Origin of the sequence: Glaciecola sp. 1036, assembly GCF_050306235.1 — a bacterium.
GTDB lineage: Bacteria > Pseudomonadota > Gammaproteobacteria > Enterobacterales > Alteromonadaceae > Glaciecola.
In genome coordinates this window covers 1-57,671 of record NZ_JBLWFH010000006.1, presented here as the reverse complement: position 1 = coordinate 57,671, position 57,671 = coordinate 1, and the positions used below count along the sequence as shown (strand labels likewise).

52 protein-coding genes and 4 tRNA genes (1 of these 56 running past the window's edge) are annotated in these 57,671 nt (G+C 40.7%); 28 read left to right on the top strand and 28 right to left on the bottom strand.

Annotation, left to right across the window (positions count from 1 at the left end; genetic code table 11):
• Positions 1–482 carry the 5' end (the start) of an FAD-dependent oxidoreductase gene (locus tag ACNKW3_RS10280; RefSeq protein ID WP_427399211.1) on the bottom strand. Its footprint begins 691 nt before the window's first position, so the window shows 482 of its 1,173 coding nt (coding positions 1–482); it begins with the start codon at positions 480–482; the stop codon falls past the left edge of the window.
• A gap of 347 nt (positions 483–829) precedes the next feature.
• Here ACNKW3_RS10280 and miaB point away from each other — a divergent pair, with 347 nt between their 5' ends.
• From miaB to ACNKW3_RS10245, 7 genes are all read left to right on the top strand, one after another.
• Positions 830–2,257, top strand: coding sequence for a tRNA (N6-isopentenyl adenosine(37)-C2)-methylthiotransferase MiaB (gene miaB / locus ACNKW3_RS10275; protein ID WP_427399210.1), 1,428 nt, complete (start codon positions 830–832; stop codon positions 2,255–2,257).
• Between the two features lie 42 nt (positions 2,258–2,299).
• Positions 2,300–3,322: a PhoH family protein gene (locus ACNKW3_RS10270; RefSeq protein WP_427399209.1), complete on the top strand. Its 1,023-nt coding sequence runs from the start codon at positions 2,300–2,302 to the stop codon at positions 3,320–3,322.
• On the top strand, positions 3,319–3,813 hold the full coding sequence (gene ybeY, locus ACNKW3_RS10265) for an rRNA maturation RNase YbeY (RefSeq protein ID WP_427399208.1): 495 nt from the start codon (positions 3,319–3,321) through the stop codon (positions 3,811–3,813). The genes ACNKW3_RS10270 and ybeY overlap by 4 nt, the downstream gene beginning before the upstream one ends.
• 32 nt (positions 3,814–3,845) lie before the next feature.
• The gene (gene corC / locus ACNKW3_RS10260) at positions 3,846–4,706 is read left to right on the top strand and encodes a CNNM family magnesium/cobalt transport protein CorC (protein WP_427399207.1); all 861 of its coding nucleotides are present in this window, start codon (positions 3,846–3,848) and stop codon (positions 4,704–4,706) included.
• A 7-nt stretch (positions 4,707–4,713) separates the two neighbouring features.
• Positions 4,714–6,249 carry an apolipoprotein N-acyltransferase gene (gene lnt, locus ACNKW3_RS10255; RefSeq protein ID WP_427399206.1) on the top strand — a complete coding sequence of 512 codons (1,536 nt, stop codon included), beginning with the start codon at positions 4,714–4,716 and terminating at the stop codon, positions 6,247–6,249.
• A 105-nt stretch (positions 6,250–6,354) separates the two neighbouring features.
• The gene (gene nhaA / locus ACNKW3_RS10250; protein ID WP_427399205.1) at positions 6,355–7,551 is read left to right on the top strand and encodes a Na+/H+ antiporter NhaA; all 1,197 of its coding nucleotides are present in this window, start codon (positions 6,355–6,357) and stop codon (positions 7,549–7,551) included.
• Positions 7,552–7,628: 77 nt separating this feature from the next.
• Positions 7,629–9,299 carry a SulP family inorganic anion transporter gene (locus tag ACNKW3_RS10245; RefSeq protein WP_427399204.1) on the top strand — a complete coding sequence of 557 codons (1,671 nt, stop codon included), beginning with the start codon at positions 7,629–7,631 and terminating at the stop codon, positions 9,297–9,299.
• Positions 9,300–9,319: 20 nt separating this feature from the next.
• Here ACNKW3_RS10245 and dcd read toward each other — a convergent pair whose 3' ends face one another.
• Positions 9,320–9,910 carry a dCTP deaminase gene (dcd, locus tag ACNKW3_RS10240; protein ID WP_427399203.1) on the bottom strand — a complete coding sequence of 197 codons (591 nt, stop codon included), beginning with the start codon at positions 9,908–9,910 and terminating at the stop codon, positions 9,320–9,322.
• A gap of 75 nt (positions 9,911–9,985) precedes the next feature.
• Entirely contained in the window at positions 9,986–11,098 is a 1,113-nt protein-coding gene (gene apbC / locus ACNKW3_RS10235) for an iron-sulfur cluster carrier protein ApbC (RefSeq protein ID WP_427399202.1), read from the bottom strand.
• Positions 11,099–11,196: 98 nt separating this feature from the next.
• Between apbC and metG the strand changes: the two genes are divergently transcribed.
• The gene (gene metG / locus ACNKW3_RS10230) at positions 11,197–13,224 is read left to right on the top strand and encodes a methionine--tRNA ligase (protein WP_427399201.1); all 2,028 of its coding nucleotides are present in this window, start codon (positions 11,197–11,199) and stop codon (positions 13,222–13,224) included.
• Here the strand turns inward: metG and ACNKW3_RS10225 are convergent.
• Positions 13,217–14,011, bottom strand: coding sequence for a class I SAM-dependent methyltransferase (locus ACNKW3_RS10225; RefSeq protein WP_427399200.1), 795 nt, complete (start codon positions 14,009–14,011; stop codon positions 13,217–13,219). The genes metG and ACNKW3_RS10225 overlap by 8 nt on opposite strands.
• Before the next feature lie 175 nt (positions 14,012–14,186).
• Between ACNKW3_RS10225 and gloB the strand changes: the two genes are divergently transcribed.
• Both gloB and ACNKW3_RS10215 read left to right on the top strand, forming a co-directional pair.
• Positions 14,187–14,954: a hydroxyacylglutathione hydrolase gene (gene gloB / locus ACNKW3_RS10220; protein ID WP_427399199.1), complete on the top strand. Its 768-nt coding sequence runs from the start codon at positions 14,187–14,189 to the stop codon at positions 14,952–14,954.
• A 23-nt stretch (positions 14,955–14,977) separates the two neighbouring features.
• Positions 14,978–16,639 carry a LysM peptidoglycan-binding domain-containing protein gene (locus tag ACNKW3_RS10215; protein WP_427399198.1) on the top strand — a complete coding sequence of 554 codons (1,662 nt, stop codon included), beginning with the start codon at positions 14,978–14,980 and terminating at the stop codon, positions 16,637–16,639.
• Here ACNKW3_RS10215 and cysS read toward each other — a convergent pair.
• Positions 16,636–18,021 (bottom strand): cysteine--tRNA ligase, encoded by a 1,386-nt coding sequence (gene cysS, locus ACNKW3_RS10210; protein ID WP_427399197.1) that lies wholly within the window; start codon positions 18,019–18,021, stop codon positions 16,636–16,638. The two genes, ACNKW3_RS10215 and cysS, sit on opposite strands and share 4 nt — an antisense overlap.
• 178 nt (positions 18,022–18,199) lie before the next feature.
• On the opposite strand from cysS, the gene ACNKW3_RS10205 reads away from it, so the two are divergent.
• From ACNKW3_RS10205 to miaE, 6 genes are all read left to right on the top strand, one after another.
• A complete protein-coding gene (locus ACNKW3_RS10205; protein WP_427399196.1) occupies positions 18,200–18,694 on the top strand; it encodes a peptidylprolyl isomerase in 495 nt (164 codons plus the stop codon).
• Between the two features lie 19 nt (positions 18,695–18,713).
• Positions 18,714–19,445 carry a UDP-2,3-diacylglucosamine diphosphatase gene (locus ACNKW3_RS10200; protein ID WP_427399195.1) on the top strand — a complete coding sequence of 244 codons (732 nt, stop codon included), beginning with the start codon at positions 18,714–18,716 and terminating at the stop codon, positions 19,443–19,445.
• Between the two features lie 114 nt (positions 19,446–19,559).
• A complete protein-coding gene (locus ACNKW3_RS10195; RefSeq protein ID WP_427399194.1) occupies positions 19,560–20,435 on the top strand; it encodes a hypothetical protein in 876 nt (291 codons plus the stop codon).
• Between the two features lie 207 nt (positions 20,436–20,642).
• Entirely contained in the window at positions 20,643–22,565 is a 1,923-nt protein-coding gene (locus tag ACNKW3_RS10190; RefSeq protein WP_427399193.1) for a Cache 3/Cache 2 fusion domain-containing protein, read from the top strand.
• Positions 22,566–22,764: 199 nt separating this feature from the next.
• Positions 22,765–24,180 carry a glycoside hydrolase family 28 protein gene (locus ACNKW3_RS10185; protein WP_427399192.1) on the top strand — a complete coding sequence of 472 codons (1,416 nt, stop codon included), beginning with the start codon at positions 22,765–22,767 and terminating at the stop codon, positions 24,178–24,180.
• A gap of 163 nt (positions 24,181–24,343) precedes the next feature.
• Positions 24,344–25,108 carry a tRNA isopentenyl-2-thiomethyl-A-37 hydroxylase MiaE gene (gene miaE / locus ACNKW3_RS10180; RefSeq protein ID WP_427399191.1) on the top strand — a complete coding sequence of 255 codons (765 nt, stop codon included), beginning with the start codon at positions 24,344–24,346 and terminating at the stop codon, positions 25,106–25,108.
• Positions 25,109–25,111: 3 nt separating this feature from the next.
• On the opposite strand, the gene ACNKW3_RS10175 is transcribed toward miaE, so the two are convergent.
• A complete protein-coding gene (locus ACNKW3_RS10175) occupies positions 25,112–25,978 on the bottom strand; it encodes a hypothetical protein (protein ID WP_427399190.1) in 867 nt (288 codons plus the stop codon).
• A gap of 287 nt (positions 25,979–26,265) precedes the next feature.
• Here ACNKW3_RS10175 and ACNKW3_RS10170 point away from each other — a divergent pair, with 287 nt between their 5' ends.
• The gene (locus ACNKW3_RS10170; RefSeq protein ID WP_427399189.1) at positions 26,266–26,871 is read left to right on the top strand and encodes a Yip1 family protein; all 606 of its coding nucleotides are present in this window, start codon (positions 26,266–26,268) and stop codon (positions 26,869–26,871) included.
• Positions 26,872–26,936: 65 nt separating this feature from the next.
• Here ACNKW3_RS10170 and purF read toward each other — a convergent pair whose 3' ends face one another.
• The 11 genes from purF to ACNKW3_RS10115 form a co-directional block, all read right to left on the bottom strand.
• Entirely contained in the window at positions 26,937–28,457 is a 1,521-nt protein-coding gene (gene purF / locus ACNKW3_RS10165) for an amidophosphoribosyltransferase (RefSeq protein WP_427399188.1), read from the bottom strand.
• A gap of 15 nt (positions 28,458–28,472) precedes the next feature.
• A complete protein-coding gene (locus tag ACNKW3_RS10160) occupies positions 28,473–28,958 on the bottom strand; it encodes a CvpA family protein (protein ID WP_427399187.1) in 486 nt (161 codons plus the stop codon).
• A gap of 75 nt (positions 28,959–29,033) precedes the next feature.
• The gene (locus ACNKW3_RS10155; RefSeq protein ID WP_427399186.1) at positions 29,034–29,663 is read right to left on the bottom strand and encodes an SPOR domain-containing protein; all 630 of its coding nucleotides are present in this window, start codon (positions 29,661–29,663) and stop codon (positions 29,034–29,036) included.
• On the bottom strand, positions 29,660–30,988 hold the full coding sequence (locus tag ACNKW3_RS10150; RefSeq protein WP_427399185.1) for a bifunctional folylpolyglutamate synthase/dihydrofolate synthase: 1,329 nt from the start codon (positions 30,986–30,988) through the stop codon (positions 29,660–29,662). The genes ACNKW3_RS10155 and ACNKW3_RS10150 overlap by 4 nt, the downstream gene beginning before the upstream one ends.
• Before the next feature lie 10 nt (positions 30,989–30,998).
• A complete protein-coding gene (accD, locus tag ACNKW3_RS10145) occupies positions 30,999–31,883 on the bottom strand; it encodes an acetyl-CoA carboxylase, carboxyltransferase subunit beta (protein ID WP_427399184.1) in 885 nt (294 codons plus the stop codon).
• A gap of 146 nt (positions 31,884–32,029) precedes the next feature.
• Positions 32,030–32,815: a tRNA pseudouridine(38-40) synthase TruA gene (truA, locus tag ACNKW3_RS10140; RefSeq protein ID WP_427399183.1), complete on the bottom strand. Its 786-nt coding sequence runs from the start codon at positions 32,813–32,815 to the stop codon at positions 32,030–32,032.
• Positions 32,816–32,825: 10 nt separating this feature from the next.
• Positions 32,826–33,701: a 23S rRNA pseudouridine(2605) synthase RluB gene (gene rluB / locus ACNKW3_RS10135; protein ID WP_427399182.1), complete on the bottom strand. Its 876-nt coding sequence runs from the start codon at positions 33,699–33,701 to the stop codon at positions 32,826–32,828.
• 6 nt (positions 33,702–33,707) lie between these two features.
• Positions 33,708–34,352, bottom strand: coding sequence for an SMC-Scp complex subunit ScpB (gene scpB / locus ACNKW3_RS10130; RefSeq protein ID WP_427399181.1), 645 nt, complete (start codon positions 34,350–34,352; stop codon positions 33,708–33,710).
• The gene (locus tag ACNKW3_RS10125; protein WP_427399180.1) at positions 34,345–35,178 is read right to left on the bottom strand and encodes a segregation and condensation protein A; all 834 of its coding nucleotides are present in this window, start codon (positions 35,176–35,178) and stop codon (positions 34,345–34,347) included. The genes scpB and ACNKW3_RS10125 overlap by 8 nt, the downstream gene beginning before the upstream one ends.
• 5 nt (positions 35,179–35,183) lie before the next feature.
• Entirely contained in the window at positions 35,184–35,807 is a 624-nt protein-coding gene (locus ACNKW3_RS10120; RefSeq protein WP_427399179.1) for an L-threonylcarbamoyladenylate synthase, read from the bottom strand.
• An 82-nt stretch (positions 35,808–35,889) separates the two neighbouring features.
• On the bottom strand, positions 35,890–36,744 hold the full coding sequence (locus ACNKW3_RS10115; RefSeq protein WP_427399178.1) for a PHP domain-containing protein: 855 nt from the start codon (positions 36,742–36,744) through the stop codon (positions 35,890–35,892).
• A gap of 264 nt (positions 36,745–37,008) precedes the next feature.
• Between ACNKW3_RS10115 and ACNKW3_RS10110 the strand changes: the two genes are divergently transcribed.
• From ACNKW3_RS10110 to ACNKW3_RS10080, 7 genes are read left to right on the top strand one after another with little or no spacing between them, the layout of a single operon-like run.
• Positions 37,009–38,589: an anthranilate synthase component 1 gene (locus tag ACNKW3_RS10110; protein WP_427399177.1), complete on the top strand. Its 1,581-nt coding sequence runs from the start codon at positions 37,009–37,011 to the stop codon at positions 38,587–38,589.
• Complete coding sequence (locus ACNKW3_RS10105) at positions 38,590–39,201, top strand: aminodeoxychorismate/anthranilate synthase component II (RefSeq protein WP_427399176.1); 612 nt, start codon at positions 38,590–38,592, stop codon at positions 39,199–39,201. It begins immediately after the preceding gene.
• A gap of 1 nt (position 39,202) precedes the next feature.
• Positions 39,203–40,225: an anthranilate phosphoribosyltransferase gene (gene trpD, locus ACNKW3_RS10100; RefSeq protein ID WP_427399175.1), complete on the top strand. Its 1,023-nt coding sequence runs from the start codon at positions 39,203–39,205 to the stop codon at positions 40,223–40,225.
• Positions 40,225–41,619, top strand: coding sequence for a bifunctional indole-3-glycerol-phosphate synthase TrpC/phosphoribosylanthranilate isomerase TrpF (trpCF, locus tag ACNKW3_RS10095; RefSeq protein WP_427399174.1), 1,395 nt, complete (start codon positions 40,225–40,227; stop codon positions 41,617–41,619). Before trpD ends, trpCF begins: the two co-directional genes overlap by 1 nt.
• 23 nt (positions 41,620–41,642) lie before the next feature.
• Entirely contained in the window at positions 41,643–42,824 is a 1,182-nt protein-coding gene (gene trpB, locus ACNKW3_RS10090; protein ID WP_427399173.1) for a tryptophan synthase subunit beta, read from the top strand.
• Positions 42,824–43,657: a tryptophan synthase subunit alpha gene (gene trpA / locus ACNKW3_RS10085; RefSeq protein ID WP_427399172.1), complete on the top strand. Its 834-nt coding sequence runs from the start codon at positions 42,824–42,826 to the stop codon at positions 43,655–43,657. Before trpB ends, trpA begins: the two co-directional genes overlap by 1 nt.
• Before the next feature lie 9 nt (positions 43,658–43,666).
• Positions 43,667–43,966, top strand: a complete 300-nt coding sequence (locus ACNKW3_RS10080; RefSeq protein ID WP_427399171.1) for a YciI family protein — start codon at positions 43,667–43,669, stop codon at positions 43,964–43,966.
• Here the strand turns inward: ACNKW3_RS10080 and ACNKW3_RS10075 are convergent.
• Both ACNKW3_RS10075 and ACNKW3_RS10070 read right to left on the bottom strand, forming a co-directional pair.
• Positions 43,963–44,946, bottom strand: a complete 984-nt coding sequence (locus ACNKW3_RS10075) for a GGDEF domain-containing protein (protein ID WP_427399170.1) — start codon at positions 44,944–44,946, stop codon at positions 43,963–43,965. The genes ACNKW3_RS10080 and ACNKW3_RS10075 overlap by 4 nt on opposite strands.
• Before the next feature lie 21 nt (positions 44,947–44,967).
• Positions 44,968–46,020, bottom strand: coding sequence for an AI-2E family transporter (locus tag ACNKW3_RS10070; RefSeq protein ID WP_427399169.1), 1,053 nt, complete (start codon positions 46,018–46,020; stop codon positions 44,968–44,970).
• Between the two features lie 69 nt (positions 46,021–46,089).
• On the opposite strand from ACNKW3_RS10070, the gene folX reads away from it, so the two are divergent.
• Both folX and ACNKW3_RS10060 read left to right on the top strand, forming a co-directional pair.
• Positions 46,090–46,455: a dihydroneopterin triphosphate 2'-epimerase gene (gene folX, locus ACNKW3_RS10065; protein ID WP_427399168.1), complete on the top strand. Its 366-nt coding sequence runs from the start codon at positions 46,090–46,092 to the stop codon at positions 46,453–46,455.
• 15 nt (positions 46,456–46,470) lie between these two features.
• Positions 46,471–47,358, top strand: a complete 888-nt coding sequence (locus ACNKW3_RS10060) for a TIGR01777 family oxidoreductase (protein WP_427399167.1) — start codon at positions 46,471–46,473, stop codon at positions 47,356–47,358.
• Between the two features lie 20 nt (positions 47,359–47,378).
• Here ACNKW3_RS10060 and ACNKW3_RS10055 read toward each other — a convergent pair whose 3' ends face one another.
• Positions 47,379–49,895 carry an ABC transporter permease gene (locus ACNKW3_RS10055; RefSeq protein ID WP_427399166.1) on the bottom strand — a complete coding sequence of 839 codons (2,517 nt, stop codon included), beginning with the start codon at positions 49,893–49,895 and terminating at the stop codon, positions 47,379–47,381.
• A complete protein-coding gene (locus tag ACNKW3_RS10050; protein ID WP_427399165.1) occupies positions 49,896–50,609 on the bottom strand; it encodes an ABC transporter ATP-binding protein in 714 nt (237 codons plus the stop codon).
• Between the two features lie 34 nt (positions 50,610–50,643).
• On the opposite strand from ACNKW3_RS10050, the gene ACNKW3_RS10045 reads away from it, so the two are divergent.
• Positions 50,644–51,306, top strand: coding sequence for an arylesterase (locus ACNKW3_RS10045; RefSeq protein ID WP_427399164.1), 663 nt, complete (start codon positions 50,644–50,646; stop codon positions 51,304–51,306).
• A 242-nt stretch (positions 51,307–51,548) separates the two neighbouring features.
• Here the strand turns inward: ACNKW3_RS10045 and ACNKW3_RS10040 are convergent, their stop codons facing one another.
• The 7 genes from ACNKW3_RS10040 to gltX form a co-directional block, all read right to left on the bottom strand.
• Positions 51,549–52,838 (bottom strand): amidohydrolase family protein, encoded by a 1,290-nt coding sequence (locus ACNKW3_RS10040; RefSeq protein WP_427399163.1) that lies wholly within the window; start codon positions 52,836–52,838, stop codon positions 51,549–51,551.
• Positions 52,835–54,238, bottom strand: coding sequence for an amidohydrolase (locus ACNKW3_RS10035; protein ID WP_427399162.1), 1,404 nt, complete (start codon positions 54,236–54,238; stop codon positions 52,835–52,837). The genes ACNKW3_RS10040 and ACNKW3_RS10035 overlap by 4 nt, the downstream gene beginning before the upstream one ends.
• A gap of 107 nt (positions 54,239–54,345) precedes the next feature.
• The gene (locus ACNKW3_RS10030; RefSeq protein ID WP_427399161.1) at positions 54,346–55,293 is read right to left on the bottom strand and encodes a tRNA-dihydrouridine synthase; all 948 of its coding nucleotides are present in this window, start codon (positions 55,291–55,293) and stop codon (positions 54,346–54,348) included.
• A 280-nt stretch (positions 55,294–55,573) separates the two neighbouring features.
• Positions 55,574–55,649, bottom strand: a tRNA-Glu gene (locus ACNKW3_RS10025).
• 51 nt (positions 55,650–55,700) lie between these two features.
• Positions 55,701–55,776, bottom strand: a tRNA-Glu gene (locus ACNKW3_RS10020).
• Between the two features lie 31 nt (positions 55,777–55,807).
• Positions 55,808–55,883: transfer RNA gene (locus tag ACNKW3_RS10015), tRNA-Ala, on the bottom strand.
• An 85-nt stretch (positions 55,884–55,968) separates the two neighbouring features.
• A complete protein-coding gene (gltX, locus tag ACNKW3_RS10010) occupies positions 55,969–57,378 on the bottom strand; it encodes a glutamate--tRNA ligase (protein WP_427399160.1) in 1,410 nt (469 codons plus the stop codon).
• Between the two features lie 216 nt (positions 57,379–57,594).
• Between gltX and ACNKW3_RS10005 the strand changes: the two genes are divergently transcribed.
• A tRNA-Val gene (locus ACNKW3_RS10005) sits at positions 57,595–57,670 on the top strand.
• The last annotated feature ends 1 nt before the right edge of the window (position 57,671 follow it).

The window sequence follows — 57,671 nt, the reverse complement described above, 5'->3', positions numbered from 1 at the left end:
CCTATAATTAACGCTGCCTTAATGGTCTGTGAGTCATCAAGTTCCACCTCACCTGTTTCAACATCTATGATTTTCACTGAGGTATTACTCACAAGCGTTACATTGTCCATGAAGGTCTGTGAAATTTGCTCTAACAGCGCTATCTGCAATAACCTATTTTCAATGAAATAGCCCAATTGCGGGTAATTGACGTCTGCAGCATCGAATCTTGTTTTGGCTGTTTCTTGTTCCCAACATTCAAGCCCATTGTAAGGGGTTAAACGCATTTGGGTAATGTGCGACCAAACCCCAAGCTGCTTTAGCAATTCAACACTGTGCATATTGATTGCTGATACTCGCAAATCTGGCGCTTGTTGAGGTTCATAAGGGCTTGGAGGATTAGGTTCTATTAAACACACAGAATAGCCTTGTTGCGCACATCCAATTGCGGTTGCGGCGCCTACCATGCCACCGCCTACTATGCATAGGTCAAACTTTTTCACTATTGCTTATATCTCTTCGTCCATAATAAATCCGCAATATTATGCCACAATTTCCTAAGGATTTATGCGCCTAATAACTTGATCTCCCTCTATAAAACTCAAATTCCATTGCAGTTTTAGAAATAACACATAAAAAGTACTGAATTTAATTAGGGCGTGTTTATCCGCTCCTCAAATCATTACAAGAGCAAAGGTATTGAAATCTTTCCATATATTGATTGCTCGAAAAGAACAGAATTCCTACAAAAAGTTGGCTTGTAGAGCGATTTCGCGTTAAAATATCCGGCTATTTTTCGCATTATTATCAAATTAACAGACATCAGCCTAGCTAAGGAAACCGACAAAACATGAGTAAAAAGTTGTTTATTAAAACTTGGGGTTGTCAAATGAACGAGTACGATTCGGAAAAAATGTCCGATCTACTTAATGCTACGCACGGCTATTCCCTCGCGGATGAAGCTGAAAACGCTGATGTTATTTTGCTAAATACTTGCTCCATTCGTGAAAAAGCCCAAGAGAAAGTGTTTCACCAACTTGGTCGTTGGAAAAACTTAAAAAAGACTAATCCAGAACTTATTATTGGTGTTGGTGGTTGTGTAGCTTCTCAAGAAGGTGAAGAAATACGTAAACGCGCACCCTATGTGGATATCGTATTTGGCCCACAAACCCTGCATAGATTGCCTGAAATGATCAAGCAAATAAAAGCAGGCGATAAATCTGTTGTGGATGTCAGTTTTCCAGAAATAGAAAAATTTGACCGTCTTCCCGAACCAAAAGCAGAAGGACCTACTGCTTTTGTTTCAATTATGGAAGGATGTTCAAAATACTGTAGTTTTTGTGTAGTACCTTACACCAGAGGTGAGGAAGTTAGTCGTCCGGTAGACGATGTGATTTTAGAAATTGCACAACTAGCCGCTCAGGGTGTTCGTGAAGTTAATTTATTAGGACAAAACGTGAATGCCTATCGTGGAGAACAGCACGATGGCAGTATTTGTCGCTTTGCAGAGTTACTAGAGTTGGTCGCCTCTATCGACGGAATAGACAGAATTCGTTATACCACCTCGCATCCAGTTGAGTTTACTGACGATATTATTGAAGCCTATAAACATATACCTGAATTGGTAGATCATCTGCATTTGCCAGTTCAAAGTGGTTCAGATCGCGTGTTAAACATGATGAAACGTGGACATACAGCAATTGAATATAAGAGCACCATTCGAAAATTGAAAAAAGTGCGACCTAACCTTTGCATGTCTTCCGATTTTATCATTGGCTTTCCAGGGGAAACCCAAGAGGATTTTGCCGCTACTATGGATTTAATCAATGCAATTGGTTACGACCTGAGTTTTAGCTTTATCTATTCTGCTCGTCCAGGTACGCCAGCGGCAGACATAGTAGATGATGTTAGCGAGCAAGAGAAAAAAGAGCGTTTACATATTTTACAGCAACGCATTAATCAAAATGCGCAGCAAATCGCGCGAAATATGCTTGGCACAGTGCAACGCATATTGGTTGAAGGTCCATCGAAAAAAGATCAAGACGAACTAACTGGCCGTACTGAAAATAACAGAGTTGTTAATTTCAAGGGAACAGAAGACATGATTGGTGAATTTGTTGACGTAGAAATTGTCAATGTATTTACTAATTCCCTGCGTGGCGAAGTTGTTCGTAGAGAAAAAGATATGGGACTGCGTGTAGCACGTTCTCCGGCAAGTATATTAGCGAATAAACCTGTGGCCGACGATCTAGGTGTTATACAGGTAATGCCTGCCTAATTTTGGCGAGGCTTTTATTGCATAAACATAGAAGGAAAAGATTTGAGTAATTTGGTTAAAAATCAGCTAGTTTTAGAACCCTCTGATAATAAAAGGTTGTCTAGTCTATGCGGTCCTTTTGATGACAATATTCGTCAAATTGAACGAAGATTAGGTGTGGAAATTAGTTACCGTCATAACGAATTCAATATACAAGGTGATCCGTTGCAAGCAAACGGTGCCGTAGAATTGCTGAAGTTGTTGTATATTGAAACCCAACCCGTTAAGGGCAGTATTCCATTACTTGAACCTAACCAAGTGCATTTGGCGATTCAAGAAGCTAAGTGTCTAGAGCGAGCTGAAGCTGGTGATTACGCCAAAGAAGTGCAAATTAAAACTAAACGTGGCGTCATCAAACCACGTAATCCAAACCAAAGCCGTTATGTTGCTAATGTGCTTAATCATGATATTACCTTTGGTGTTGGACCTGCTGGGACAGGTAAAACATATTTGGCGGTTGCATGCGCAGTAGATGCATTAGAAAAGCAAGAAATTCGCCGGATTCTACTGACTCGTCCTGCGGTTGAAGCTGGTGAGAAATTAGGCTTTTTACCTGGTGATTTATCACAGAAAGTCGATCCTTACCTACGCCCTTTATATGACGCCCTGTTTGAAATGTTAGGGTTTGAAAAAGTTGAAAAACTCATTGAGCGAAATGTTATAGAAGTCGCACCTCTTGCTTATATGCGTGGTCGTACGTTAAATGATGCTTTTATCATTTTAGATGAATCTCAAAATACTACCGTTGAGCAAATGAAAATGTTCTTAACGCGTATCGGTTTTAACTCTAAGGCTGTTATTACTGGTGATATCACTCAGGTAGATTTACCACGAGGCGCTAGATCTGGCCTTCGTCATGCCATTGAAGTGTTGGGCGAAGTAAAAGATATTTCGTTTAACTTTTTCTCTGCCGCTGATGTCGTGAGACATCCTGTAGTTGCCCGTATTGTGCAAGCTTATGAAGATTATGAAGCCCTGCAATCAGAAAAAAAAGCGTCTGAAAAAAATAGCGCCAAGCGAGATTGATTATAAACACTTCATCATTAATCCTTGAAATACAGGTTGCTGACGAAATATCGTTGAAAGACGGCAACCTACTTCAACTCAATATCCAACAGCTTCAGCAAACTCTCTCTTGTATCCCCACAATTTTGGGGTTACAAGATGATGTCAGTGCAGTCATTCGAATAACCGGTCGAGAAGAGGCACAATCGCTGAATGACCAATATCGCGGTAAGAATTATCCTACCAACGTTTTGTCTTTCCCTTCAGATTTGCCTGATTTTGTAGAATCAGAACACATAGGTGATCTGGTGATTTGCCTTGATGTGGTCGTGGAAGAGTCGAAACAACAAAACAAAAATCTATTGCATCATTTTGTGCATTTATGCGTCCACGGTATCTTGCATTTATTGGGCTATGACCACATAGAGAATGAAGATGCTGAGGAAATGGAATCCCTAGAGGTTAAAATTTTAGCCCAATTAGGTATTGACGACCCATACCTGTTGCAGTAATTATAGACCTTGAACCTTAGAGCACGAGTAAAATGAGCGAAGACAATCCCCACTCTAGTAACGGTTCTTCAAATAAAAGCTGGTTTGAACGCCTGTTCAATAGCTTTAAAGGAGAACCGCAAAACAAAGAAGAGCTTTCTGAAGTAATTTCAGATGCAGAACAAAGAGAGCTTATCGATCCCCAGACCAAAGAAATGATTGAAGGGGTGATGATTGTCAGCGAAATGAAAGTCCGCGACATTATGATCCCACGTGCTCAAATGATTACCATAGACGTGGAACAGAGTTTAGAAGATTTTGTTCCTATAATGCTTGAATCAGCACACAGTCGTTTTCCAGTGATAAATGAAGATAAAGATCACATCGAAGGCATATTACTAGCCAAAGACTTACTTTATTTCGCATTTAATAAAGACGCTGAGATATCGCTAAAATCTCTGTTAAGAGAAGCCATAATTGTACCCGAGAGTAAACGCGTCGATGTTCTGTTGAAAGAATTTCGACAGAAACGTTATCACATGGCCATTGTGGTGGACGAATACGGCGGAGTGTCAGGTCTTGTTACCATTGAAGATATCTTAGAGCTCATTGTGGGTGAGATCGAAGATGAGTTTGATGACGAAGAAGACGAAAACGACAACATTCGCCCGTTGAATAAATACACTTATTCAGTAAAAGCCCTCACCCCAGTAGATAGTTTCAACGAATTTTTTGAAACCAACTTTAATCAAGAAGAATCTGATACTATCGGCGGTGTAGTATTGCGCGCGTTTGGCCATATGCCGAAAACGGGTGAAAAAGTTAAGGTAGAAAATATTGAGTTTGAAGTGACTACTTCTGATCAACGTCGCATTTTGCAATTAAAAGTATATCTACCTGAATTGGAGAATTAACCTGAAGATGTTCATGACCAATGGACTTGTGTTTCTTCTAGGCGCAATTCTCACCTTTGCTTTTGCGCCCTTTAACTTTTGGTTTCTTCTCTATCCAGTGCTTGTCGCTTGGCTAGTGATCAGCATTAAATGCTCGAAAACACCGTTTTGGACCTCTTGGTGGTTTGGTTTTGGCTACTTCGGAGCAGGTATTTCTTGGGTTCATGTCAGTATAGCGACTTTCGGCGGATTGCCTCTGGTTATCTCTATCCTAATGATGGCAATCCTTTGTGGCTATTTAGCACTTTTTCCAGCGCTGTTGGTTTGGGCTTGCAACAAGTACATACAGATTCGTTTATGGCCTTTGATTCTACCTTTTGCTTGGTTAATCATGGAGTTCTGCCGAGCCCACTTTCTCACCGGATTTCCATGGTTGTCCATCGCTTACAGTCAAATAGACTCCCCGCTTCAAGGGCTATTCCCAATTATCGGCGAAATTGGCGTTAGTGCGATCATCATTTGGTTAGTAAGTTCAATCGCTTTGTTAATCAGTGAGAAGCAGATAAAGCAATTTTTGGCCACCTTGTCTGCTATCGCCTTAGCCATATTTTTCTCAAACCAATTAACCTGGATAAAAGACACTGGGCAATCTAAAACTATCACCTTGGTACAAGGTAATATTGAACAAAGCATTAAATGGCAACCTGAGCACGACAAGCCCACCATTGAAAAATATAAAAAACTTACGTCCGATAATTGGGACAGCGATCTGATTGTTTGGCCTGAAGCTGCTATTCCCGTATTGGAATCGCTTCCGTTGGGACACACCACGCTTGGCGAACTTGACGCAATGGCTGAAGAGCATAATACCGCAATCATTACAGGTGCCGTGGATTACAATTATAAGAGCAAAGAGTCATACAATTTTTTAATAGCGCTAGGTATCGATATACAAGGCAAGAATTCAATGCCATATTACTATCAACATCAAAATAGATACGCCAAGCATCACTTACTGCCCATTGGCGAATTCGTCCCTTTTGAAGATATTTTGCGTCCCCTAGCACCTATGTTTAATTTACCAATGTCATCGTTTAACCGAGGTGACTATGTGCAACCTAATTTGCTAGCTAATGGCTTAGAAATTGTGCCAGCATTATGTTATGAAATCGCTTTTCCTAATCAAATCAGAGCGAATATTACGGCCACATCTAATTTGATACTGACAGTCAGCAACGATGCTTGGTTTGGTGACTCACATGGGCCTCATCAACATCTTCAAATTGCAAGAATACGCGCTCTTGAATTCGGCTTACCATTAGTGAGAGCAACGAACACTGGTGTGACCGGTGCGTACGATGCAAATGGAAAATTATTAGGTAAACTAGCGCAATTTGAAGCTGATACACTGACTGTGCAAGTCCCCTTGGTAGAGGGTTTAACCTTTTATCGCAATTACGGAAATTGGCCGAGCATGTTATTTTTCGGGCTATTGAGCGCGGCCGCATTTGCATTGCAATATGGCCGATCAAAAAGGCCGTCGACGCAAGACACTGAGAATTGAACTATTCAAAGTGATTCGCGTATTATTCGTAGTTAAATTATTGAATATCCACCCTCTAAAGTTGTACTTGGCTTTGCCCTTGGATTAGGAAAATATGGAGTTTATATGATAGACAATTTTAAGAAACTTATTCACCACGATGCTGCTGGCGGAATTATTTTAGTGTTCGCTGCTGCACTTGCCATGCTCATGGCAAACACCCCTTTGAATAGTTTCTATAATGGTTTGTTCAATGAAACTCATATCGTTGTCATGGTAGGTCCCTTAGAAATAGATAAGCCGCTTATTCTTTGGGTAAATGATGGATTAATGGCGATTTTCTTCTTTATGGTTGGTTTAGAAGTCAAACGAGAGATCCTCGAGGGGCACTTACAATCAAGAGAACAAATTGTAATGCCAGCAATAGGCGCCATTGCAGGTATTATAATGCCAGCACTCATCTATGTTGCCTTTAATATAGATGAACCTATTGGCATTAACGGATGGGCCATTCCCGCTGCGACCGATATCGCTTTTGCCTTGGGAGTCTACAGTCTTTTTGGACGAGTGCTTCCTGTCACTTTAAAACTATTTTTACTGTCAGTGGCAATATTTGACGATATTGGCGCCATTATTATCATCGCCCTCTTCTATTCAGCAGAGCTCAGTACTCTGTCGTTGATAATTGCGGTTGTGGGTTTGTGCATACTCTTCATATTTAATCGACTAAAAGTCAAATCTCAAGGAATGTACATTATCGTGGGAGTGATAATCTGGGCCGCAGTACTAAAATCAGGCGTTCACGCAACCTTAGCGGGCTTTGCAATGGCACTATTCATTCCTCACAATGGTAAAAACCGCAGTGGACAAATAATGCTACATCATCTTGAGCACAAGCTACATCCATGGGTATCATTCGCCATTTTACCTATTTTTGCCTTTGCAAATGCAGGAGTGACATTAGTGGGCACTACTGCTGACCAAGTATTTAATCCTATTGTGATCGGCGTGATGTTAGGTTTATTTGTTGGAAAACAAGTAGGTATCTTCGGCGCTTGTTACCTAGCGGTTAAATCAGGCTTTGCCAAATTGCCAGCAGGCGTTACTTTTCAACAACTCTATGGCGCTTCGATTCTATGCGGCATAGGGTTTACAATGAGTTTATTTATAGGCTCTCTGGCATTTGAAACCGCCAGTCCTGACTATTTGAACAGTGTAAAAGTAGGTGTGTTAGCGGGTTCAATTATTTCAGCGATACTCGGTGGTATTGTGATTTCAAAATCCGCAAAAAAACATACTCCAGTACCGCCTGAAACAGTTTAAATGCATGAATACCTTGCTCTTTCTTTGTTAAGAAAGAGCAAGGTCAATGAAAAACATAACGATAGAAGAGTTCAGCAGTGCAAATCTTTAATCTGATTAATACTAAAAACCTTAAAGGTGACATTATGGGCGGTCTTACCGCCGCTATAGTGTCTTTACCCTTAGCCTTAGCATTTGGAGTCGCCTCAGGCGCAGGCGCTGAAGCTGGTCTTTATGGTGCAATTATCATTGGATTTTTTGCGGCACTGTTTGGGGGTACGTCAACGCTTATTTCAGAACCCACAGGCCCCATGACAGTTATCATGGCATCAGTTGTCACAGCTATGATATCTCAGTACCCCGAACAGGGTTTGGCCATGGCATTTACCGTAGTCATGATTGCCGGTATTACTCAGATTATTTTTGGTGTATTAAAACTAGGCAAATACATAACCTTAATGCCTTACAGTGTAGTTTCTGGCTTTATGTCGGGTATAGGCTGTATATTAATAATTATGCAGTTTGCTCCTGCAATTGGAGCGGAGTCTCCCAAGGGCGGCGTTACCGGTGCGTTTTTGGCACTCCCTGACACCCTAAGCCAAATAAATTTTGTTGAAACCGCCATGGCGTTGGCCACTTTAGGCTTGATATTTTTTACCCCAAGAAAAATTAAACACTTCATTCCACCTCAATTGATTGCATTGGTAGTAATATCCGTAGTTGCTTACTACTTCTTCGGTAATACCGAGATAAATCGCATTGGTGAAATTAATGTCAGCCTACCAAGTCTGGTAATACCAACATTTGAACCATCACAATTACAAACCATGATCCTCGACGGTATAGTGCTAGGTATGCTTGGGTGTATTGACTCAATGTTAACCTCAGTTATTGCTGATAACCTTACCCGCACCGAACATAAATCCGATAAAGAACTTATTGGACAAGGCGTTGGTAACTTATTTTCAGGACTTTTAGGTGGCTTGCCAGGCGCAGGTGCAACTATGGGGACAGTGGTCAATATTCAAACTGGCGCTAAAACTGCTTTATCAGGGTTAACTCGGGTCGTCATCTTGGTGGTAGCTGTTTTCGGCGCTTCCAACTTAATTTCTGAAATACCTATCGCTGTGCTTGCTGGAATTGCAATCAAGGTAGGTATTGATATCTTAGATTGGAGCTTTATTAAAAGAGCGCACAAAGTATCCAAACAAACCAGTATCATTATGTATGCTGTATTATTACTAACGGTATTCGTCGACTTAGTCATCGCTGTTGGTATTGGCGTGTTTATCGCAAATATCATCACCATTGAAAAACTCAGTGTTTCACAAGCTAAAAATATTCGCGCTATCAGTGATACCGATGGACGCTTACCGCTTAATCTAAGACAGCGTGCATTATTAAACCAAGCGAAAGGTCGAATTCTTTATTTCTATCTGAGTGGAACTATGATTTTTGGCGTATCTAAAGCCATATCAAGAGAGTTAGGGGCGTTAGGCGAACATGAGGTAGTGATTATCGATTTGTCTGATGTTTCTTACTTGGACGATACCATTGCATTAACCATTGAAAATTTGGTCAAAGATGCGCAACAGGTAGACAAACACATTATTATGATAGTGAACAATAAAGAGTCTCAACGTAAGTTAATGCGCATGGGATATGAAAACTTAATATCAGACACTGATTTTATTAACGACAGAACGCAAGCATTAGTAGCTGCAAACAAGCGAATTCAAGCAGATGAAGCTTTCGCTATGCATATTTGACCATTGGTTATAAACAAGCTTTATTCTTTGTTATCACCGCTAATGCGACTTGCAATGGCGCCATCTTGATTACGATACTTGGCGTCATTACGTGCGTTGTATGGCTTTTCACAATAATCACTGAGTAGCTCAAAACTTAAAGCACCGATCTTCATGCCTGCACGTAAAGCTAAGGGCAATTTTCCTGAATTAAAAAACTCTAACACTATGTTACCAGACCAACCTGGATCAATTCTGTGTGCAGTAACATGTACCATCAATCCCAAACGCGCTAAGGATGATCTACCATCCAGCCAACCCACCATATTTGCAGGTAAAGTGATAGATTCTTGGGTAATAGCCAGTGCTAATTCGCCGGGATGTAAGAAAAATGCGTCATCCCCAGTTAATTCAATTTCATCACTCATCACTTTATCAAGAGCTGCTTGAACTTGTGACTTGGGTCCACTTAAATCTATGTAAGGCGCAGCATGGTCTTCAAACACACGGAATTTATTTCCTAGGCTGACATCCACAGTAACACCGCTGATTTTGGTTAAATCAGGCTGCGGAGAAATACCAATTTCACCTTTTTCTATGTATTTAACAATGTCCTTGTCGCACAAACGCATATTGAGCTCTACTAATATCTAAGGGGCTTGAATTATGCTCAAAGCCAGCACGGGTTGCAACCATATTCCTCTGAGTTAACTCAATTGAGTCACCGCAATACCATTAGGATCATTTTGCACCAAGGACGCTAATTCCACTTGATTCACTAAATTAATACTCAAATTTGCCGCCGCGTCTAGATAGTGCTGGCAAAGTGGATCTTCTGGATAAAGAGTGAAAATTGATTTGCCTTGGTCAGTACATTCTCTGATTTTCAGATTTAAGGGTAATTCAGCTAATATCGGATATTTATAGCGTTCAGCCAATTTACGCCCTCCACCCAAATCAAAAATAGGTGTTTCTTTCTCACAATGAGGACAAACAAAACTGCTCATGTTTTCAACTAAACCCAATATTGGAATTTCTAGCTTTTCAAACATAGCAATGCCTTTGGCGGCATCTGCCACCGCAATATCTTGCGGCGTGGTCACAATCACAGCGCCGGTCAATGGCAATTGCTGCGCCATTGTAAGCTGAATATCACCAGTACCAGGGGGCATATCCACAATAAGATAATCCAACAAGGGCCATTTGGTCTCATTAAGCAACTGCTGTAAGGCTTTACTCGCCATAGGACCTCTCCAAATGGAGGCATGATCGTTTTTAACCAAGTAACCAATAGAATTTGAAACTAAACCTAATGCCTCAATAGGGTACATGGTTTTGTTATCCGGGCTTTTAGGAGACGCATTTTGTGTACCCAACATTATAGGCACTGAGGGACCATAAATATCAGCGTCAAGCACTCCCACTCTTGCACCCAATTGCTTTAATGCTAGAGCCAAATTGATAGCCGTAGCCGACTTTCCTACCCCACCTTTACCAGAGGAAACCGCAATAATATTTTTTACGTTTGTGATAATGGGCTTAAGAGTGTGAAAGATGGGAATATTGGATTCAATTTCAACATCATTAGTGCTAGCAACTAATCCATTAGAAACTAAGTTATCAATAATTTCTGAATGTGCAGTTTTGTAAGGTAAAGGAAGTTTGATTTTGATTTGATTATTCGAATGTTGTACCTGAACTAAATCTGTTTTCTTAATGGCCAGTAGCGCACAAATGGCATGCTTAATTTTTTCGCAATCCTGCTTGCCTTCCGACAAATTCTCATTAGGTTGCTTTTTTTTGTCTTTTTTGAAAAACATAGTCACTCTAATTCGTTTAATAAGTGCATTATCTAGCTGTTTGGGCTAATATCTGCGCCTATTATAAACACTAATCGGATTAAGGGATATTTCGCAATATGCAACAACCAAAGCGCCGAATTCTAGTCACTAGCGCACTCCCCTATGCTAATGGTTCTATTCATTTAGGTCATCTATTAGAACACATTCAAACAGATATATGGGTACGTTTTCAAAAATTACGAGGGCATGAATGTTACAGTGTTTGTGCCGATGATGCTCATGGCACGCCAGTAATGTTGAAAGCACAAGAGCTAGGAATTAGTCCAGAGCAGATGGTTGAGCAAACCCGCCAAGAACACGATCAAGACCTTCGTGATTTTTTTGTGGATTATGATAATTATTATGTCACTCATAGCCCAGAGAACAAAGAATACTGCGAATTAATTTACAATCGATTAGACAATGCTGGTTATATTTCCAAAAGAACCATCAGCCAGCTATATGATCCAGAAAAAAACATGTTTTTGCCGGACCGTTTTGTAAAGGGTGATTGCCCTAAATGCGGTGCTACAGATCAAAATGGTGACTCTTGTGATGTTTGTGGCTCAACTTACAGCCCAACAGAAGTGAAAAATCCGCGCTCTGTGGTCTCTGGTGCAACACCTATTCTGAAAGATTCTGAACATTTCTTTTTCGATTTACCCAAGTTTGAAAACATGCTCAAGGAATGGATTCGATCAGGCGCAATTTCTAATGAAATGGCTAATAAACTGAACGAATGGTTTGAGCAAGGACTACAGCAATGGGATATCAGCCGAGACGCCCCCTATTTTGGGTTTGAAATTCCTGGCGCGCCAAATAAATATTTCTATGTTTGGGTAGATGCTCCAGTAGGCTATATGGCGAGTTTTAAAAACTTCTGTGATGCCAATGGTCTTGATGATACTGAATTTTGGAAAGCGGACTCAGATACCGAGTTATACCATTTCATCGGTAAGGATATTACTTATTTCCACTGCTTATTCTGGCCAGCCATGCTAGAAGGCGCTCAAATGCGCAAACCTACGGGTGTTAATATTCATGGTTTTGTCACCGTTAACGGTGCAAAAATGAGTAAATCTCGCGGTACATTCATCAAAGCACGGACATTTTTAGACCATTTACAACCTGAATATCTTCGTTATTACTTTGCGAGCAAACTTAGCGACAGCGCAACTGATATCGATTTGAATTTCGAAGATTTTGTACAAAAAGTAAATTCTGATTTAGTCGGAAAGGTAGTCAATATCGCTTCAAGATGTGCTAGCTTTATCACCAAAAAATTTGACGGTAAATTATCAGACAACATCATTGAGCCAGAATTATTAGCCAGTTTTCAGCAGGCTCAAACCTCTATTGCAGAAGCTTTAGAAGCCCGTCAATATCATAAAGCCATTCGCGATATCATGTCCCTTGCTGATAAAGCCAATCAATACATAGATGCTCAAGCGCCTTGGGTAACCATTAAAGATCCTGAAAAACAAACGCTAACTCATGATGTTTGTTCTTTGGGAATTCATTTGTTCAGAATTTTGATGGTGTATTTGACGCCAGTAGTGCCTGAACTCTCGGCACAAGCTCAAGCATTCTTAAACGACAGTTTTAGCTGGGATAGCGTAAACCAAGTAAAAACTGGGCATACAATAAACAAGTTTAAGGCATTAATGCAACGGGTGGATGCTGACAAGGTAGCGGCTATGGTTGAAGCAAGTAAAGAAAATTTACAAGCCAAAGCGACTCCTGTGTCATCTGGCCCGCTCATTGATGAACCCATTGCACCGACGATTACATTTGACGACTTTGCCAAAATTGATTTAAGAATCGCGAAAATAGTCAAAGCCGAAGCGGTTGAAAAGGCCGATAAATTATTGCGTTTAGAGTTAGATATAGGTGGAGAAACTCGCCAAGTGTTTGCTGGGATTAAGTCTGCTTATGCACCAGAAGATATACAAGGAAAGTTAACTGTGATGGTAGCTAATTTAGCACCAAGAAAAATGCGTTTTGGCGTCTCAGAAGGCATGGTATTAGCCGCTGGTCCCGGAGGTTCTGACTTATATATCCTTGAACCTTCTGAAGGTGCAAATCCGGGTATGCGCGTTAAGTAAGAGAATCTTCGTTTTGCTTAGACTGGTGATTTAGCGCCACAGTCGCTGGTCTAGGCTTAAATTTAGGGTTTATTTGCCATTGCTTTTTAATAGGTGACAAAGGAACTTCTCGTTTTTTTGCTACCAAAATATACATAGAAGAGAACCAAGGTAAATAACGCTTACAGAACCCATTTAATTTCTGATCTAACTTGCTAAAAAACGGCCTATTTTTACCAAAACTGACGCGTGTAAATAACGACGAATAGACAATCTGTTCCTGTTTAACAACGTCAAAGTCCAATAATTGTAACCAGTCTTTAATTCTTGCTGAAGTGAAAAAACGCCCTTGATGTAATAGATTTCTTCTATTAATCGGCAAGTATTTAAATATACCCGCCAGACTAAACGGATTAAATCCCGCAATAATTACTTGCCCATCTGAGGTTATGGCTCTATCTATTTCTCGAATGATTTGATGAGGATCTTGAGCAAAATCCAATTCAGCTAACACAACGAATGCGTCGACACTGTTATTCTGAAATGGTAATTGACAAGAGCGTCCTACGATATGAGCGTCAGTCGTCGGATTCAACGCAAAATTTACTTTTTCTTTGATTGGGCAAGACTTAAGATTCAGTTCATTGGTCAAGCCGCCTAGTTTGACTAAGTAGTAACCAAAAACTCTTTCAATAATAGGCGCAAGGGCGAGCTCAAGTTCTTCACGAACTCGACTTCCCTGACTTAAATTATCCCAAGAATCTGGGTAAATAGGCCGTTTTTTTCGTTTTGCGTCTCTTAGCAGCATGAGTTTATGCCTAACACTCTAGGAACTTAGCAAATCATTAACATTTATTGATACTAATCTATTTAACTTAAAAGCTCAAAGTTCTCAGAGCGTTATCAAGAATTAACGGAATTAGCCAGAAAGCTAATTTTGCTGTTAGAATAACTTCCAACATAAATATCAGTAGCTAGGCAATATGCTCAACATACACCCTATTCGCGCCTTATCGGATAATTATATCTGGTGTATATATGACGGAAATTCTGCAGTAGTAGTAGATCCAGGTGACTCTGTGCCTGTGATAGAATTTTTACTGGAAAAACAGCTTAAATTAACGGCTATTATTATCACCCATCACCACTATGATCACACAGATGGAATAGATGGGTTATTAGACAAATACCCTAATATTCCAGTGTATGGGCCGCAAACCCCTAAAATAAAACAAATTACTAAAGACTTGAAAGAAGGTGATAGATTATCGCTATTAGACAATCAATTGTGCTTAAACGTTATGGACGTTCCGGGCCATACGCTAGATCATATTGCATATTATAATAATGAGCTGATATTCTGTGGAGATACGTTATTTTCAGCGGGTTGTGGTCGAATGTTTGAAGGCACGCCAGAGGTATTCTGGAGTTCTCTTAAGAAAATCAAACAATTACCCAAGCACACAAAAGTGTATTGTACCCATGAATATACTCAAGCAAATATTAGATTTGCCAGTGAAATAGATGCCGACAATACACTACTAAATTCGTACAGTGATTGGGTATCCGAAAAACGATTAAAAGATGAAGTAACGCTACCATCCAACTTAAAACTGGAAATTGAAATTAATCCATTTTTAAAATGTGATAATGAGGAATTTGTACAACATCTTAAACAGCAATTTGAACTTGCAGATGTAAATCCCGTCCAAGTGTTCAAATTACTGCGTAAAGCAAAAGATAATTTTTAGATAACGAGAATAAAAGCAACAATATGGAAAAAATTCTTAGCGTAATTATAGGATTGGCGTTTTTATCTGGGTGCGTCAACACTCAACAACAAGCAGAAAATACAATTGCAAATTCAGCGGTTGTTTATACCTCTGAAATTGTTTGCCACGATCCTGCATCAAATGATGAAACAGCTGCCGACTGCAGTACAGCAGACGAAGGCGTAACCCCTGTTATTCATCCTGTTGAAGAAATCCCACTGCCCCAATTAGTGGGTAGTTCGTCAGAGCAAAATGATGACCAATTAAACATCACCGAAGAAAATCTATGGCAGTATATTGCCAATAAATTGGAATTTGAAGTTCCTGATGATCAACAACGGGTTGATTGGCAAAGAGATTGGTATTTAAAGCACCCTAAATATATGCAACGAGTATCCAATCGCGCAACGCCATTTTTGTACTATATTGTTAAACGTTTAGAAGAGGAAGATATTCCTTTAGACATCGCTCTGTTACCTATTGTTGAAAGTGCCTTTGATCCCTTTGCTTATTCTCACGGCCGCGCATCTGGCATGTGGCAATTTATTTCTGGCACAGGTAAGCGCTATGGCATGAAACAAACTTGGTGGTATGACGGTAGACGTGATGTCATCGCCTCCACAGAAGGTGCTATTGGTTATTTAAAATTCTTAAATAAAATGTTTGATGGCAATTGGTTACATGCGTTGGCGGCTTATAATAGTGGTGAAGGCCGAGTGTTAAGAGCAATCAAAAATAATAAACGTGCTAACAAACCTACTGACTTTTGGTCATTGAGTTTACCCCGAGAAACCCGTGCCTATGTTCCTAAATTATTAGCCTTAGCAGACATACTAAAACAGCATGAAAAATATGGATTTGCTTGGCCTGAAATCGAAAACACTGCAGTTGTGGATGTGGTTGAAGTTGACCGCCAAATTGATTTAGCAAAAGCTGCTACATTAGCAAACTTGACCACAGCCGAACTTCAAAGTCTAAACCCAGGATTCAATCGCTGGGCCACTGATCCTAACGGCCCACATCATTTATTACTTCCTGTAGATCGGATTGAAGACTTCAACCTAGCGTTAGCTGACATACCTGATAATGAATTACTAAGCTGGGCTCGACATGAAATCCGTTCTGGCGATAGTTTAGGGGTGATCGCAAATAAATATCACACCTCGGTAGATGTGATAAAACAAGTAAACAACCTAAGATCTAATCGCATCATTGCAGGAGAGCATTTACTGGTACCAATTGCTACCCAGTCGTTAGATACTTATGCGTTGTCAGTAGATCAACGAATCCAAACTAGGCAATCAAAAGAATTTGGCAAACATAGTAAAGACTATATAGTAAAATCTGGTGATACCCTTTGGGATATAGCAAGAGCAAATAAGGTAAGTATTAAAGAAATAGCCAAATGGAATGGTATTTCCCATGCGGATCCGCTGAAAATAGGAACCAAATTGGTTATTTGGTCCGACGTACCTAGCCAAAATTCAAGCGGCATTACCCGTAATATTCATTACAATGTTCGGTCAGGGGATTCCTTAGCTCGCATCGCCAATAAATTTAACGTTAAGGTAAATGACATTGTAAAGTGGAACAGTTTGCAAGGACAAAAGTACTTGCAACCTGGACAAGTACTTAAGCTAATTGTTGATATTACTAAGACTTAAATTTTACGCCAGCTCGTGCCTTGAGGACCATCTTCAAGCACTACTCCTAGCGCGGTCAGTTGATCTCTGGCCGCATCAGCTTTCGCCCAATCTTTGTCTTTTCGAGCCTGATTTCGTTGTTCGATCAGTTGCTCAACTTGAGTTGCAAAGGCATCATCTTGGTTTGAACCACCTTTCAGATATGCATCAGGTTCTGACTGTAACACCCCTAGGATCGCGCCTAGATTTTTCAACACATAAGCAAGTTTAGGAGCTTCTTGCGTATCGGCTTTATTTATCGCTCGCGCCACGTCAAAGAGCACAGACATTGCAACTGGCATATTAAAGTCATCGTTCATAGCTGCTTCAAACTGACTCAAATAATTACCATAAGCGAGATCTCCGGTTGAAGGTATCTCTACTCCTCTTAACGCGGTATACAAACGCTCTAAGCTAGCTTTTGCCTGATCGATAGTGTCCTGTGAATAGCTTAATTGGCTTCTGTAATGTGCAGACATTAAGAAAAATCTTAGGGTTTCTGCATCGTGTTTGGCTAAAACATCTCGCAAAGTAAAAAAGTTGCCTAATGATTTAGACATTTTCTCATTATCGACTTGCACCATACCCGCGTGCATCCAAGTATTCACATATGGGGTATCAAAAGCACAGCAAGACTGAGCAACTTCATTTTCATGGTGTGGAAAAATCAAATCTGATCCCCCACCATGAATATCAAAATGTTTTCCTAAGTGCTTGTAATTCATCGCAGAACATTCGATATGCCAACCTGGTCTTCCATTTCCCCAAGGAGACTCCCAATAAATTTCATCTTCTTTGGCCGATTTCCATAATACAAAATCAAGAGGGTCTCTTTTATCATCGGTAGTTTCTACTCGAGCACCGGCTTGTAATTGTTCTAAATTCTGGCGACTTAGCTTACCGTAGTCACTGAATGCTTTAACACTAAACAATACATCGCCACTAGGGGCAACATAGGCATACTCTTTGGCAATTAAGGATTCAATTACCGAAATTATTTCAGGTATGTGTTGCGTTACCTTAGGTTCGATATCAGGCTCAAGCAAATTCAGTGCAGCGAAATCATCATGCATCATAGCAATGGTTCGCTCGGTCAGTTGCTCAGGGGTTTCGCTGTTTTCAATAGCACGCTTAATAATTTTGTCATCAACATCAGTAATGTTCCTGACATACTTTACCTGATATCCCAAATGACGAAGGTATCTAACTACAATATCGAACGATAAATAAGTGCGAGCATGGCCCATATGACAGAGATCATAAACTGTAATACCACAGACATAAAGTCCGACTTTTCCAGCTTGGATTGGTGTAAAGGTTTGTTTTTGTTTAGTTAAGGTATTATAGATTTGTAATTCTGACATTAAACACTAGCAGTAATTAAAAGTGGGTAAATTCTAGCATTTAGATTTAGGTCTAGGCTAGTGAGTTTTGACATCAAATTTTTAAATTAGCCATAACGGCAACAACATCTTTACCTTTTACATAGCTTATAGTTGCTGTATTATTCGCACACCTTTTTTATCCAAACAAGAGACTAACATGGTTGTTTTGCAAACAAATTTTGGTGACATTAAAATCGAACTGAACGCCGAAAAAGCGCCAAAAACTGTGGCTAACTTTTTGAGCTATGTAAACGATGGATTTTACGATAATACGATTTTCCATCGTGTAATCAGTAACTTTATGATTCAAGGCGGTGGCTTTGAACCTGGCATGAAAGAAAAAGCAACAAAAGCTCCCATTGAAAACGAAGCTGATAATGGCCTTTCAAATAAAAAAGGCGCAATAGCAATGGCTCGTACTAATGATCCTCATTCTGCTACTGCGCAATTTTTTATTAATGTCAACGACAATGCTTTTCTCAATTTTTCTTCTCCTAATGCCCATGGTTATGGTTATTGTGTATTTGGCGAAGTCGTTGAAGGCATGGATATCATTGAAAAAATTAAAACTGTTGAAACAGGGCGTTCTGGCTACCATGATGACGTGCCGCTAGAAGATGTCGTTATTGAAAAAGCGGTTTTTGTAGAATAATTTTTTAATAGGCAGTTCTTTGTCAGATACCACGTTTTTTATATCAGACCTGCATTTGAGTGATGATCGTGATGACATCACTCAATGTTTTGCATCCTTTATGCAAAATGAAACCCAACAGGCCTCTGCCCTATACATTCTAGGCGATTTATTTGAAGTATGGATAGGGGATGACAACAAAACACCCTTTAATCAAGAGATTGCAAGCATTATCAAATCGGTAGCAACACGTATCCCTGTATATTTTATCCACGGAAATCGAGACTTTGCTATCGGTAAAAACTTTGCTGGCGAAGCTGGCATGCAAATATTGCCAGAACAATCTGTTATAGATTTATACGGTCGAAAAACCCTCATCAGCCATGGTGATGAGCTTTGTACACGCGATATTGAATACATGAAATTTCGAAAAAAGTCCCGCGGTTGGTGGTGGCCGAAATTAATGTTGTCTCTACCCCTTAGCTGGCGCCGAAAAAAAGCCGAAAGTGGTCGAAATTTAAGTAAAAACAATAAATCAAAATTAGCTGTTGAGATCATGGATGTTACCAAGAGTGAAGTAGACGAGGCTATGCGCAAGGCCCAAGTAGACCTCTTCATCCATGGCCACACACATAGACCTAAAATTCATCAATTTCAATTAGATGGAAAGCCAGTTGAGCGCATAGTGCTGGGCGATTGGTACGACCAAGGCTCCATTTTACGCGTATCTCCGAACAGTATGAGTTTAGAAACACGCCCATTTTTTAAGTAGTAGGGCTTTCTGGGACGAAAGCGAAACCGGATAAAAAGTCTTTAAAAATACCCCGTTTTGTTTAATAATTTGCGGCTTAATTGAGATTTAACAAGCATTTAAAAGGAAGTCATAATGTTTAACCGAAGCAAAAAATATATAATTCTACTGCTGTTAAACATTATTGTCGTGGTTGTATGGTATACCAAGCAAGAAGACCCTGATCTTGGAATTTTTGACACCGACTACGTGATTAATTTATTGGACCAAAAAGATAAATTAGAGAATTCCGTAACCCAACTTCAAAACACCCTTACACAAATAAACGCCGATATAGACTTAGCAAGAATCGAAGTTGACCAATTACAAGTTCAAGCAATCAATGCGGAACAGAGATTTAATCAATGCCAAGATGAAAGAAAGGAACTTACATCCCTATTGAATGCGGCTTCTCAATCTCAACAACAAGAAAATGAAGCTGAAAAAAGCTGTTTGGTAGAAGAAAATCAATTACAACTTCTGCGTAATCAATTGTCAGCCAGACAAAGTAGAATCGCAGATTTAACCACTGAGAATGGCAATTTGAGACGTCAACTTGCTAGCAGTCAACAACAACTTCAGCAGGGATCAGCGGTAGAAAATGAAGTTGAGAGATTGAAACAAAAAATTCGTCAGCTAGAAAAAGATATTGAAGATCCAATTTACCTAAAATCTTTATTGGTAAGCGAACGCCAATGTGAAAATCCAAGATTTGAAGAATTGGTGTGTATTCAGGAGTTTTTGGTTCGACCTAAATTCAGTAAAGCGCCCCTCACCGAGGTTCAAATTACCTTGTATACCCCTAACCGTGAAGTCGCCGCTTCAGGGATTTTCGTGGCTAAACGCGCACAATTATTCAGATTTGATATGGGACGAGGCGCTGAATTCCCTGCTGGCGAATATACCGCGGAATTAGCAGTTAACGGCGAAGTGTTGACCAGTTCTGGTCATCTTATTGCCCAACGTAAATAACACATATCCTACCAACAAAGCTAAATTTACCATCAACATGCGTTAGTTAAAATCTATAACAAATACATAGTTTTATTTTCATTAACAGAAAAATGTTTATGATTTTTATTTAGTGTAAATTTAAGTATTATTTTTTTTAGTATATAGAGTAACCAAAAGTCTACATCTGCCGATAACAACATAATCCTTTCCTTAAGGCAGAGAAAAATGGGCATTCAAAAAAAATTTCTGTACGTAACGGCTAGTGTCGTCATTCTGTTAACTTGTATTTTTTCTATTTATGGCGCCTATGAGTCATATAAAGAGACCAAGCTAGCAGTTACCGAAAGAAAGGAAATTATGGCTAACCAGTTATTCGATATTTTAGCGGTAACTGATGGTCTTATGCAGGAACGCGTAAAAAGTAGCATGAAACTCCTTCTTGAAAGAGGGAGAAATATGGGAGAAGCAACACTTGCTGGATCAGTCAATGTGAATGGCACTGACGCCAATCAATTACTAATTGGAGGCCAAGAGCAAGCAAATAACTTTGCCTTAGTGGACGGTTTGACCCAAGTCATGGGTGGCACTGCGACCCTGTTCAGTAAAAAAGGCGATGATTATATTCGCATCTCCACCAACGTAATAAAAAATGGCAAACGAGCAATAGGTACAAAACTGGCACCAAGCGGAAAAGCCATTGCAAAAATCAACGATGGCAAAGCCTATTATGGGCAAGTTGATATTTTGGGTAGTCCCTACCTTACGGCCTATGAACCAATGAAGAACAGCCAACAACAAACCATTGGAATTTGGTACGTTGGCTACTCAGCTGATTTAAAAGTGTTAGAACAAGCCATAAGTAAAAGCCGAATTTTAGAAAACGGTTTTGTTGCTTTAAGAGATAGCAAAGGAAATGTCCGCCTGCATTCTGAACATGTAACCGCTGATTCAGTCTCCAAGGCGATGGATTCTAAAACGGATCAATACACTGTGAATATCATCCCTTTCGAATCTTGGAATTACGAACTTGTGCTGGTTACAGATAACGACGATATTCATTCAATGTTAACCCAGTCTATTTTCATGCAAGTGTTAAAAATCATTCTTGTTGGGGCAGCAGCGATTGGATTGGTCTACGTACTGATCCATAAATTAGTCAGCAAGCCCCTCAACGAATATATTTCGGCAGTTAATACCTTGGCTGGTGACGAAGCGGATCTAACCAAACGCTTTGATATTAAAGCAGAGGATGAATTTGGCCGAATGGGCGCTGGATTTAATAAGTTGATAGAAAGATTGCAAGATACAATGCGCCAGGTTGATATTTTAAGTGAAAAATTACAAACCCATGCGTCTTCGTTGCAATCTTCAGCGCAAATGTCTAATCAGTCATCATTGCAGTTAAGTGAAAAAACAGCAAGTATGATGAATAGCATTTCAATCCTAAAAGAAAATGCGAAAGCCGTGTCAGCCAATGCTTCAGAAGCAGATTCTTCAGCAAAAACTGCCGATATTCACACGAATGATAGTGTTCAAGCACTTAACAACACCATTTCTGAAATTGAAAAACAAGCGGCTGATATTGATGACACCGTTGCCGTAGTGACCAATTTAGCTGATGCCAGTGAAGCTATCAGTAGCGTACTAGAGGTTATTCGCAATATTGCCGAACAAACTAACTTGCTAGCGTTGAATGCTGCTATAGAAGCTGCAAGAGCCGGCGAACAAGGCAGAGGTTTCGCAGTTGTTGCCGACGAAGTAAGGTCCCTAGCAAGCCGCACACAAACCTCTACTGAAGAAATTCGTAAGATGATAGACACTTTGCAAAGCGGTAGCAGAACGGCGTCAACCAAGATGCATTCAAATAAAGATAGAATAGAAGAAACCGTAAAAACGACTAAGAAAGCAGGACAAACCTTACAGGAAGCATTGCGTTCTGTAGCTGACATTACCAAGTTAAACGAAAAGAATGCAGCTATGGCTGCACAGCAAAGTGATGTCTCGCAAAAAGTTAATCAGAACATTGAAGAGATTGAAAGTATTGGACAGCAAACCCGTAATCACTCAGAAGAGTTCGTTGCAAATTGCTCAGAAGTGAGTCAACTTGTAGCGCAATTACGTGGTCGCCTACAGTCATTTAAGTTTTAAATATTCATTTGTTAATTACAGTGTCCCTCATATTTGGGGCACTGTATGACCTGCCTTTTGTAAATACCCCCTTCTCCTCTTAAACAAAATTACCTATCTTATTTGTAAATATATTTCGATAATTTTGTTAACCTAGATTTGACAAAATAACCTTAAATATTCATTATGCCACCGGTAGCATATATTTTAGGATGCATAAATGAATCGCTTATTTAGTTCCAAATCGTCACAACTTTTTATTTTATTGTTCACAATTCAATTTGCTTTTAGCTCACACGCCAATAAATCGTCTATGGATGATGATTGGAAACAGGCTTCAATAATTGAACAACAAATACAACTACCCAAAATTCCAGAACAACAATTTTCAATTGTGGACTTTGGCGCAAAAACCAGTCCAGCCGACGCTTCCGAAGCTATAAACAACGCAATTAAAGCTGCAAATAAGGCGGGGGGTGGCAAGGTTATTATTCCTCAAGGTGAGTGGCTAAGTAAGGGACCTGTAAATTTATTAAGTAAAGTAAATCTGCATGTCAGTGAAGGCGCCAGGCTTTTATTTTCAACTCAAGCAAAGCATTATTTACCTGTGGTGAAAACCCGATGGGAAGGCACCGAAGTTTTTACTTATAGTCCTAAGATCTATGGTAATAATGTGACTGATGTTGCCATAACGGGCAAAGGTATTATTGACGGAAATAAAGACAGCGAATTTATTCCTTGGTACAAAAAACAAAACGAAGACGTTTATAAAATAAGAAAAATGGGCTTTGATTTAGTACCTGTTAGCCAAAGACAGTTTGGTGAAGGCCATTATTTACGCCCTCCCCTAATTCAAATATTCCATGGTAAACGCGTTCTCTTAGAAGACTATACAGCCAAAAATTCTGCGTTCTGGGTTAATCATCTAGTTTATACCCAACATGCTACGGTGCGCGGCATCAAAGTGGACAGTCACAACCCCAACAATGATGGTTTAGATATAGAGTCCAGTAGTTTTGTGTTGGTTGAAAATAATTTCTTTCGTACCGGAGATGATGCTGTCGTTGTGAAATCTGGACGTGATGCGGATGGTCGAGAAATTGGTATTCCTAGTACCGATATTCTGGTTAGAAATAATGATATGGGAGGTGAAGACGGCATAGGGCTAGGCTCAGAAATGTCTGGTGGTATTAAACGGGTATTTTTCACAGACAATGTGATGCACTCTGGCTCAGCAGCTTTTCGCCTAAAAAGTAATTTGGACAGAGGCGGCTTAGTTGAAATGATAAGAATCCGTAATGCTAAGGTAGAATCTTTTGATACCTTATTCTGGTTCCAACTGAACTACCCTAGCCAGCTCGGCGGTAATTTTCCAGCAACCTACCAAGACATAGTGTTTGAAAACATCACGGCGAAAAACATTGGCCTAGTCTGGGATATGCATGCGCCAGCTTCATCGCCGCTTAAAAACGTTTTATTTAAAAATGTTTCTATTCAACAAGCACAAAGATTGTTTGATGTTGAAAACGCAGAAAACATTCAATTTGAAAGCGTCACCATAGGTGCTCCAGAAGGCTCTGGCAGAGATCCGCAAATACTGTCCGGCACGTTAAATTGGAAAGCGATTAAAGAGTAATCAGCAAGCTGTTAACCTAACCATCAAGTCATGAATTGATGGTTAGGTACTGCAAGTAAATTTCCCTTAAGGATCGCTTCTAAAGCAGCAAATTGATAGAATAATCTCGTTTTTGCTATTGCCTAATTTTTTAAACCAATAACATTGTTAAGGGTCACTTAGTTTGGAAGCTTTACTTGCGCCTATTCATCAATTTTTAAAATGCAAAACCCCAGACGCATGGGTAGCTCAAGCCGCCAGAAAAGAAAACCTTCCTACAATTTTAATTGATCATCTAATATGTGAATTAAAAGCCGCACAATCGGCCATGTATTTAATTCGAAAGTATGCGGTGGATGAAGAGAGTGGAAACGCCTTGTTGGCCTGGCTAAAACCTTTTGAAGACTTTGCCTATCGTAAAATAGGTGATTGGCGTGAATTAGCGCAACATGAAAAATTAACCAAGTCCATGTTACCCAAATCCGGCACGCCCTATAGCCAAGACTTAATTAACAAAATGGTATTGTTGATCAAAGAAGAACTGCATCACTTTTACCAAGTGCTAGAGATCATGCAAGAATACGATATTCCATACGAATCCGTTGGTTCTAGTCGTTATGCTAGAGGTATGTTGAAACACGTTAAAACCTATGAGCCAGACGCACTGATTGATAAATTGATCTGTGGGGCTTTTATTGAGGCTAGATCTTGTGAACGTTTTGCGGCATTAGCGCCTCACGTAGATAAACGATTAAGTGATTTTTATATTTCATTGTTACGATCAGAAGCAAGACATTACCAAGACTACCTAGCCCTTGCGCAACAGATAGTACAAAAAGACATAAGTGACCGAGTGGCATATTTCGCCGATGTTGAAGCAGAATTGATTACCTCTGTTGATACCGATTTTAAATTTCATAGCGGATTGCCAGAAGCAGGATTCGCCTGAAAATCACGCTTGAGGTTTCAAAATCATTTGTAACGAGGCTAGTTTCAATTCGGCTATAAATAAAGGCTGTTCTTGATTAACCCACCCACACACCTGTAAACAACTTTGTTCCGTATTGTCACCTGATACTTGCTTTACTAGCATTTGCAAACAATCATTACTGCGTAATTTTGCCAATTGAATATTATCGATGCACAAATGATGGCTAACATAAATTTGAGGATTAGCGATTAGATCGTGATTTATCGCTTGTGCTCTTTCTAATAAAGCAGATGAAATTAATGACAATGGATACATCTGAGGAAAATCTACTTTGTCTGCAAATTCATCAATAAAAATGGTTTGGTCAGCATGGGTACTTAATAAAAAGTTCTTAGCATTCCCCACTATCATCCATTTTCGCTTTAAAAAAACATTGTCCTGAATAAAGGTTCTATCTTTGTATTCAGATAATTTTTCAGGTGTATAGCTTTCAAAATTGTTTGGCAAAGGCGAATATTCACTGTCGCGTTTAAATCCAATTATTGCAGGCTTTCCGTTTACTTTTAAACATACACGCTGAGATATCATTTTACCTTGTTCAGTCTCAGATTCTCGCGACTTTTTCAGCTCAACATGAATAACATCATCTACTCGTACAGGGTTAGCAAAGTTAAATTCATAAGTGGTGAAAGGCAAAAAGATGTTTTTGTGGTCTGGCACACTTTTGATCTGGCTTTCTATAAACAAGCCCAGCTGAAAACCCAAGGCTATTGGACCATTAAATGGATTGTCTTTAACCCATTGCCATCGATACCTATCATGAAACAAATTAAAATCGTCAGTGGCATTTCGTGCTATATCAATGTGCAATTGCGAGATTTGATACATCTGAATTTTCCGTAAATATTTGTCTACTATTTTTATCTGCTAAAAATAAAGATTCTTTTACTAAAATATGCAAATTTCTAAATTAGGTTATTAGCCTAAATGTCATAAATTAATCAAAAAATGTGCATTTTTTTTGCGATTAAGCCCTTGTTAATTGTTTGTTAATGCCCTATATTCGAAATGTAACCACTCTGTGGTGTTTGGGGTTACTTGGTAGTTGCTCTTGAAATGAGCCATCCAAGTCAGTTTTGTGCGCTGATGTAGCGCGTTATTCAGGAGCAATCGTCGTGATTCTAAACCATCTATTCGGGATCTATACCCAACCAAAAGAAGAATGGAAATCTATTGACAAAAAACATGAAAGTTATTTTTATGCATTAAGTCATATTCTTATTATTTCATTAATTCCCGCAGGTATGGCTTACTATGCTTCCACCACTATTGGCTGGGACATAGGCGCTGGCGCTACAGCGGAAACCTTAAAATTAACCACCCAAAGCGCATTGGCCATGTCTGTGGCAATGTACTTTGGATTGATATTTGGCGTGGTAGCATTAGCTGTGCTAATTCACGAAATGGCCAAATCGTTTCAAGCAGAACCAAATTATACCCAAAGTCTAGAACTAGCTGCTTACACTGCAACTCCATTGTTTATGGCGGGTTTTGGTGCTTTCTATCCTGAGCTTTGGTTCTTAATGATGGTAGTATTGGTTGGTCTTTCCTATTCAATATATCTGCTTTATACCGGCGTACCAATAATGTTGCATATCCCTGAAGAAAAGGGCTTTATCTTTTCTAGTTCAGTGGTCACTTGTGGCTTAGTGTTGATGGTTATCTTAATGGCTGCTTCGGTAATCTTGTGGAGTATGGGCTTGGGTCCACAGCACATGTAATTTACGAAACAAAAAAGCATCCACAAATGTGGATGCTTTTTTGTTTTTAAATCATATAAAACGACTTAGTCGTTATCCATATTGTACATTTCTAGATTCGTCAACTCGGCTTGTTTTCGCGGGATTTTCTTAGTGGCTTCTCCCCTCGCCTTATCAATTTTCTCTAAATAGCTTTGATCTACATCTCCAGTCACGTAATTACCATCAAATACAGATGTTTCGAACTTAGTGATATTTTCGTTCTCTATTGCAACTGCTTGGGTTAAATCATCTAAGTCTTGGAAAATTAATCCATCGGCTTTAATACAATCTCTTATTTGATCGGCTTCACGACCATAGGCAATAAGCTCTACCGCCGAAGGCATATCAATGCCATATACATTCGGGAATCGAATTTCAGGGGCTGCGGATGCAAAATACACTTTCTTCGCACCAGACTCTCTCGCCATTTCAATAATTTGTTCTGACGTTGTACCCCGTACTATTGAATCATCCACCAATAATACATTCTTGCCTTTAAATTCAGAAGAAATTGCATTTAGCTTACGTCTAACTGATTTACGACGCATTTTTTGCCCTGGCATGATAAATGTTCTGCCGATGTAGCGGTTTTTCACAAACCCTTGACGGTATGGTAAGCCTAGAGTTGTTGCAATTTGCAGAGCTACATCCATAGAAGTTTCTGGTATCGGTATAACAACGTCTATATCAAGATCCGCCCATTCTCGTTTAATTTTCTCACCTAGCATTCGGCCCATATTGACACGAGATGCATAAACAGACACACCATCGATAAAAGAATCAGGACGGGCAAAATAAACAAACTCAAAAATACATGGGTTACATACAGGATTTTCAGCGCATTGACGGGTGTATAACTTACCCTCTTCTGTGATATATACAGCTTCTCCAGGCGCCAAATCTCGAATAAACTTAAAACCAACAATGTCTAAGGCAACGCTCTCAGAAGCAACCATATATTCGTCACCATTCTCAGTGTGACGTTTGCCTAGTACTAATGGACGAATACCATGTGGGTCCCGAAAGGCCACCAAGCCATGGCCAATGATTGCAGCCACTATGGCATAAGCACCTCTAATTTTCTTGTGAACCTTTTTGACGGCATCAAATATATCATCCGGTTCAATTTTTAAGGCTGCATTGCTTTGTAATTCGTGAGCAAAGATGTTTAATAACAACTCTGAATCAGAAGTTGTATTAATATGACGACGAGCTATTTTAAACACTTCGTCTTGTAGCTCATAAGCATTGGTTAAATTACCATTATGCGCAAAAGCAATGCCGTATGGAGAGTTTACATAAAATGGTTGCGCTTCTGCAGAACTGGATGAACCTGCGGTTGGATATCGGCAATGACCTATGCCGATGTTACCGGTTAGCCGTTTCATGTGGCGTGTATGGAAAACATCACGCACCAATCCATTTGCCTTACGCAAATTAAACATATTGTTTTCGATGGTCATTATACCAGCTGCATCTTGGCCTCGATGTTGTAGAACAATAAGAGCATCGTAAAGTGCTTGAGCAACCGGCTCTTTACTGACTATACCAACAATACCACACATAGAATTAACCTATAGCTAAGGTGTCACAAAGCTTGAGCTTTGCTTCACAAATTCAAAAAACCATTCAATTATAAAACCAAATTCAGGAACTAGTACTGAAGACTTCCACCATTGAGCTTCTGCAGCACCAGTAAAAGTGTCAAGGAAGAACAAGGCTGCACTGACGATAAGTACACCTCTCAATGCACCAAAAACGGCGCCTAAAGCTCTATCCGTGCCGGTAAGTCCTGTGGCTTTAACTAACTGTGAAATAATGTAATTTATCAGCGCACCTGCAATTAGGGTTCCCACAAATAACAGTGCAATTGCAACCCCGTTTCTAATCAAAACATCATCGAAATTTGTAAGATAAACGGCTAATTGAGGATAGAATTGCTTTGCGATAAAAAATGCACTGACCCATATGACAAGGGATACAGCTTCCTTAATAAATCCTCTTACGATACTGATTACTGCGGACAAGCCAATTATGGCTAATATCGTAAAATCAAACCAATTCATTTTTTAATCGATTCCAAAAGATGACGCTGTTAAAAGCGAACTCGCTTAAACTGGCGCGAAGTTTACCAAATAAGATTACTGAGCGCTAACTTCAAATTCAGTAATTTTTCCGGTTAATCCGGTTAATTCCTTTAAATGAGGTATGGCTTTTTCTAACTCTGATCTTTCTAACTCAGGCCCAACAAAGACTTTAGTAAGTTTACCTACCTTAGTTTCTATGGGACGGCTATAGACTCTGTAGCCAGCATTGGTTAGGGTTCTAATGAGTTTTTTCACATTTGCCTGATTGCTAAAGCTACCCAGTTGCACCACCCAACCAGAATCTTGGACTTGAATTTCCGGCTCAGGTTCAGTGACTTGCTCGGTTGTTGATTCTGTGGCTTGTATTATCTCTGTATTGGCCTCTGGATCCTTTAGGTTTTCAGCTGATGCCGCGCCATCGGTTGGTTCTGAATCCGGCGCATATACATCATCTACAGGTTCTTCATCAACGATTTCCATTGGCCGAGTCGCTACACTTTTGATAGTTTCAACATCTAGTTTTTCGACCTCATCAATGGTTTTCTCAGGCGGCATTTCAGGCACATCTAAAAATGCTTGATTGTTTACCTGCTTTTCGCCATCTAGCAATTCAGGCAACAAAATTACAACCAAAGCGACGACAATGATTGTACCTACCAAACGATTTTTTAACGCACTAGTCATGAACTCAATTTATCCTGCTGTTGCATATACTGTATTGCTTGAGCAACTGTAAGGAAGGATCCGAATACGTATATCATATCAGTTGAAGACGCTTGCTCAAGTGCTGTTTTTAAGCCTAAATCTACAGATGAAAAACATTGTAAGCTTTTTAACTCAACCTTGGCTAACGCATTTTTCAAACGAGTGCTCTTTTCACCTCTGTCACCCTCCAGATCGCACACATACCAATGCGCCGGAATATCAGCCATTACTGTTAACGTCTGTTCGATATTTTTATCTTTTAGCATTCCAACTACGTAGTGAATATTGTGACTATTGATACGTTTAATCTTATCAATTAAATAGTCAGCAGCTTGAGCGTTATGTCCAACATCAACTATGACCTGAGGAGCATCAAATATTCGTTGAAAACGCCCAGCAATCCGAATATCGCTAATGGTTTGCTTAAGACTATTGGAATTCGACAATAATTGTTTCAAAGGTTCAGATTTATTCCCAGACAATACTTGATAGAGTCTCCAACACGAGAGAATAGCAGTAACTACGTTTTGAGCGGGTAATTGTTCGTTATTCCATGTGTAAAGGATTGTTGTTTCACTTTGTTCTATATTTGGAATTAACCGATCTAGGTGAATAGTGAATGAGCAGGACCTTTGCAACTCGTGAATATCATAGTCACGTCCGAGCATCCAAACATCGTCTGATAACAATTGAGGTAAATTAATACCTTGTTTTTCTGCGTCAAATGCCAGTACAGCCTTGGTTTTACTCTTTACTACACCACATTTTTCAAATGCAATTTGATCAAGAGTATCGCCAAGCCAGGATTGATGGTCATAACCAATACTGGTGACACTAGCCACATCCGCATCAAGTATATTAACGGCGTCTAAACGCCCACCTAATCCCACTTCTAAAACAATAACGTCTAACTCATGCTTTGCAAAACATACTAATGCTGCTAATGTCACAAATTCAAAATAGGTTAACGATGTATTGCCTCTTGCATGATCGACTAATTCGAAAGCTTCGCAAAGTTTGTCATCATGGATTTGGTCGCCATTGATACGAATTCGTTCATTAAAATCAATTAAATGGGGAGAAGAATATACGCCAACATTAAATCCAGATGCTTGGGTGATGGCCTCAATGGTTCTGCACGTTGTGCCCTTGCCATTTGTGCCGGCGACCGTCACTATTTTGGTATATTCGAGATTAAGAGACAACTGCTGAAAAACATGGGCTGTCCGTGACAACCCCATATCAATTTCTTTTGGATGACTTCGTTGAATAAAATCGAGCCACTGAGAAAGCGATTTGCTCATTCAGTTAATACTATTCGTCTGATTCTATTTGTAACTGGCTAGTCTGTGAAGGCGCATTACCATGTAATTTAGCAAGAATTCGGTGCAAGGTGTCTTTCATTTGTCTTCTATCGACAATTAAGTCTATCGCACCCTTTTCTAACAAAAATTCACTTCGTTGGAAGCCTTCAGGTAATTTTTCTCTTACCGTTTGCTCGATAACTCTTGGCCCAGCAAATCCAATAAGCGCTTTAGGCTCAGCGACATTTATATCGCCTAACATGGCCAAACTGGCAGATACACCGCCCATGGTTGGATCGGTCAAAACCGAGATATAAGGTAATTTCTTAGCGCTAAGTTTAGCAAGCGCGGCGCTTGTTTTCGCCATTTGCATGAGTGACAACAAGGCTTCTTGCATGCGCGCACCACCACTGGTAGAAAAACATACCAATGGACAGTTGTTTTCTATGGCAGCATTAACAGCAGCAACGAATTTAGCGCCTACCACGGACGCCATTGAGCCACCTAAAAAAGAAAACTCAAAGGCCGCAACAACTACCGGTAACCCGTTGATAGAGCCTTTCATTACGATCAAGGCATCTTTTTCATTAGTCGCTTTTTGTGCCGCGCTTATACGATCTTTATAACGCTTAGAATCTTTAAACTTGAGTACGTCTTGAGGCTCCAAATCGGCCGCAATTTCAGTTCTATCTTTGGTATCTAAAAAACCATTCAAACGTGCTCTTGCGGTTATACGCATATGGTGACCACATTTTGGGCACACTTCTAACAGCTTTTCCAGTTCTGATTTATACAATACAGACTGACAGGAACCGCATTTTGTCCAGATACCTTCTGGTACATTACTCTTGATAGACGACTTGGTTTTCGGCAGTATCTTTTCGATCCAGCTCATTTAATAATCCTGTAAATCACTTAATTCTTATAGTTGTTTTAGATTTTAGCCAATTACGGCGAAAATAATCGGACAATTAAATCACATAAAGGGTTCAGAAAAAACAAAATTCATAGAAATCAGATCAGTATCTGGTTAAATATGACTTACTTAAACAAAAACAAGGGACCCATTTCAGAATTAGGAAGTTCGAAGTGTTCTGGATAAGTAACATCGACCAAATACAAGCCATTAGGTTTAGCGGTAGCTGCAGCCAAGGTTCTATCTTTGGCGTCTAATAAAGTTTGCATCCAATCCACGGGCTGTTCCTGAGCCCCAATTTCGATTAATGAGCCTACAATGTTGCGCACCATATGATGTAAAAATGCATTTGCACAAATTTCCAATACCACATAGGGCCCGGTGCGAGTGACAGACACTTCTTTGACATCCCTAAAGGGACTTTTTGATTGACACAGCGAAGCTCTAAAGCTGGTGAAATCATGCTCCCCTACTAAGCACTGTGCCGCTTGATGCATCAGTTCAGCGTTTAGCGATTTGTGCACATGTGTAACCCCTGGTGTAAAAATGCCAGGTCTTGTTTTTGAATTAAACATGATATAGCGGTATCGCCTTGCGGTGGCGCTAAATCGCGCATGAAAATCCTCACTCACCTGCTTTACCCAATTAATCGCAATATCTTGTGGTAGCAAGGCATTCATTCCAAGGGTGAAGGCTTTATCTGGACGTTCGGCTTGGGTATCAAAGTGCACGATTTGATTGGTTGCGTGCACCCCAGCATCGGTTCGTCCGGCACAGGCTACCTCGACGTCATGGCATAAGATTTGACTTAAACAGTTTTCGATATGGGCTTGCACACTAGGTACATGAGACTGTCTCTGCCAACCTTTATAGGCATTACCCTGATATTCCAATCCAAGAGCTAATCGCATGAATTACCGCTTATTTTTTTCGCGAATTATTTCTGTGACGCTGGCCAACCATTTTGTTTTGTTTGGTTTTGCGCAAAGAGCGTCGCATTCTGCTTAATTTAGTGTGGTCGAGCTGTTCCATGGTATGCACTTTAGTTTCAGTTTCATTTGACAATTTGGCCATTTGACGAAGCTGATTAACGTGCTCTAGATCCATTTCTAACCAAGTACCTTGAGGAAGGCGCTTAAACATTTCAATGTTACCAAACCTAATACGAATCAATCGGCTAACTTTTACGCCTTGAGATTCCCATAAACGTCTAACTTCACGATTACGTCCTTCTTTAAGCGTCACATTATACCAATGATTCACCGCTTCTTCTTCATTCGGCTTTACTTTTACCGAATCAAACTTAGCCAGCCCATCTTCAAGTTCAACGCCTTTGGCTAAGTTGCGCAAGATGGCGGGCGTAACTTCTCCAAAAATGCGCACGGCATATTCTCGCTCTATTTCGTAAGATGGGTGCATTAACCGGTTTGCCAACTCTCCATCATTGGTAAATAAAAGCAAACCACTGGTATTAATATCTAAGCGTCCGATCGCTATCCATCGTTGCCCAACCAAAGGTGGTAAACGATCAAAAACAGTTGGACGACCTTCTGGATCTTTTGCTGAACAAATAACACCTTCTGGCTTGTTGTACATGAGCACACGACAAGGAGACTTTTCTTTTTGCCTAGAAATAAGATGGCCATCTACTCGGATTTGGTCTGTTTCTTCAGCTCGATCGCCTAAGGTAGCCACTTTGCCATTTACTGATACGCGCCCCTGCTCGATCCATTTTTCCATTTCTCTTCGCGAGCCGACGCCATTGTTGGCCAAGATTTTTTGTAGTTTTTCAGACATAAGTACTTAGTGTAATTGATCAGAATCTAGCCGTTCGCTTGATTCTGAAGATTGTTCATTTTCCATAGTTTGCGATTGTTCTGCTTGTTCCGGGGTATCCAATCCAGTTTCCACCTGTTGGTTAACAAAATCATCGGCTGACGGTAGTTCAGACAATGATGTTAAAGCAAAATAATCTAAAAACGTTTTTGTTGTCGCGTACAAAGCCGGCCTACCTGGCACTTCTTTGTGACCAATCACTTTTATCCAATCCCTTTCAGATAAATTTCGCATAATGTTACTACTCACCGCGACACCACGAATTTCTTCGATTTCACCACGTGTTATCGGTTGTCGATACGCGATCAGCGCCAGAGTCTCCATCATGGCACGAGAATATTTAGGCACAGTTTCTTGCCATAAACGACTTAGCAATTGCCCCAATCCCGTATTGGATTGAAAACGATAACCACTGGCAACCTTAATCAACTGAATACCACGAGGGGCATAGTCCAATTCGAGTTCACTTAATGCCTTGTTTAATTGCCGTGAAGAAATAGTGAGCCCACTGAGAATAGTGGCGCGCATTTTTTCAATCGACAAAGGCTCATCTGCAACAAAAATTGCAGCCTCTAACAATTGCTTAAGTTGAAGATCGGAGATTTTACTCATATTCACCCAATTTTACATATAAATTTGCATAGGGTTGCGATTGTTCCAATAAAGCTAAGCCTTCTTTAACTAATTCTAAAATGGCAATAAAGGTCACTACAACACCAGCTTTTCCTTCCGATGAATCGAGTAATTCCTGTAAATCTAAATAACGATCGCTTTTTAAGCGTTGTAACAGCATACTCATTCGTTCGCGGGTTGATAACACCTCTTTTTGAATATGATGATGTTGGAAAGCGTCTGCCCGTTGCATCGCTTGAGCAAAAGCCAAGGCTAATTCCTGCAAACTCACCTGAGGTAAGTTTTTGATGGGTTGCACGTTGTCACTTGTGGCCGCTTGAGCAACAAAAAAATCCCGTTGTTGTCTTGGTGCTTCATCCAGTTTTTCCGCGGCTTTTTTTATCAACTCGTATTCTTTAAGGCGCCGAATGAGTTCTGCGCGCGGATCGTCTTCATCTTCTTCGCTATTATCATGTTTGGGTAACAGTAATCTGGACTTAATTTCCGCTAACATAGCCGCCATTAGCAGATATTCCCCCGCCAGTTCTAATTTGACGTCTGTCATCACATCAACATATTCCATGTATTGTTGGGTGACCTGCAAAACGGGTAATTCCACGATATCAAATTTTTGCTTGCGAATGAGGTACAACAAAAGATCTAGCGGACCTTCGAAAGTCTCCAAAATAACTTCCAAGGCTTCTGGAGGTATATATAAATCTTCTGGTTTTTCTATGATGGCTTCGCCATTGACGAAGGCAAGCGCCAGCGGTTGTTGCTGGGTTGGCGATTGATTAAGTTGTTGCTTATCCGTTTGCTCAACCATAGGTATTACACGTCAAAAGGGCTAGCGTCGCCTACGCCATAGCGAATAACTTCACTGGTGCCTTCAGATAAATCGATAACCGTGGTTGGCTCTTCTCCTAGATAGCCACCATGGATAATAAGCCCCACACGTTTTTCCAACTTATCCCGAATCTCATCGGGATCAGATTCGGCCATTTCTACACCAGGCAAAATCAGCGTTGTTGACATCAAAGGTTCTTTTAACTCTTCAAGGATCGCCAACGCAATGTTATTTTGTGGCACGCGAATGCCAATAGTTTTGCGTTTTGGATTTTGTAGACGCTTGGGCACTTCTTTGGTCGCTTTAAGAATAAAAGTATAAGGGCCTGGAGTGTTGTTTTTAATTTGCCTAAATGCCGTATTATCCACTCTTGCATACACAGAAAGCTCTGACATATCACGACACATGAGCGTAAAATTGTGTTCCTTGCTGATATCTCTTATGCGACAAATTTGCTCAAGTGCCTTTTTATTTTCCATTTGACACCCGATGGCATAGCCAGAATCCGTTGGGTACACAATCACCTCCCCTGCATTGATTAATTCACATGTCTGATGAATTAATCTAGGCTGAGGATTATCAGGATGAATATAAAAAAACTGACTCATCTTGTGTCCCTTCCAAGCGCTTTTGGCCGTTTATTCGTGTTTATTTTTTAAGTATAACAGAAATATAGACGAGGTAATCTGTTTACTTCGCCCATGTTTCCCACACAGGTTCAATTCCGTCTGGTAAGTGCAGTTTTCGGCCTAATTCATTCCATCGACTTGGTCCATGGAAATCTGATCCTATGCTAGCTAGAAGTCCCTTTTCCTTTGCTATCGCCAATATCAAAGCAGTTTTGGTTGGAGATACATTAGGATGTGCAACCTCAGTTGCATCTCCTTTTGCTAGACTAAAAGCATCGAATAATTTGCGTAACCATTTTGCTTTCATATCATAATGATAAGGGTGCGCTAAAGATGCAATCCCGCCCGCTTGATGAATCACATCCACTGCCTGTTCAATGGTTAGCCAATTGGCACTCACATACGCCCGTTTTTTATCACCTAAAAATTTATTGAACGCCTGCTGTATATCACTGCAAATACCTTCTTCTACAAGCACTTGCGCAATATGCACTCTAGACAATGTACCTGTAGCTTTTGCTTTGACTCGCTCAAACAAATTTGAAATGTTTAAAAAAGCCAATTTATTTACCATGGCTTCGGCTCGTTCAACTCGGGTCTTGCGTTGCATCTCAATAATATCCAGCAATGCAGGATGCTGTTCATCTACGTTTAATCCTAGAATGTGAATTTCAAATCCATGCCATTTAGTGGATATTTCAATGCCTGAAATAAGTTGTAATTTAAGCTTATGCTTATTAATTGCCACTTGTGCCGGTAAAATTCCGTCTACACAATCATGATCAGTAATCGCTAACATATCCACTTGCATTTGTTGGGCTCTAAGAACCAACTCTTCTGGTGTTAATTTGCCATCTGAGTACTTGGTGTGACTGTGTAAATCTACTTTTGGCTGTTGTTCTGTAATTTTTGACATTAATTATTGCTTATTTTTATAAGTTGCTGGTTGACACAAACGCCTTTTTGTATTCTTCTATATAGAGTTAGAAAACAGCATTTAATTGACATATTAACATAATGAATACAACAAGCATGCGTAAAATCTGGTGGTGGACTAGACCCTGAGGGCTCTGGTGACGTCATACGTGTGTAATCCAAGGCCCAATTGTAGGGCCTTTTTTGTATCTCAGATTCATGATGGTCTCACAATTAGCCAAGCACTGATAAGAAAGGAAAATAAATGAGTTTGTCAGCACTGGGGAATGAACCTGGAACAGTAGAAACCATCAAACGGACCATCAGCTATGTCGCTGATCCGCTGATGGCATATAAGCAGATTTGTGGTACCAATTCAGTATTACTAGAATCCGCTGAAATTGACAGTAAAGACGACGTAAATAGCTTAGTGTTAATTGACGCTGCCCTACGCATTGAGTGCCAGCAGCAAACTGTAGTGATTACTGCTTTAACAGATAATGGTAAATCGATTTTGCCATTGTTACGTCAAAAGCTAGGTAATTTCATTAGCTCGTCAACTGAAAAAACCATAGTTGTTGAGTATTCAAGTCCAAAAACAGATACCGATGAAGATACAAGATTAAAACAGCCTGGTGTGTTAGATGTTTTACGATGTGTCAAAGACAACATAAACCCCATTAGAGATGACCAGCACGCGGTCTTTTTAGCGGGGATATTTGGCTATGACCTAATTGCGACTTTTGAGCAGTTACCAGAGGTTCCCCTTGGCTTAAATAAATGTCCTGATTATGTATTTTATTTAGCTGAAACCTTACTTCTTATTGACCATCATGAAAAAACGTCTGAATTACTTGGTGGCGTATTTTCCGGTGATCAAGTAGCTCAAAATTATTTCGCTCTAAACCAGCGTTTAGAGCAATTGAATCAACAAATTTTATCCACAGAAGTTACACCTTTTGAGCCAGTGAAATCACCCGAATCAGAATTATTGGTGGATAAATCTGACCAAGCTTATTGTGAAGATGTTGCCCAGTTACAAGAACACATTCTTGATGGTGATATATTCCAAGTAGTGCCTTCACGCACTTTCCGGTTACAGTGTCCACAGCCATTGTTAGCCTACAAGCGATTAAAACAAACCAATCCATCACCCTACATGTTTTATATTACCGACCAAGACTTTACTATTTTTGGCGCATCACCAGAGTCGGCTTTAAAATATGATACGACTAACAATCAAGTGGAAATTTATCCCATAGCCGGAACCCGGCCCCGCGGCAAACGAGAAGACGGTAGCATCGATTTAGATTTGGATAGCCGATTAGAACTTAATTTACGGTTGGATGAAAAAGAAAAATCTGAACACATTATGCTAGTAGATTTAGCAAGAAACGATATCGCTAAAGTGAGTACGCCAGGTTCTCGCCATGTTAAAGATCTGCTCAAGGTCGATAGGTATAGTCATGTGATGCACTTGGTATCTCGTGTGGTAGGCCAATTACGACCAGATTTGGATGCTTTGCACGCATACCAAGCCTGCATGAATATGGGCACATTGGTTGGCGCTCCAAAAATCAGTGCAGCGACGCTAATTCGAGAAACAGAGAAATGCACCAGAGGCAGTTATGGCGGTGCCGTTGGATATTTAAATGGTAAAGGTGATTTTGATACCTGTATTGTTATTCGAAGTGCGTTCATTCAAAACGACACTGCCTATATTCAAGCTGGCGCAGGCGTTGTAAAAGATTCAATACCGCAATCAGAGGCAGATGAAACTAGAACTAAAGCTCAAGCAGTGATTAATGCCATTCAAACTGCTAACCAAGCGATTGAGGGGAAATAAATGGAACACTTACAAGTTATTCTTCTCGATAATCAAGACTCATTTACCTACAACCTAGTAGATGAATTACGCGTTTTAGGCGTTAACTTAAATGTTTATAGAAACACTGTTGCCCTAAACACCATCTTAGACGCATTAGACACTGCCTCTAAAAATGGTCCTTGTGTTTTATTACTTAGTCCCGGCCCTGGAGCACCTGAAAACGCAGGTTGTATGCCCGAACTCATTGATAAAGTGGCGGGGAAATATCCGGTACTAGGGATTTGCTTAGGCCATCAGGCTATCGTAAATCATTATGGCGGAACGGTTGGCCGCGCACCATACGTGATGCACGGCAAAGCATCGTTAATGCAACATAATGAGCATCCAATATTTAGTAATTTTTCCAACCCCATGAGCATTGCCCGCTATCACAGCCTTGCGGCAAAAGATGTTCCATCATGCTTACAGGTTATCGCAGATATTGACGGATTACCTATGGCGATATTGCATCAAACTGATAAGATGCTCGGCTTTCAATTTCATCCTGAATCAATTTTAACCTGCGAAGGAAGCACCTTGTTGAAACAAGCTTTGGGGTATTTAACAACTTCAGTTAAAGAGAATGCTTAACATGGACAAACAAACATTGTTAGAGAGTATTTATTCTCACCAAGACCTTGACCTAGCTCAGGCAGAATTTTTATTTGGCCAAGTGATGCAGGGAAATTTCAGTGAAATTGAGATAACTGCCCTCTTGGTTGGATTAAAAACCAAAGGTGAAAGCGAATCAGAAATTGCCGGTGCGGCCAGTGCAATGATTAATCATGCCAAGGTTTTCCCTCGTCCTGATTATGCTTTTAGTGACATAGTGGGTACTGGCGGTGACGGTCATAACACGATTAATATTTCAAGTGCCGCAGCTTTGGTCGCAGCGGCTTGTGGTGTTAAGGTTGCGAAACACGGAAATAAAAGTGTTTCAAGTAAATCCGGTTCCTCTGATCTTTTTGCCAGCTTCGGGCTAAATTTAATGATGTCGCCGGAAGTTGCGAGAAAGTGCTTAGATGAAGCTAACTTTTGTTTTTTAGCCGCTCCAAATTATCATGCCGGTGTTGGGCATGTAATGCCAGTAAGAAACGCGCTAAAAACACGAACTGTATTTAATATTTTAGGCCCTTTGGCCAATCCTGCTAAACCCACTCATGGTGTTTATGGCGTCTACACCTTAGGGCTTTTGCCGGTTTATGCCGATGTTCTCAGCGCGCTAGGACACAAAAATGCACTAGTGGTTCATGGCGCTGGCTTAGATGAAATCGCTATTCACGGTCCGACAACAGCAATGCAAATTAAAAATGGCGACATCCAACCAATTACACTAACCGCCAAGGACTTTGGAGCCCAAGAAGCGCATTTAGTTGATATTCAAGGCGGGTTACCTGATGAAAATAAAGGTTTAATTGAAAAAGCCTTGCTTGGTAAGGGTAAAAAAGCGCATATGGACGCTATTGCAGTAAACGCGGCGGCGCTTTTATGGGTTAATGAAAAAGCCGATAGTTTAGCTGACTGCTACGACATGGCAATGACGAGCATGATGTCAGGAGCGCCGCTTGAAGTTATCCAAAAAGCAGCATCAATCAGCACGGAGAGTGCAAGCTAATGGCAAATGTACTAGATAAAATTGTTGCCGACAAACGTATCGAACTAACATCGCTTGAAGAACAGTTGCCATTAGAGACGTTTCAATCGACATTGGTTAAATCCGAAAAATCTTTTTTTGATGCCTTAAATAAAACCAAAGCTGGTTTTATTTTTGAATGTAAAAAAGCATCTCCTTCTAAAGGACTGATTCGTGAAAATTTTGATTTAGACGAAATCATTGATGCCTATACAGACGAAGCGGCATGTTTTTCAGTGCTGACAGATGAAAAATACTTTCAAGGAAAGTTTGAATACCTTGATTACGTGACATCTCGCGTCAACCAACCTGTTTTGAATAAAGATTTTTTCGTTAGCCCTTATCAGGTTTATCGTGCTAGATATCACAATGCAGATGCCATATTATTAATGTTATCTGTACTCACTGATGACGAGTACCAAGCATTACACGAAATCGCAGACAGTTTAGCGCTGGATGTATTAACCGAAGTCAGTAATGAAGAAGAGACTTACCGAGCACTTGCTTTAGGTGCGAAAATCATTGGTATCAACAACCGTAATTTAAGGGATCTTAGTACCGATTTAGCAATGACTGAAAAATTGGTGCCTATCATACGTTCTGATGCCAATTTTGATGGCGTAATTATATCCGAGTCAGGCATATACACTTATCAAGATTTACTTCGATTGAATCATTTGGTCGATGGCTATCTGGTTGGCAGTTCCTTAATGGCGCAACCGAATGTCAAAAAAGCCGTGCAGCAACTAGCCTACGGTAAAGTAAAAGTTTGCGGCGTTACTAGTATTGAACAAGCCAAACTGATTTCTTCGTTTCCTGTTTCATTCTTAGGATTGATTTTTGTACCTGCATCACCTCGTTATGTAGCGCCAGAAACTGCATTAGAAATTGTACACGAATTTCAAAACACTAACTTTGTGGGTGTATTTCAAGATCAGGCCATTACTCAGGTAGCAGAACTTGCTAATCGATTAGCGCTTTTCGCAGTGCAATTACACGGGAATGAAGATCAAGAATATATCGATAGTCTAAGATTGTTATTAAATGATGGCTGTGAAATCTGGAAGGTTAAAGGCATTCACATAGATCAAACAGCAGACGATTTGACCCTTGATCTAAATAATATTGATAAATGGCTATTTGATAGCAAAACCTCAACAGCTGCAGGCGGCACAGGCCAAGCGTTTGATTGGCGACAATTGTCAAAAGAGGTTTCAGAGCATTTTATTTTAGCGGGCGGCATTACCCCCACAAATGCGCTAAGCGCATTTACTACTGGTGCCAGCATCATTGATGTAAACAGCGGGGTTGAAGACAATCCTGGTGAAAAATCCGCAACTAAACTAGAAGCATTATTTACAGCGCTAAGAGCATAAGCGTTGTCTACATTGGTGGAAATATGAATAGATTAGAAACAAAATTTGGTGAATTTGGTGGTATGTATGTACCCGAGCTTCTGATACCTGCCCTTGATCAGCTAGAACAAGCTTTTCTAGATGCTAAAGAAGACCCAGAATTTGAAAAAGAATTTAAATCCTTGCTGACCGATTATGCTGGTCGCCCTACGGCAATGACATTAACGCGTAATTTGGTGGCTAATCCCAAGGTAAAATTATATTTAAAACGAGAAGATTTACTGCACGGTGGTGCCCATAAAACCAATCAGGTATTGGGTCAAGCATTGCTGACAAAACGTATGGGGAAAACCGAAGTTATTGCAGAAACAGGCGCCGGACAGCATGGTGTAGCAACAGCATTGGCCTGTGCTCTATTAGGTTTAAAAGCACGCATTTATATGGGCGCGAAAGACGTAGAAAGACAAGCGCCAAATGTTTTCAGAATGCGTTTAATGGGAGCGGAAGTTATTCCTGTCGATTCGGGCTCTGGCACTTTAAAAGATGCGGTAAACGAAGCCCTTCGTGATTGGTCTGCTAACTATGACAAAGCACATTACTTGTTAGGAACTGCGGCGGGTCCTCATCCATTTCCAACCATAGTCCGTGAATATCACCGCATGATAGGTGAAGAAACGCGTAAACAAATTATGCAAAAAGAAGGTCGTTTACCTGATGCGGTTGTTGCCTGCGTGGGCGGTGGCTCAAACGCAATAGGCATGTTTGCAGATTTTATCGAAGAACCATCAGTACGTCTTGTGGGCGTAGAGCCTGCTGGAAAAGGCATTCATACTAAAGAACACGGCGCTACAATCTGCAAAGGAACCAAAGGGATTTTGCATGGTGCATATACTTTTATTATGCAAGATGAAGTTGGCCAAATTGAAGAATCTTATTCGGTGAGTGCTGGTCTTGATTACCCTGCGGTTGGCCCTCAGCATGCGTATTTGCACGACATAGGTAGAGCAGAGTATTACGCGGTAACAGATCAGGAAGCACTAAACGCTTTCCAATTACTTGCTCGCAAAGAAGGTATTATTCCCGCACTAGAATCCTCTCATGCATTAGCCCATGCGCTAAATATGGCAGAAGAAGCCGAAGACGGTACCATTATCGTAGTAAATTTATCTGGTCGTGGGGATAAAGACCTTGCTCATGTAACTAAAATATTGGGAGACAAATTGTAATGGCAGTTTCTAAATTTGATGGCACCGGCCGTTACAGTGGCATGTTTGCTAAAATAAAAGAAAACAAGCAAGGGGCATTCATACCCTTTGTCATGTTAGGAGACCCAGACAAACAAACCAGCATTAAGATTATTCAAACCTTGATTGATGCGGGTGCAGATGGACTAGAGCTAGGCATCCCCTACTCCGACCCCATTGCTGATGGTCCCACAATTCAAAAAGCCAGTATTCGTGCGCTATCTTCGGGCATAAAACCGCAAGATTGCATGGATATTATTAGTGAAATTCGTGCTCAAAATAAAGACATTCCAATTGGTCTTTTGTTGTATAGCAATCTTGTTTTAGCGCGTGGGGTTGATAACTTTTATGCAATGGCAGAAAAAGCCGGCGTTGATTCTATTCTTATCGCTGATGTTCCCATTCGAGAAGTCGCTTCTTTTAACCAAATTGCGTCAGCGCACAAGATTCAACAAATACTTATAGCACCACCTAACGCTAGTGATGAAACGCTTGCCTCTATTTCTGAATTATCCAGTGGGTATACCTATTTATTAGGTCGAGCGGGCGTTACAGGTACTGAAACTGAAGTAGATATTCCTGCAAGTGCACTTATTGATAAATTAGCCACTTATGGTGTTGCCCCACCTGTTTTAGGATTTGGAATTTCAAAACCAGAACAAGTAAAAGCCGCGATTTCAGCTGGCGCTGCTGGTGCAATTTCCGGATCTGCGACAGTAAACATTATTGCAGAACACTTAGATAATCCAGAGGCAATGCAAAAAGCACTGAGTGAATTTGTATCTACTATGAAAGCTGCGACTCATTACGAATAAGGCACTAAAATGTACTATGTAATTTATGCACAAGATAAACAAGGTTCATTAAGCCAAAGGCTAGCGGCTCGCCCAGACCACCTTGCTCGTCTTCAAGCGTTAAAAGATGAAGGTCGACTACTTGTGGCTGGACCTACCCCCGCCATAGATAGTGAAAATCCAGGCGAAGCAGGTTTTACTGGCTCTGTGGTAATTGCTAAATTCGATTCTTTGCAAGATGCTGAACAATGGGCGGAATCTGATCCCTATGTGGCGGCAGATGTTTATGCTGAGGTAACAGTTAAACCATTTAAATACGTGTTGCCTTAAAGGGTCGATATCCTATCTCTACCTGCGTCTTTCGATTGATAGAGCGCTTTGTCCGCTCTATCAACCCAAGAAAGCACTGTATCCCCTTCAGTTAATTGTGCGATGCCAAATGACATGGTGTATTTAGGTAACTCTTCACTGCGTTTTTTAGCCACATAGGCTTGTAAATCTTTGGCTAAGGTCTGCGCATTCTCTGCACTAGCGCCCTGCATTAAAATAATAAATTCCTCTCCACCTAAGCGATAAAGCTTGTCAGTTCTTCTCAAGCGCAACGAAACCAATTTAGAGCTTTCTTTTAAAATATCGTCACCGACAGCATGGCCATATTTGTCATTGATCATTTTAAAGTGATCCATGTCGAATAGAATCAAACTGCTATTAATTTGATAGCGTTTAAAGCTATCCACACATATTTTAGCGTCATTTTCAAAAGCTCTACGATTGCCTGCGCGAGTAAGAAAATCTTGCGTTGCTTGCAAATTGAGTAGCTCATGCTGACGTCTTAATTCACTGGAAAAGTAAAAGATAAATAAAATACTGGGGATTAGCGTGGCGTAAACGGTCGCAACATCTTTTAATTCAACCTTATCTGACAATATTGGCAACAATGCAAACGCCATTAGGATATTTAAAAGCAAAGCAATTCGAGGCTTTATTAAAAAAAATACTGCCAAGGTGCCAGGATAAACCCAATACAGGTTAAATGCGTTGCCGTAAATTGACGTGAGCAACATTGCCAGAATGATAAATAGTGCGAGAACAAATTTTAGTTTTTCAACATATTTTCCATGGTAAACCAATACCCCAACTACACATCCACAGAATACAATAACCGCATCTAAGAGTGCCATAATCCAATTATTTTGCAGTACTCGAACCCAAAACATGGGAAAAACGCCAACCATCAACAGCAAAACCACACAAATGGCGATTTTGTCTGAAGGAGGCTTTGCCGCAAAATTCTTTAGAATATTTTTCATAAATATAAGTATGGCTTAGCGCTAAGCATTATCGATTTCTGCCTTTAGTTTTTCCGGTGTTGTATCAGACAACAGAACCGCAAGCCATTTGCTTTCTTCTCGACTTTCTAATGCGATTTTCACTACCATTGTTAAAGGTACACTTAGCAGCATACCTACAGTGCCTAGTAACCATCCCCAAAATATTAAAGACAGAAACACGACTAGTGTCGATAGACCTAAACCTTTGCCCATAAACTTAGGTTCAACCATATTGCCCATAACCGTATTAACCACTATAAATCCTAACCCTGCTAGTCCAGCCTTAGCAAAGCCAAATTCAACAAAAGCCATTAATACCGCAGGAATCGCTGCAATGATGGAACCTATATTGGGAATAAAATTCAACATAAAGGCCAACACTGACCACAGCATAAAATGATCAACACCTAGAACATAAAGCCAAACACCGATAAAGAAACCTGTGCCCAAGCTTACTAGCATTTTAATCACTAAATATTGATTTACCGATTCTAAAAATCGGTCAATATGAGTCATTTTCATTTCCGGGTCAGCCATGGCTACGTGAACTCTAGCCGGAATTGATTTAGCTTCAAACAGCATGAAAATAACGGTTAAAAGAATCAAGAATACGTTAGAAAGCACTATGCCCATGCCGGAAATTATATTGGTCGCCATGTTCATCGCGACGCCAGGATCTAAATACGAAGTAATAAGGCTTTTATCTAAATTGATATTTAACAATGCCAGTTTTTCAATTACCCAAGCAAATTCACCGGCCAGTTGCTCTCGATAAACGGGCAAATTTTGCCTAAACTCGGCCATCGATTGAGTAATTAGTCCGGCTAACATAAAACCAATTACAACCAGTATAAGTATAACTATAGTGACCGATATCCAGCGAGGTATTCTATACTTTGCAAGCCAATTAATAATTGGACTTACGGCTATCGCAATAAATGCAGATAATAAAAATGGCACAACGATTACCGAAGCTGCTTTAATGCCTGCTAGCACAACAACTAGTGCAGCCAATACAACTAGGGTTTTCAGCGTAGGAGATTTAAAATCCATATTGAAACTCTTCTAACAACATAGGCACTAGCATAAAGCTTTAAAATAATAAAAGGAATACTACAGATAATGAATCTTGATTTAGCGACTATTCGCATCAAAAATTTACGTTTGCGCACCTATATTGGCATTAATGATGACGAAATACGTAATCAACAGGATGTTGTCATCAATGTCGTTATTCACTACGACGCGAAAAAGGCTACTTCCACAGACAATATGAAAGATGCGCTGAATTATAAAGTCATTACAAAAGCTATTATTCGGTTAGTGGAAGATAATCGTTTTTCATTATTAGAAAAACTCACCGCTGACGTTTTAGCTATTGCTGCTGAGCATCCTTGGGTAACTGATGCGGAAGTAGAAGTTGATAAACCTCATGCTTTGCGTTTTTCGGATTCTGTTTCACTCACCTTATCATGCAAAAAAGATTAAATTAAAGAATAAGTTATGGCTAAAATTTTAATTACAGGTGGTAGCGGGTTAATCGGTCGACATTTTATTAAGCGAACCGAAAACAAAAACGATTTTACTGTGGTATCGAGAGACCCTTCTAGAACCCGTCGTTTGCTGGGCGATAAACCTAATATAATCACCCTGGACCAATTAACTCAGGTAGATGAATATGAGGTTATAGTAAACCTAGCCGGTGAACCCATTGCGGATAAACGTTGGTCAGATGAGCAAAAACGCGCTATTTGTGATTCTAGATGGGACATAACCCAACACCTGGTTGATCTCATTAATCAAGCTGAGAATCCACCGGATGTATTTATTAGTGGTAGTGCAGTAGGAATTTATGGTCGACAGGGCGATACGCCTATCACCGAAGACTTTACTGACTACCATGATGAATTTAGCCATCAAGTATGTAGCAAGTGGGAAGAAATTGCGTTGCAGGCCAATACTCGAGTATGTTTGTTACGCACTGGCGTAGTATTAGCGGATGAAGGTGGTGCGCTAGCTAAAATGTTGATTCCATTTAGGCTTGGTCTTGGAGGTCCTATTGGATCAGGCAAACAATATATGCCATGGGTTCATTTAGAAGACATGATAAGAGCAATGGAATTTTTGATTCATGATAAAAATTGCGTAGGCCCTTTCAATATCACCGCTCCTAACCCCAACACAAATCACTTTTTTTCCTTGCGATTAGCCGAACGTTTGCAACGACCTTGTTTTTTCAGGGTGCCAGCTGGCGTGTTGAAGTTTATTATGGGTGAGTCGTCCGAACTGGTGTTGTATGGACAAAAAGCCTTGCCTGCTCGATTACAAACCGCAGGGTTTACATTTCATTATCCAACCTTAGTTGAAGCTTTGAACGCACTTGATTTATAAGTGCGTTCATCACCTTTTCGTTACACCATTTTTCGCAATAAACTGCTGGTATTCAACGACAATAAGCGCCAACAGCCTATTGCTCCCAAAATCCCTACAACTAAGGCGCCAGCCACTGGTGCTATGATCCAATATTCCAAATGCCAATTGAACGGCATCTCAAACACTTGCGTCTGTAACAGATACAAACTGAATTCATTGGCCATGGCTGCCATCAAACCTGCAACTACACCAATAATTAAGAACTCATTGATGACACTAAAACGAATTCGACTGCCTCGTAAGCCAAGCGTACGCAAAATTGCCAACTCTTGTAAGCGCTCGTCCATACTGGCTTGAACTTGTGCGATTAGTACCAAAGAACCTGCGACTAATACAAGCACTAGGATAAATTCCACAGCCATTGACACTTGATCAATGATTTCCCTAAGTTGGTCTATGCGAGCGTCAATATCAAAGAGAGTCACACTGGCATAAGGTGCCATTAGATTCGAAATTTCAGACTTTCGAGAATCCTTTAAATGGAAACTAGTGATATAAGTAGGGGTGAAATTCTCCATCGCTTTGGGATGTAAAACAAAGAAGAAGTTTGGCTGCAAGGTTTGCCAGTCAACTAATCGAATGCTAGTGACAGTAGCCACGATTTGTTCGCTACCAACATTGAAAGTCAATTGATCTCCCATGTTGATTTCCAAACGTTCAGCAATTTCTTTTTCAATAGACAACGGCACAGGTTCACCCTCTTGCCAATCATCATGCCATTGCCCCTCTACGATTTCATTGCCTTTTTGTAAAGTGGTACTCCAAGATAAGTTAGCTTCGCGTCCTAAGCCTCTGCGGCCTTCTCGCGCTGGCTCATCTCCCTCTTTCGAGACTTCAGTACGAATATTTTCATCATTAACGGCAACGAACCGTCCTCTGGCTACCGGATAAAAATCTTGGTACTCAACGTCAAATTCTTCAAAACGTTGAACCAAACCCTCTTTTTGGGTTTCACTCACATTGGAGAGAAAATAGTTTGGGGTACCTTGAGGTAATTGCTCTCGCCACTGTTTAACCATGTCATTGCGCATAACCAACACGACTAACAGCAACATGATGGTGATGGCAAAACTGATCAGTTGCACTGAGTTCCCCATCGCACGTCGGCGAATTCGAGCCCAAGCTAGGGTCCAAGCACCTATACCGCTTGTTCCGAATTTTCTACCCACTAAAATTAATAGATAAGTCATCCCGACCAAAGAAGCGACTAATAGTGCGCCTGAGGCAAACAAAATTGCACTGATTTGAAAATCACCACTGTAAAACATCATTAAAATGAAAACTGCACTGCCAGAAAAGACAAATTGTAACGCTCTGGATGACAAGGTGGCATCTATATCCTTGCGTAATACGCGCAGCGGCGGTACTGAAAATAATTGCAGCAATGGATATAACGAGAATAACAAGGCACAAGTAATGCCTGTAAATACCGCAATCCCAACTGGTCGCCAATACCAAGTATCAATAGCAACTGGAACAGCATCAGCAAGTAAAGCAACCACACCGAGTTGGAGTAGATATCCGACAATAATACCTATGACAATGCCTAACACTGTAATAAAACAAATTTGAATTAAGTAGATGCGGCGCACCATTTGTTTACTTGCGCCAAGGGTTTTCATAATCGCCACAGGATCAAAGTGTCGTTGGCTAAACCGTTGAGCCGCAACTGCAATAGATACTGCTGCTAAGATAATGGCAAGAAGACTCGCCAGTAAGAAAAATTCCTCCGCACGTGCGACTGAGCGCCCAATTGCTGAATCATCATCTTCAATACTTTGCCAACGGTGCAATTCTCTGTCTAACTGTGGTCTTAACCAATCGTAATACGACTCTATTTCACCCCTATCACCGGCAAAATAATATTTATAATTAACCCGACTTCCCGGTCCAGTGATATTTGTGGCGGCGATATCGTCAGAGGACATCAACAACATTGGATCTGTATTAAAAACACTAAAACCAGCATCAGGAATTTCACTTAGTATGTTCGCTACTGTGAGTTTGATATCCCCTACATCGACTTGGTCACCAATATCTACTTTTAGAAGTTGTAATAAGCGAGAATCAATCCAAACTTCCCCTGGTTGTGGACGATTTTGAGTTTCATATCCAGTGGCAAATGGCGTGTCAGTAATTTTGATTGTACCTTTAAGAGGATATTCAGTATTTACCGCGCGCAAGTCTGATAAAGCCAAATTATTCTGGTTAAACACCATGGAACGGGTAGACAGCTGAAAAGCGGTATCTATGCCACGATTTTTAGCTTCTTGAATCCATTCGTCAGGTACTGGGTTTCTTGAACGTAACTGACTGTCAGCCGCGATAAACTCTGCCGACCTGTCAGTAAGAGCTTGTTGTAATCTTTCACTGAACAAAGATAACGCCAGCACAGATGTAACTGACAGAACAATGGCCAATAAAATAATGGTTAATTCACCACGCTTGGCTTCATGTTTGAAAAGCCGCCATGCTAACGAAAACGACATTCCCATTTATTCGCCTCCCGCTATCACTTTAAGCGGTTGAGTGACCTCTGTGAGGGTTCCAGCATTCATGTTCAATTGTCGTTGACAGCGCTTTGCTAGTTCATTGTCATGGGTAACTAAGACTAGCGTGGTTTGCAACTCATCATTCATTTTAAACAACAAGTCTTCTACTTTTTGCGAATTCGCAGAATCGAGGTTTCCAGTTGGCTCATCAGCAAACAAGATCTTAGGTTGAGTAATGAAGGCTCGAGCGATTGCAACACGTTGTTGCTCACCACCTGACAGTTGATTTGGAAAATGATGGGCGCGATGTTCTAACCCTACTTGCTGAATAATTTTCTGCGCTCTTTCTTTAGGGTTGTCCATACCTGCAATTTCTGCAGGCAACATGATATTTTCAAGCGCGGTTAAGGATTGAACCAACATAAAACTTTGAAAAATAAAGCCGACTTTTTCGCCCCTCAGTCTGGCTCTCGCTTCTTCATCCATTTCATGTAAGGGCTCACCGTCTAAAAAAATGTGACCTCCGCTTACTTCATCTAGCCCTGCTAACAAACCTAAAAGCGTGGATTTTCCTGAGCCAGATGCGCCAATGATTGCAATTGTTTCACCAGACTTGACTTCAAAGCTAATAGGTTGAAGGATCTGTAGGGAACCTTCGCTCGTATTCACTTTCTTAATAAGACTTTTTGTTTCAATCATTGTAGGGGTAGTACTCATAGTGTTTTTTTTCTCAACGTCAGGATCAATTTGCGTGCAAAAACAATTCAACAAATTAATAGGAATATTATTACTTTCAGTTAGTCTTTTATTCTCCGTTAATGTTCATTCAGATCAAGCACTAAGCGACACCGAAAATGTAAACAAATATAAATTGCTAATATTGGGCGATAGCTTAAGCGCAGCCTATGGATTAACTGAACCTGAAGGTTGGGTATATTTGCTTTCAGAACGTTGGAAACAGGAGCAAGCGCCCATAGAAGTAATCAATGCAGCAATTAGTGGCGATACTACTGATGGAGGATTAGCCCGTTTGCCCCGGTTACTGTCTTTACATAAACCCACCCATCTTTATATAGAATTAGGCGGAAACAATGGTCTTCAAGGGCACAATCCGAATAAAATCAAAGAGAATCTCGCACAAAAAATTGCACTCGCCCAAGAGCAAGATGTGCAAGTAATATTGCAAGAGATTCAAATTCCAACTAACTATGGGCGTCGGTACAGTGAAATGTTTACCAACAACTATCAGCAACTAGCAGACGAATATGCGGTGCCTTTGATTCCATTTTTTCTACAAGACATCGCATTAAAACCTGAATTAATGCAAAACGATGGTATTCATCCTGTGGCTGAAGCCCAACCCATGATAGTGGATTTTATTAAACCGAAGTTTGAGGCGATTATTTTACCTTGATGGGTGGTTTGGGAGATCCCGCCCTTCGGTACTTCTTCCCGTCATTGCGACGCAGGTCGCAATCTCGTTGAGTTATCCGCATGATCCCGCCCTTCGGCGGGATGACGAAATTGAAGCGGCGGGATGACGTATTATTTTCCCCGTCATTGCGACGCAGGTCGCAATCTCTTTGAATTAACCGCAAGATCCCGCCCTTCGGCGGGATGACGAAATTGAAGCGGCGGGATGACTTAGTGGAAGCCCTACCTGTAACTCACCGGCTTAGACTTATCTTGGTTCAAATATCTGTCACGCAATTGAATCTGACGTGACGTCATCTCAATTTCTTCACCATTGATAATGACTACCTCAGCAGCTTCAGTCACTTCTAATGGATCACCGGACCAAATAACAAGATCAGCGCGCATACCCGGGGTTAGACTACCCAACATATTATCCACATTAAAAATACTGGCAACATTGGAAGTTAAAGATGCTAAGCCTGCTTCATAAGGCAATCCATTAGCCACTGCATTTCCCGCGTGTTGGGCGGCTAATCGAATGTTATGGGTGTTCATGCCAATCGCGACTTTTACCCCTGCAGCATGCAATTTACCGGCATTTTCCAAAGTAGCGCCAAGATGATCAAAACCTGACGGCATATTATCTTCTGGATTTAATATCACAGGCACATTTGCAGCCGCAATTTGCTCAGCCACACGCCAACCTTCAGTGGCATCCACTAACACTAAATTCAAGTTAGCAAACTTTTCTTTCAATGCTAGCGCTTGCAGAATATCGGCAGCGCGATTTGCAGTTACCAATAGAGGGATTTCACCACTTATCACAGGTGCTAAAGCTTTTGCATCAGCACTAGTAATCCAACCTTCCCATGCTTTAGTCGGGCTAAATTCATAATTGGCAGCAAAACCGGCCTCTTCCAAGCTTTGATTTAATGCTACCCACAAAGAAGCGCGTGAACCACCGCTTCTATCGGCACCATTATTGTTGAGATCAGCATGCGCGTACGCCTTGGCTTTCAAGGTGCTATTGAAACCGGGCTCTAAACCAATAATAGCGCCTTGCCCATTAAACAATTGGCCGGTACCACTCATGCCAGTAATAGCTGAGGTAAAACCTTCAATACGGGTAATAGGAATTATAGTTGAATCTTTATTTATGGCATATTGCACATCATAGGCTGCACCTACAGTACTAACCGGATGAGCGCCGGCTCTAGCATCTACTGTCCCAGCGGACATACCAACTTCAACCAAGCCCAAATTAGTTAACGCGCCAATAAACCCGGGGGTGACAACCTTGCCAGTCGCGTCGATTTCACGATATCCATTTGGCACTCTTTGACTATCTAAAACCTGTTTAATTTCGCCATCGCTAATTAACACAGTACCGCTTTCAATAACGCCTGCTTCACCCATGGTATAAATTTTTGCGCCTGTAATGGCAATATCTTCAGCCAAGCTTTGTGCGCTCATTGAAATAGTCATTATCGCCAAAGAAACGGCTTTTAATTTTTTAGTGAAATGTCTCATTGGGCACCTCCTAAAAATGTTTGGCCTAACTCGAAATCGCTTACTGGCTGTAGCTCTGGGTTATTTAAATCAAATACCATGGCACCATCGATAAATACTTTTTCTGCTTTTGCATATGTGGAGAAAGGATCTGCCGTCCACAACACTACATCAGCATTTTTGCCTTCTTCTAATGAACCAGTGTGTTCAAAAATACCCAAGGATTTTGCAGGATTGGCTGATAACCATTGCCATGCTTCCGCTTGACTGATATCGATACCAGCGCGTTTGCCGTCAGACCATGCTTTTGCAGCTTCTTGGTTTAGCCGTTGAATACCTATATCACTATCGGAATGCACTATGGCGCAAGCGCCCGCATTATGCACCATAGGAATGTTTTCACGAATACCGTCATAGGCTTCCATTTTAAAGCCCCACCAGTCAGCCCACATGGCTGAACAGACGTTATTTTCTGCTAACATGTCAGAGATTTTGTAAGCTTCAACTGCGTGATGAAAGGTACCGATTTTATAATCGAACTCTTTCATTACATCCATCATCACCGCCATTTCATCAGCACGATAACAATGCATGTGAACTAAAATATCTCCTCGTAACACGCCAGCGAGGGTTTCCATGCGTAAATCACGTTTTGGCGCTTCTCCAGCTTTTCCTTCTTCTAACGCAGCATTGTATGCATCCCATTTCTTACGGTATTCCTGTGCGTCTATCCAAGCTTTACGATAACCAGCAACGTTTGCCATTCGGGTCATTGGGCCGCCTTTACTACCGTAAACGCGTTTAGGATTTTCACCACAGGCCATTTTAATTCCATAAGGTGCTTCGGGAAATTTCATGTCCTGCACGCTTCTATTAGGTAAGTTTTTAACGGTAACGCTTCGTCCACCAAACAAGTTCGCAGAACCAGGTAAAAGCTGCATGCTAGTTACACCGCCAGCCAAGGCTCGTTGAAAACCTGGATCTTGTGGCCAAACTGAATGCTCGGCCCACACTTCTGCGGTCACTGGACCTGTCATTTCATTGCCATCAGAGTGAGAATGGGTACTAGGCGAAGGATAAACGCCCAAATGACTATGATTATCAATGATCCCTGGAGTAACCCATTTACCAGTGCCATCCACTTCCAAAGCATCTGACGGCGATTTTACGGATTTTCCCACCGCAACTATTTTGCCATCTTCGAGCAAAATAGCGCCTTTGTCGATTTTACCACCGATCCCATCAAGAATAGTGACGTTGGTAATAACCACAGGTTTAGATTCAATGGGTTGGTAGGTGCTAGGGAACGGATTATCTTGGGCACTTTGCTGGGCTTTCTTGTCATCACCGCAGGCGGTTAAAAATAACGTCGAAATTGCCAACGAGACACCAAGCATTCGCATACTTGACTTGCTTCGCATAGGGTTTCCTTAGTTTGTCGTTTTTATTGTTATACAACTAAGATAAGGATTTCAGGGATTCAAAGCAAGTCAGATATAGCTTCATCCGAAAAATTTGGACGAATGGATTAAGCTTGGGTTAATACAGAGAGAATTTGTTGCGGATCCTGCATACGTTTGATTTGCTCAAACAATTCGCTGGCTTGAGTGTATTGACGCTGCATATAGCCCAACCACTGTTTAACTCGATTTGGATAATAACGGCCTTTATCACCAAAAATTTCATAGCCAGAATAATCCACCAAGAGTTGTTTTACTTGGTCCCAAGTCATGGGGGCCTCGTTGTTTACTATAGTGTTAGCCAAATTGGGTAAGGCTAGTGCGCCTCGCCCTAACATTATATGTGGCGTATTCGCTTGTTTTTTGCATTTAATCGCATCTTCTGCCGACCAAATTTCACCATTGGCAATAACGGGAATCTGTACTATTTGCCTGATTTTAGCAATCCAATCCCAATAGGCTGGCGGCTTATAGCCTTCGGTTTTGGTTCTTGCATGCACTGTGAGTAAATTAGCGCCCGCAGCTTGTAAAGCGTCTGCATTTTCTAATGCTAGGGATTTATCATCAAACCCCAAACGAATTTTTGCACTTACCACATGCTCTGAAGGAACCGCTTTTCTTACTTCACTGATAATGTCATACAAGGTTTGCGGCTCTTTCAATAAAACCGCCCCACCCTTTGATTTATTCACAGTTTTAGCTGGACAACCAAAATTTAAATCAACCCCAAATGAGCCAAGCTCGATGGCTCTCACGGCATTTTCCGCTAACCATTGAGGATGTTGACCTAATAATTGAACCCGCACTGGCACGCCGCAAGGTGTTTTAGAGTCATTGTAGAGTTCAGGGCAAATGCGATGGTAGGTTTTTTCAGGTAATAGGCTTTCGACCACTCTGACAAATTCTGTCACACATAAATCAAACCCACCCACGCGCGTAAGCATGTCACGCATGAGATGATCAACCACGCCTTCCATAGGCGCTAAAATGATTTGGGGTGTTTGAAATGTTGTCATAAATGAGTCTAGTTAGATAACGTTGTCGAACCCAAGGGCTTCTCATATCTTACAGATACGCAAATAATAAAAAAGCCACCTGTGTTGCCACGTAATGCATTTAAGTTTATCAACCAAGGGATTCATGATTAAAATGCCTAAGCATTTTAATCCCCCTACGGGCGCGCATTGCGCGTGCAACTTTGCTTAAACGCAAAGTTGTCGAACCCAAGGGCCTCTCATATCTTACAGATACGCAAATAATAAAAAAGCCACCTTGAAAGGTGGCTTTTTTATTATATGGCGTCCCATAGGGGATTCGAACCCCTGTTACCGCCGTGAAAGGGCGGTGTCCTAGGCCTCTAGACGAATGGGACTAAACCTTTTTGTAACATCAACCGCGGCCTAGTGCGATTGTGTATAAATTTTGGCGTCCCATAGGGGATTCGAACCCCTGTTACCGCCGTGAAAGGGCGGTGTCCTAGGCCTCTAGACGAATGGGACTAAGAACGCAAAATTACTGTCATCGGATTATTGGTGGAGCTAGGCGGGATCGAACCGCCGACCTCTTGCATGCCATGCAAGCGCTCTCCCAGCTGAGCTATAGCCCCAGTCAATGGAGCTGTATTATTTGCTACAGTTCCGTGACAGCGGGGCGCATTCTAGGCATCCGACCGATTTATGTCAACGGTTTTTTTAAGAATTTTCTCGATTTTCAATAAATTCAAGCGCTTTGTTTATTCTTTCAACAACTTTAGTTTGTTCAATGAGCGCTAAGGTAACATCTAACGAAGGAGAATTGCCCGAACCTGTGGCAGCGACTCGCAATGGCATCCCTACTTTACCCATGCCAACGCCTAAATCTTCAGCAGTGCTATTAATCGCTGACTGGATGTTCTCTGCATGCCATTCAGTGATGTTTTTCAGCTTTTCCTGCACTAACAGTAAAGGTTCTTTAGCTACCGGACGTAGATGTTTTTTCGCAGCATTCGCATCAAACTCTTCGAAATCTTCATAGAAATAACGGCTGATTTCTGCCAATTCTTTTAAGGTATCAACTCTTTCTGCTTGAATAGACACAACTTCAGATAACAAAGGACCATTTTCAGTATTAATGCCTTGCTGATCAAAATGCCATTGTGCATGTTCTGCCACCTCAGCGGCTGGCAAGGTTTTTATATAATGCTGATTCAACCAAACTAGCTTTTCCGTGTTAAATGCACTGGCTGATTTACTGATGTGGTTTAAGCTGAACAACGAAATCATTTCTTCGCGACTGAAGATTTCTTGATCACCATGAGACCAACCTAAACGCACCAAATAATTAAGCAGCGCTTGAGGTAAATAACCATCATCGCGATATTGCATAACACTCACTGCACCATGACGCTTTGACAACTTCTTACCATCATCGCCTAAAATCATAGATACATGGGCATAATCCGGTACAGGAGCACCTAAGGCTTTTAAAATATTAATTTGACGTGGTGTGTTGTTGATATGGTCTTCACCGCGCACAACATGGGTAATACCCATTTCCCAATCATCAATTACTACACAGAAATTATAGGTCGGCGCACCGTCGGTACGACGAATAACCAAATCATCTAATTCACTGTTTGCAATGCGGATCTCGCCTCTTACTTGGTCTTTAAAAACTACTTCGCCATCTTGTGGGTTTTTAAAACGAATTGCATAAGGCTGATTTTCAGGATGATCAGTGCGATCGCGCCAAGTACCAGGGTAACGCGGTTTTTCACCTCGTTTTTCTTGCTCTTCACGAATTTGGTCTAATTCTGCGCTGGACATAAAACACTTATATGCTAAACCTTTTTCAAGTAGCAAATCAATGTAATGATTGTAACGGTCAAATCGTTCCGTTTGATAGAAAGGCCCTTCGTCATGATCTAAACCTAACCAAGACATGCCATCTAAAATAGCTTGTTTAGCTTGCTCAGTTGAACGTTCTATATCTGTATCTTCAATTCTAAGTACAAATTTTCCACCTTGGCTTTTAGCAAACAACCAAGAATAAAGGGCTGTTCTTGCACCGCCAACGTGTAAATAACCTGTGGGGCTTGGTGCAAAACGGGTAACTACCGACATGATTTTCTCTCTAATTTATTGATGCGCGCATTCTACTTGTTTTCGGCCTTTTTCTAAAGCGCTGAGGAAGGGCTTTTTACAAATTTAACGCCATAACTGTTCGAAAATTACGCGCTTATAAATTTTTTCATATTTTTGTATTGACACTGCTCGCTCCAACTCTATAATACGCGTCCACTGTTTGATGACACAGACCAACAGCATCAACGAAAAGACGGACGCATAGCTCAGTTGGGAGAGCACCGCCCTTACAAGGCGGGGGTCGCAAGTTCAAGCCTTGCTGCGTCCACCAC

Coding starts and splice junctions, on each gene's coding strand:
- miaB (WP_427399210.1), top strand. CDS start 830: ATGAGTAAAAAGTTGTTTATTAAAACTTGGGGTTGTCAAATGAACGAG.
- corC (WP_427399207.1), top strand. CDS start 3,846: ATGAGCGAAGACAATCCCCACTCTAGTAACGGTTCTTCAAATAAAAGC.
- lnt (WP_427399206.1), top strand. CDS start 4,714: ATGTTCATGACCAATGGACTTGTGTTTCTTCTAGGCGCAATTCTCACC.
- nhaA (WP_427399205.1), top strand. CDS start 6,355: ATGATAGACAATTTTAAGAAACTTATTCACCACGATGCTGCTGGCGGA.
- dcd (WP_427399203.1), bottom strand. CDS start 9,910: ATGCGTTTGTGCGACAAGGACATTGTTAAATACATAGAAAAAGGTGAA.
- apbC (WP_427399202.1), bottom strand. CDS start 11,098: ATGTTTTTCAAAAAAGACAAAAAAAAGCAACCTAATGAGAATTTGTCG.
- metG (WP_427399201.1), top strand. CDS start 11,197: ATGCAACAACCAAAGCGCCGAATTCTAGTCACTAGCGCACTCCCCTAT.
- ACNKW3_RS10225 (WP_427399200.1), bottom strand. CDS start 14,011: ATGCTGCTAAGAGACGCAAAACGAAAAAAACGGCCTATTTACCCAGAT.
- gloB (WP_427399199.1), top strand. CDS start 14,187: ATGCTCAACATACACCCTATTCGCGCCTTATCGGATAATTATATCTGG.
- ACNKW3_RS10215 (WP_427399198.1), top strand. CDS start 14,978: ATGGAAAAAATTCTTAGCGTAATTATAGGATTGGCGTTTTTATCTGGG.
- cysS (WP_427399197.1), bottom strand. CDS start 18,021: ATGTCAGAATTACAAATCTATAATACCTTAACTAAACAAAAACAAACC.
- ACNKW3_RS10205 (WP_427399196.1), top strand. CDS start 18,200: ATGGTTGTTTTGCAAACAAATTTTGGTGACATTAAAATCGAACTGAAC.
- ACNKW3_RS10195 (WP_427399194.1), top strand. CDS start 19,560: ATGTTTAACCGAAGCAAAAAATATATAATTCTACTGCTGTTAAACATT.
- ACNKW3_RS10190 (WP_427399193.1), top strand. CDS start 20,643: ATGGGCATTCAAAAAAAATTTCTGTACGTAACGGCTAGTGTCGTCATT.
- ACNKW3_RS10185 (WP_427399192.1), top strand. CDS start 22,765: ATGAATCGCTTATTTAGTTCCAAATCGTCACAACTTTTTATTTTATTG.
- ACNKW3_RS10175 (WP_427399190.1), bottom strand. CDS start 25,978: ATGTATCAAATCTCGCAATTGCACATTGATATAGCACGAAATGCCACT.
- purF (WP_427399188.1), bottom strand. CDS start 28,457: ATGTGTGGTATTGTTGGTATAGTCAGTAAAGAGCCGGTTGCTCAAGCA.
- ACNKW3_RS10160 (WP_427399187.1), bottom strand. CDS start 28,958: ATGAATTGGTTTGATTTTACGATATTAGCCATAATTGGCTTGTCCGCA.
- ACNKW3_RS10155 (WP_427399186.1), bottom strand. CDS start 29,663: ATGACTAGTGCGTTAAAAAATCGTTTGGTAGGTACAATCATTGTCGTC.
- ACNKW3_RS10150 (WP_427399185.1), bottom strand. CDS start 30,988: ATGAGCAAATCGCTTTCTCAGTGGCTCGATTTTATTCAACGAAGTCAT.
- accD (WP_427399184.1), bottom strand. CDS start 31,883: ATGAGCTGGATCGAAAAGATACTGCCGAAAACCAAGTCGTCTATCAAG.
- truA (WP_427399183.1), bottom strand. CDS start 32,815: ATGCGATTAGCTCTTGGATTGGAATATCAGGGTAATGCCTATAAAGGT.
- rluB (WP_427399182.1), bottom strand. CDS start 33,701: ATGTCTGAAAAACTACAAAAAATCTTGGCCAACAATGGCGTCGGCTCG.
- scpB (WP_427399181.1), bottom strand. CDS start 34,352: ATGAGTAAAATCTCCGATCTTCAACTTAAGCAATTGTTAGAGGCTGCA.
- ACNKW3_RS10125 (WP_427399180.1), bottom strand. CDS start 35,178: ATGGTTGAGCAAACGGATAAGCAACAACTTAATCAATCGCCAACCCAG.
- ACNKW3_RS10120 (WP_427399179.1), bottom strand. CDS start 35,807: ATGAGTCAGTTTTTTTATATTCATCCTGATAATCCTCAGCCTAGATTA.
- ACNKW3_RS10115 (WP_427399178.1), bottom strand. CDS start 36,744: ATGTCAAAAATTACAGAACAACAGCCAAAAGTAGATTTACACAGTCAC.
- ACNKW3_RS10110 (WP_427399177.1), top strand. CDS start 37,009: ATGAGTTTGTCAGCACTGGGGAATGAACCTGGAACAGTAGAAACCATC.
- ACNKW3_RS10105 (WP_427399176.1), top strand. CDS start 38,590: ATGGAACACTTACAAGTTATTCTTCTCGATAATCAAGACTCATTTACC.
- trpD (WP_427399175.1), top strand. CDS start 39,203: ATGGACAAACAAACATTGTTAGAGAGTATTTATTCTCACCAAGACCTT.
- trpCF (WP_427399174.1), top strand. CDS start 40,225: ATGGCAAATGTACTAGATAAAATTGTTGCCGACAAACGTATCGAACTA.
- trpB (WP_427399173.1), top strand. CDS start 41,643: ATGAATAGATTAGAAACAAAATTTGGTGAATTTGGTGGTATGTATGTA.
- trpA (WP_427399172.1), top strand. CDS start 42,824: ATGGCAGTTTCTAAATTTGATGGCACCGGCCGTTACAGTGGCATGTTT.
- ACNKW3_RS10080 (WP_427399171.1), top strand. CDS start 43,667: ATGTACTATGTAATTTATGCACAAGATAAACAAGGTTCATTAAGCCAA.
- ACNKW3_RS10075 (WP_427399170.1), bottom strand. CDS start 44,946: ATGAAAAATATTCTAAAGAATTTTGCGGCAAAGCCTCCTTCAGACAAA.
- ACNKW3_RS10070 (WP_427399169.1), bottom strand. CDS start 46,020: ATGGATTTTAAATCTCCTACGCTGAAAACCCTAGTTGTATTGGCTGCA.
- folX (WP_427399168.1), top strand. CDS start 46,090: ATGAATCTTGATTTAGCGACTATTCGCATCAAAAATTTACGTTTGCGC.
- ACNKW3_RS10060 (WP_427399167.1), top strand. CDS start 46,471: ATGGCTAAAATTTTAATTACAGGTGGTAGCGGGTTAATCGGTCGACAT.
- ACNKW3_RS10055 (WP_427399166.1), bottom strand. CDS start 49,895: ATGGGAATGTCGTTTTCGTTAGCATGGCGGCTTTTCAAACATGAAGCC.
- ACNKW3_RS10050 (WP_427399165.1), bottom strand. CDS start 50,609: ATGAGTACTACCCCTACAATGATTGAAACAAAAAGTCTTATTAAGAAA.
- ACNKW3_RS10040 (WP_427399163.1), bottom strand. CDS start 52,838: ATGAGACATTTCACTAAAAAATTAAAAGCCGTTTCTTTGGCGATAATG.
- ACNKW3_RS10035 (WP_427399162.1), bottom strand. CDS start 54,238: ATGCGAAGCAAGTCAAGTATGCGAATGCTTGGTGTCTCGTTGGCAATT.
- ACNKW3_RS10030 (WP_427399161.1), bottom strand. CDS start 55,293: ATGACAACATTTCAAACACCCCAAATCATTTTAGCGCCTATGGAAGGC.
- gltX (WP_427399160.1), bottom strand. CDS start 57,378: ATGTCGGTAGTTACCCGTTTTGCACCAAGCCCCACAGGTTATTTACAC.